The sequence below is a fragment of the Magnetofaba australis IT-1 genome (assembly GCF_002109495.1).
In the GTDB taxonomy this organism is placed as follows: Bacteria; Pseudomonadota; Magnetococcia; order Magnetococcales; family Magnetococcaceae; genus Magnetofaba; species Magnetofaba australis.
In genome coordinates this window covers 1-47,394 of record NZ_LVJN01000011.1, presented here as the reverse complement: position 1 = coordinate 47,394, position 47,394 = coordinate 1, and the positions used below count along the sequence as shown (strand labels likewise).

Here is a 47,394-nt window from a genome sequence, read left to right as displayed (position 1 = left end):
GCCCCAAGCTCCTACTCCCCCGTCGTCGTCGCCCATGCCGCCTGCTGAAGCGCATGCGCTGCGCCAGGTGGCGTCAGAGTCGGCTCCTGCGCCGTCGTCGTCGGAAACTGAGCCGCAAGCCGAACCCGCGCCGCCCGACGACTTCAGCAGTTGGGAGGCGTTGGTGCGCACCACGCGCCATCACAACAAAGCGCTGGGGGAAAAGCTCAAAGCTCAGGTGGCGTGTCTGCGCTTTGCCGGCGGCGCGGGGGAGGGTGATCCGCTGCAGTTGGAGCTGGCGCTCACCAGCAATGTGGGCGGCTCGCCCAGCGCCTTGCGTGAGAAGCTGGCGCACTTTCTCCTTTCCTGCGGCGTGGAGGGCGCAACGGTCAAAGTGATGGGGCCGGATGAGGCGCCGCAACAGAGCGGCGGCGCGCCGGAGTCCCTGGCCCAGCAGGAGCGGCGCGAACGTCAGGAGCATCTGGACGTGTTGCGCGATCAAGCGGAGCAGGATCCGCTGATCACGCAGTTGCGCCAACGCTTCGCCGCGCGCATCGCGCGGGTGGAGCCCATCGAATAATTCCGTGCGCGGCGCTGTTTATCCCGCGCAAGACTGATCAACCAAAGAGAGAATCGACGTGAAGAATATCGGCAATATGCTTAAGCAAGCGCAGATGATGCAGGCGAAAATGGCCAAGGTCCAAGAGGAGCTGGCGGTGACCACCGTGGAGGGGCAGGCGGGCGCCGGTCTGGTGACCGTGGTGATGAATGGCAAGAATCTGCTGGAGAAGGTGACCATCGATCCCAAACTGGCCGATCCCGAGGATATGGAAATGCTGGAGGATCTGGTCACCGCCGCGGTCAACGACGCCCAGGCGCGCATGCAACAGATCTCCCAGGACAAGCTCTCGGCGGTGACCGGCGGCTTGAACATCCCCGGCATGAAGATGCCGTTCTGATCCCATGAGCGGCGGCTTGCCTTCGGTGGAGGCGGCGGTGGCGCTGCTCACCCGTCTGCCCGGCGTTGGGCGCAAAAGCGCCCAACGCATGGTGGCGCATCTGCTGCGCGAGGGGCCACAGGGCATCGCCCAGTTGAGCGCGGCGCTCACCACCATGCAGGAGCGCGTGCGCGCCTGCTCGCGCTGTTTTAATCTGGCCGAAGCGGAACTCTGTTGGATCTGTGCGGATCCCAAACGACAGAGCGCGCAGCTGTGCGTGGTGGAGGAGGCCAGCGATCTGATGGCCATGGAGCGCGCAGGCTCCTTCCGCGGCGTCTACCATGTGTTGGGCGGCGCGCTCAGCCCTATCGACGGCGTCGGCCCGGAGGATCTCAATCTGGGCGCGCTGCTTGAGCGCATGCGCAGCGAATCCATCGAAGAGGTGATCATCGCCACCAACCCCACCGTCAGCGGCGAAGCCACGGCGCACTACCTCACCGCCATGTTGCACGGCTTGCAGGGGGTGGATGTGACCGTGTCGCGTCTGGCCTACGGCATGCCCATGGGCGGCGAGTTGGAGTATCTGGACGAATCCACCCTGTATCAGGCGTTGGCGGGACGACGTCCTCTATGATGAATCCGTGACGAAATAGCGACGCGATTTTTCGGGCGTTTCGTCGACGAATTCCTGCTGCACAAGGCGAGCGAATTGGGCTATAGTTTTAACTTCAAACCGGTAGTGCTATAAAATATTTTATATCCCGACGCTCTGTGCTTTTAACGGAGAATCAGGAAGTTGGCGTTAAGTTCCAGCCCCGTTGACCACTGAAGGGAAAAAAATCAGGTGCGCTCGGCCGTGCAATGGGCTAACGTTCGGCGCATAAAGTGAAAGAACTACCGAGAAGTATTCCCGTATTCACGCTGGCGCATTCGCGCCATGGCGCGCGCAAGGGCGTACGCAGTTTTCCAAGCATGGAGTGTTCTTGGCATGGCAACCTTGAAAGCGGAAGATCAGCAGGCCTTTCCTTACCCTGGCATCCCCGGCACCGGCGACGGTTCCGACGCCATTTCGTATGTGGAAACTCGCGCCACCGACGGCGCGGCGGCCTATCCCATCACCTCCTCCACCATCATGGGTCAGCACTATCAGGTCGCTGTCGCCAATGGTTTCAAGAACGTCTGGGGCACCACCCTGGCGTGGATGGAGTTGGAGTCCGAGCACTCTTCGGCTTCGGCCTGCGAAGGCTTTGCGCTGGCGGGCGGCCGGGTGGCCAACTTCACCTCCGGTCAGGGCTTGATCCTGATGAAAGAGGTGCTCTACACCATCGCTGGCAAGCGTCTGCCCCACGTGCTGAACATCGCCGCGCGCGCGCTGACCCACCAGGGTCTGAACGTGCACGCCGGTCATGACGACGTCATGGGCGTGGCCGATGTGCCCTGGGGCATCCTGTTCGCCCACAGTGTGCAGGCCAGCGCCGACCTGTGCTTGATTGCGCACCGCGCCGCCGAGGACAGCCATACGCCGTTCATGAACGTGCAGGATGGCTTCCTGATCAGCCACACCATCGAGAACCTGAACTTCCCCGAGGACGACCTGGTTCGCGAATATCTGGGCGACCCCCGTGATAAGATTCGCAACTTGTTCGACCCCGAAGCGCCGCTGCAAACCGGCGTGGTGCAGAACCAGGACGCCTACATGCAGGGCAAAATCGCCCAGCGTTACGTGTATCAGGATCTGCCCGAGAAGATCGAAAACGCCATGGCGGAGTTCTACCGCCTGACCGGTCGCAAATACGATCTGATCGAAGAAGTGATGATGGATGACGCCGAGTACGCCATCATCGCCATGGGCACCACCGCCGAGACCTGCATGTCCGCCATTGGCAAGATCCGCGAAGCGGGCATCAAAGTGGGCGTGATCAACGTCACCTGCTTCCGTCCGTTCCCGTCCAAGCAGATCGTGCGCGCCCTCAAGAACGTCAAGGCGATCTCGGTGATCGAGCGCTGCGACTGCCCCACCATGGTGGACAACCCGCTGACCACCGACATCGAGGCCTCTCTGGCCAAAGCGATGATGGGCCTCGAGGGCTTCGAAACCATCGAAAAGATGCCTTTCGTGCACAGCGGCTCCGCCGGCCTGGGCTCCCGCGACGTCACCCCCGGCCACATCATGGCCGTGGCCACCAACATGACCAAGGGCAACGCCGGTAAGCGTTACTTCTCCCTGGGCATCGACCACGACACCGCCCTGGCCCCCGAAGAGGAGCCGGATGTGCGTCCCGAGGGCTCCTTCTCGGTGCGCGCCCACTCCGTTGGCGGCTTCGGCTCGGTGACCACCAACAAGGTCATCGCCACCATGCTGGGCGACATCTTCGGCTTCAAAGTGCAAGCCGCGCCCAAGTATGGTTCGGAGAAAAAAGGTCTGCCCACCAACACCTATCTGACGGTGACCCCCACCGGCAAGATCCTCACCCACTGCGAACTGCAGCAGGTGGACTTCGTGCCGTTGATGGACCCGACCACCTGGTTCATGGGCAACCCGCTGGTGGGTCTGCAGGATGGCGGCATCGTCTTCCAGCACACCGACGAGCCCGATCCGCAGGCGCTGTGGGACTCGCTGCCGCCTTACGCCAAGTACTACATGCAGGCCAACAAGGTGAAGTTCTTCGGCGTGGACACCATCGACATCGCCCGCGAATCGTGCAAATCCGACGACTCGCTGATCCAGCGCTTCCAAGGCGTGGTGCTGCTGGGCGTGTTCCTGCGCATCACTCCGTTCCAGAAGAACGCCAACATGTCTTCCGAGGACCTGTTCGTGGAAGTGCGCAAGCCGCTGGATAAATACTTCGGCAAGCGCGGTCAGCAGGTGGTGGACGACAACCTCGACGCGGTGAAGCGCGGCTATGACCGGGTCATGGAAGTGACCCAGGAGATCATGGACGCCACCCCTGCCGAAGTGCTGGCTCAGGGCAAGGAGGAGTGGGACGCCAAAGGTAAGGACGTCAACGCGTTCTTCATCTAAGGGTCCTTTCCCCCAACGAGACGAGCAACAGGCCCTGCGCCTGATGGAGAGATAACTGATGAGCGAGCAAGTTAAGATCTATTCGGAAAAGACGCCGCAATGGTACGACATTGATCGCGCCAAAGAGGTGATGAACGCCTATAACACCGGCGCTGGCTCCGGTCAGCCCGCCGACAAGTTTGTCGCCCACTCCGCCGTGCCCGCCGGCACCGGCTCCTACCGCGACTTCTCCTACATCGCCCCGGATCTGCCGGAGCTGATCGCCGAGAACTGCGTGGCCTGCATGGAGTGCGTGCAGAACTGTCCCGACTCGGCCATCTGGGGCCGCGTCTCCAAGCCGGAAGACCTCGAAGCCTATCTGGCCAATGTGCCCGAAGCGGGCGAGCGCGATCTGCTCAAAGCCCAATTCGTCCAGACCACCAAGTTCTGGAAGACCTACGAGAAGAAAAAAGAGAAGGACGCCAACGCTCCCGGCGGCGCCCTGTTCGGCATCTTCATCGACCCCACCAAGTGTAAAGGGTGCGGCGAGTGCGTGGTGGCCTGCGGCGATCACGACGCCCTGAAGATGATCAAGAAGACCAAGGACAATCTGCCCAACTACTTCTCCATCTGGGACTTCTACAAGAATGGCCCGGAGACCCCCAATGAGTACGTCAACCCGAAACTCAAGGTTGACATCATGCTCAAGGACGACGCCAACCAGTACGTGGGCGGCGCCGGTTCCTGCATGGGTTGCGGCGAAGCTTCGGTGATTCGTCAGCTGCTGGCCATGACCCACGAGAAGGTGGGCCACAAGTATGGCATCACCGCCGCCACCGGCTGCAACACCGTGTATGGCTCCACCTATCCCTACAACCCGTTCCGCGTGCCCTGGATGAACTCGCTGTTCGAGAACGCGCCGACCGTGGCCATGGGCGTGCGCGCCCACTGGGATCAGATCGGCAAGAAGGACCACGTGCTGTGGGCCTTCGGCGGCGACGGCGCCATGCTGGACATCGGCTTCCAGGCCCTGTCGCGCATGCTCACCTCGGGCATGAACATCAAGGCTCTGGTGCTCGACACCCAGGTCTACTCCAACACCGGCGGTCAGACCTCCACCGGCACCTTCATCGGCCAGAACGCCAAGATGTCGGTGCATGGTAAAGCGGTGAAGGGTAAGTGGGAGCGGCGTAAGGAGATCGCCAACATCGCCATGATGCACCCCAACGTCTATGTGGCCCAGACCATCGGCCCCATGACCAGCCACTTCTATAAGTGCATCGAGCGCGCCATCGAGTTCGATGGTCCGGCGCTGATCAACGTCTACACCACCTGTCAGCCGGAACACCAAGTGGCCGACGACCTCTCCTACACCCAGGCGATCCTGGCCATGGAGAGCCGCGCCTTCCCGATCTTCACCTACGATCCGGAAGCGGGCGACACCATCGCCGAGCGCATGTCCCTGCAGGGCAACCCCTCGGTGAAGCGCGACTGGCACCACAAGAAGACCAAAGAGGGCGAGGAGATCGTGGACTTCCTCACCTTCGCCCGCACCGAAGGTCGCTTCATGAAGCACTTCGATAAGAACGGCGACCCCTCCGACGTGCTGCTGGAGTCCATGCACGACCGCCTGCTCAACTGGCGTCTGCTGCAGGATCTGGCGGGCGTCACCAATGAGGATTGGGAAGCCGAGAAGGCCGCCAAGAAGGCGAAAAAATAAACGAAAATCCTCGGGTTTTCGGGAACTCGCAGGGTTTGGAAAGAGTCTGCGAGAGTAGATTGAAAACGCCACGCCGTGAAAACGGCGTGGCGTTTTTTTCTCCGATAACGCGCGCGCTGGCCTTGTGTCGGCGGAAGGTAAGACCGCTGATCGCTGCGTGCTGAGAAGAGCTCTGTCAGGAGGAGCATCATGTCGCAATCATTGGTGAATATGATTCAAGAGACGCTGGAAACCCCGCGTGAATTGACCGCTAAGCAGGCGGTGGCGCTGTGTACTGAGATGGAAGTGGACGACCCGTTGGAAGGACTCCGCGCCGAGCGCATGGCGGAGTTGGAGGAGTGGCAGGCGGAACTGTTGATTTCGCCTCTGTTCACTCCGCATCTGGAGGAGCGCGCCCAGTGTGAGGCGGTGTTGCCGCCGGAAGGGGCCTCAGATGAGTTGCTGGCGAAAATCCCCGGCCTGCTGATGGAGACGGGCGTGCGCACCCCCATCCACTATGGTCAGGAGCATATTCGCGTGGCGCCCACAGAGTCGGCGTTGGAGCGCTATGTGCGCCTGCTGAATATCAACCACAGCGTGCCCGCCACGGTAGCGGAGCGGATTGGCGCCCTGATGCCGGAATCGGCGCGGCTGCAGGGGATGGCCTTGGCGCGGTGTCGCGTGTGGGTGACGCCGACGGCCGCGCAGCTATTGGAGACGCTGACCAGCGCCATGGTGGCCCATGGCTCGTTGCGGGTGGAGAAGCTGGCTTTTCTGGCGGATTTTGTGCGCAGCAATCGCCCCAAAAGCGCCGATGAGCTCGTCGATCAGCTGAAGAATCTGGTCGAATCTTATAAAACAGACGCCGAACATCCGGTCTTCAGTCAAGATTTAGAGTCGGGGCAAACCGTTAATATTCGGTCGAAATATTGTGGGGATGAGGTCAAGGCGCAGCGCTTGGCCATGGCCCATGAGGTGATGAGCGACCTTAACAGCAATGGGTAATATATAAATTTGACATATCGGGTATAAGTCAGGTATATAATGCTGCATTCCGGGTGATTGCACAGCATCAATGTCGTCAACAAACCAGAGTCGCCAGTTGCGCGACTGACCCGTTAAGACGACGGTTTACGCGGCCAAAAGGGTGAATTATCACCTTGCGAAATAGAGGGTATCGTGTCATCCTCCTGGCCTGCGTTAGAAAGTGCTAATGTTTACGCCGCCCACGGCGCCCGGAGTTGACTGCGCGTTTCGTCAGGTCGGGCTCACCCCCACGAGCCGACCGGCGAAACGGGCGCAAAACGACAGCCCGTTATGGGATAGCGATCAGCGAAAACAGCGGAGAGAGCATTATGTCGGATCAGAACCAACCGGATATCATCTATACCAAAGTCGATGAGGCCCCTGAACTGGCCAGCGGCTCGTTCCTGCCTATTATCCAAGCGTTCGCCAAACAAGCTGGCATTGCCGTTGGCACCAAGGATATCTCTCTGGCCGGGCGCATCATCGCCACCTTCCCGGAGAATCTGACCGACGCGCAGAAGCAAAATGACGATCTGGCGCTGCTGGGTGAATTGGTGAAGACCCCTGAAGCCAACGTGATCAAGCTGCCCAACGTCAGCGCCTCGATCCCGCAGTTGGTGGCGGCTGTCAAAGAGCTGCAGGCTCAAGGCTATGATCTGCCTGACTACCCCGAAGCTCCGGCCAACGCCAAGGAAGAAGAGATCAAAGCCCGCTACGACGCCATCAAAGGCTCGGCGGTGAACCCGGTGCTGCGCGAGGGTAACTCCGATCGTCGTCCGCCGCCGGCGGTGAAGGCCTATGCGGCCAAGAACCCCCACAGCATGGGCGAGTGGAAATCCACCTCCCAGTGCGATGTGGCCACCATGTCCGCCGATGACTTCCACCACAATGAGAAGTCCATCACCATCCCCGCCGCCACCTCCGCGCGTATCGAGTTTGTCGACGCTGCAGGCAACGTCACGGCCCTGAAGTCTGGCCTGAAGCTCTTGGCTGGTGAAGTGGTGGATGGCACCTTCATGAGCGTGAAGGCGCTGCGCAAGTTCCTGGCCGAGCAGATCGAAGCGGTCAAGGGCATGGACGCGCTGTTCTCGCTGCACATGAAAGCCACCATGATGAAGGTCTCCGACCCCATCATCTTCGGCCATGCGGTGAGCGTGTTCTTTGCTGACGTCTACGACAAGCACGCCGACACTCTGAAAGAGTTGGGCGTGGACCCCAACAACGGCCTTGGCGACCTGAAGAACAAGATCGCCGGTCTGCCCGCCGACAAAAAAGCTGAGATCGAAGCCGATCTGGTTGCGTGTCTGGAGAAGCAGCCGGATCTGTACATGGTCAACTCCGATAAGGGCATCACCAACCTGGATGTGCCTTCCGACGTGATCATCGACGCCTCCATGCCGGCGGTGATCCGCGCCGGCGGCATCGGTTGGGGCCCCGACGGCAAGGCGCGCGACGCCTACTGCGTGATTCCCGACTCCTCCTATGCCGGCGTCTACAAGGCCACCGTGGATTTCTGTAAGAAGAACGGCGCGTTCGATCCCCGCACCATGGGCAGCGTGCCCAACGTGGGTCTGATGGCGCAGAAGGCCGAAGAGTACGGCTCCCACGACAAGACCTTCACCGCTCCGAGTGAAGGGACCATGCGCGTGGTGGACGAGAACAGCGGCGCGACCCTGATCGAGCATGCGGTGGAAACCGGCGACATCTGGCGCGCCTGTCAGGTGAAGGACGCCCCCATTCAGGACTGGGTGAAACTGGCTGTGAACCGCGCCCGTCTCTCCGGCGACCCGGCTGTGTTCTGGCTCTCCAAGGATCGCGCCCACCACGCCGAGCTGATCAAAAAGGTGGAAACCTACCTGAAGGATCACGACACCAACGGTCTGGACATCCGCATCATGGGTCCGGTGGAGGCCACCGAGTTCTCCCTGGCGCGCATGAAAGAGGGTAAGAACACCATCTCCGTGACCGGCAACGTGCTGCGTGACTACAACACCGACCTGTTCCCGATCTTGGAGCTGGGCACCAGCGCCAAGATGCTCTCCATCGTGCCGTTGATGAATGGCGGCGGTCTGTTCGAGACCGGCGCGGGCGGTTCGGCGCCCAAGCACGTGCAGCAGTTCAACGAAGAGGGTCACCTGCGTTGGGACTCCCTGGGCGAATTCGCCGCCCTGGCCGCCTCTCTGGAGCACTTGGCCATCACCCGCGACAACCCCAAGGCCAAAGTCCTGGGCGCGGCTCTGGATGTGGCCACCGGCCAACTGCTGGACAACAACAAATCGCCGCAGCGTAAAGTGGGCCAGATCGACAACCGTGGCAGCCACTACTACATCGCCCGCTACTGGGCGCGCGCTCTGGCCGAGCAGAACGACGATGCGGAGATGAAAGCCTACTTCGCGCCCATCGCCGATCAGCTGGAAGCTAACGAAGAGAAGATTATGGCGGAGATTGACGCCACCCAGGGCAAGCCCCAGGATGTGGGCGGTTACTACCATCCCGACCCTGCCAAAGTCGCTGTGGCCATGCGCCCCAGCGCCACCTTCAACGCGATTCTGTAATCTCGCGTCCGCAACGCGCGCCGAGGCCGAATTGCCCGGCCTCGGCGCGCGCCATTCTTTCTGCTCGCATTCTTTGCTAGATTACCTGTATTGCGCATTACGCGCGGCATCCGCCCTTGCGGTCGATTTTCGCCGCATCCGCCCGATGAGGTGATGGATGAACGTCAGTTCCACCGAAGACCGGATCGTCATCTACTACGAAGAAGCCCCTTATGAAGTGCCCGCTGGGCGCACCATCATTGCGGCGCTGGAGGAGGCGGGCATTCGCTTCGTGCGCGGCGTGGGGTGCCGAGGCGGCGTCTGCGGCGCCTGCGCGGCGTTCTATCGCATCCCCGGCGATAAGGAGCTCAAAGCCGTACTGATGTGTCAGCAGGAGGTGGTCCCCGATATGCGGGTGATGCCGCTGACCACCTTCCCGCAAAATGTGGTGGATTATGACCTCACGCTGGACGCCGATGAGACGCCCGCGTTTAAAGTGGTCAATCTCTACCCGGAAGTGAACCACTGCATCATGTGCCGCGAGTGTACCCGTCTGTGTCCGGTGGGCATCGACGTGATGGGCTACGTGGGCATGATCAAGCGTGGCGACCTGAAAGCCGCCGCCGAAGAGTCCTTCACCTGCGTGCAGTGTCAGGCCTGCGCCAGCCGCTGCCCGGCGCAGATTTCGCAGCCCAACGCCGCGCTGGCTGCGCGGCGCTACTACGCCAAACACATTCAAGCCAAATCTGACGATCTGGTTCGCGCCGTGGAGCGCGCCCATAGCAATGAGATGCGCAAGGGCTTCCAATCCCTGCGTCGGTTGGACGCCGACGAGTTGCGCACCCTGTACCAACGGCGTGAAAAAGAGCCCGCCGATACGCCCCCCGGCGTCTGGTTGCCGGAGGATCGGAGCATGATTCCGTGATGATGCGTCCTTTCAGTTTCAACCCCTCTTTCAGCGCGGAATCTTCTTATGCCTGAGAGCCACCTGAGCATTTTTCCCCGTGCGCTGCGCGAATCGGCGCGCTTGGTGGATCAGACCCGCAATGATCGCGCCGCGCGTATTCACCGGGGCGATGAGATCCCGACACTGTCGCTGTCCGACCGTCGCGCGTGGTTGGAGGATTGGCATCCGGACTATCGCGACGATGGCAAAGAGGCGTTGCAGGTCGGCCGCTCCCAAGGGATGATGGCGCCCAAAGAGCTGGTGCGTCTGCTGCAGGCGTGGCCGCGCGAGTCGGTGCGTAAGCTCTACGCCAGGGGCAATCTGGAGCCCGATTATAGTTGCGACGTGCTGGTGATCGGCGCGGGCGGCGCGGGCGCGGCGGCGGCTATTGCGGCGGCGGAGAAGGGGGCGAAGGTGATGATCGCCACCAAACTACGCCATAGCGACTCCAATACGGTGATGGCCGAAGGCGGTATTCAAGCCGCCAGCCAGGAGTGCGACTCGCCCCTGCAGCACTATCTGGATATCCTCGGCGGCGGCCACTTCAGCAACGACCCCGATCTGGTGGAAGCCCTCACCAGTGATGGTCCGTTGGCGCTGGCCTGGCTCGAAGAGCTGGGCATGATGTTGGACAAATATCCCACCGGGCGGCTCAAGACGCGTCACGGCGGCGGCACCTCACGCAAGCGACTGCACTCGGCGGGCGACATCACCGGTCTGGAGTTGATGCGGGTGGTGTGGGATCGCGTGCGCGTGGAAAAGAACGTGCAGTTGCTGGAGTTCTGCCCGGCGGTCGAGTTGCTGGTGGACGAGGATGGCCGCGCCATGGGCGCGGTGGTGGAGCGTCTGATCCACAAAGACGTCAAGGTGATCCAGGCCAACAGTGTGGTGATCGCCACCGGTGGTTTTGGCCGTCTGCACATTCAGGATTTCCCCACCTCCAACCACTACGGCGCCACCGCCGATGGTCTGGTGATGGCCTATCGCGCCGGGTTGCCGATCCGCGATCTGGCGCACAATCAGTATCACCCCACCGGCATCGCCTGGCCGGAACAGAAGAAGGGGCTGCTGATTACCGAGAAGTTCCGCGGCATGGGGGCGCAACTGCTCAACCGTCACGGCGACGCCTTCGTCAATCCGCTGGAGCCGCGCGACGTCACTTCGGCGGCGATCATTCGCGAGTGCCTGGAGTTCGGCAACGGCGTGGAGTTGCCCGCAGGCGGATTTGGCGTGTGGCTGGATACGCCGCTGATTGAGAGAATTCACGGCATCGGCGCCGTTAAAAAGAACTTCCCCGGTAAATATAAAGAGTTTCTCCACCACGGCATCGACATCAGCGTGACCCCGTTGCTGGCCTATCCGACCCTGCATTATCAAAATGGCGGGGTCAATATCACGCCCCAGGGCGGGGTGAATATGCCGGGATTGTACGCTTGTGGCGAAGTCACCGGCGGAGTTCATGGCAACAACCGTTTAATGGGCAATGCGCTGCTGGAGATTATCGTGTTCGGACTGCGCGCCGGCGTGGCCGCGGCGGAGTTCTCCCAGCGCATGGGTCCGGGCGCGGCGCTCAAGCTGGATCATCTGGAGCCATTCCTCATCGAACTGGCGCAAGCCAAAATTCCCGAGACGCAAGTTGCGCCCATGTTGCTGCCGCGCTATGGAACCACATTGCCGATTTAATTCAGTTTACTTTATGTGTGCATGAGAGAGTGTTATTACAGTTTGATCTGGTCGGATTTATATGTGCATAATCCACCGTTATTACAGAGTCGTTGCGAATAATGAAATATAAATAGTCCTTGTGGAGCATCATAATTGTTTTTTATATTAGCCATCACTGAGAGAGTAATTGGTATGCGCGAAGACGCGCTAAACGCCTGAAAAACCGCGTCGTTTAAGCATCAATAGCGCATTTTTCAACTGCAGTAGGCGGGAGACGTCATGAACATACATGAGTATCAAGCCAAGGAGATCGTCGCCAAATACGGCGTGACCGTGCCCCGTGGACGCGTGGCCTACACGCCGGTGGAAGCAGAAAGCGCGGCGAAGGAGTTGGGTGGCGATGTCTTCGTGGTGAAAGCTCAAATTCACGCTGGAGGCCGCGGCAAAGCGGGCGGCGTGAAGGTGGTGAAGAGCACGGCGGACGTGAAGACCGAAGCCGAACGCATGTTGGGCATGACGTTGGTGACGCACCAAACCGGCCCCGCCGGTAAAGAGGTTAAGCGCCTGTATGTGGAAGAGGGGTGTGACATCGCCCGAGAACTCTATCTGGGCATGGTGATCGACCGTGAAACCTCCCGCGTGACCATGATGGCCTCCACTGAGGGCGGCATGGAGATCGAACAGGTGGCCGCAGAGAGCCCCGAAAAGATTCTGCTGGAAGCCATCGATCCGGCGGTGGGGATGATGCCCTACCAAGCGCGTAATCTGGCCTTTGGTCTGGGTCTGGAAGGCAAGCAGATCGGCAAGGCGGTGAAGTTCATGATCGCGCTGTACAACGCCTTCATGGATACCGACGCCTCTCTGGTGGAGATCAACCCGTTGGTGGTGACCGGCTCCGGCGACGTCATGGCGCTGGACTGCAAGATGAACTTCGACTCTAATAGCCTCTATCGCCATAAGGACATCGAAGAGCTGCGCGACTTCGATGAAGAGGATCCCAAGGAGATCGAAGCCTCCAAGCATGAACTCAACTACATCGCGCTGGATGGCGAGATCGGCTGCATGGTCAACGGCGCCGGTTTGGCTATGGCCACCATGGACATCATCAAGCTCTATGGCGGCAGCCCGGCCAACTTCCTGGACGTGGGGGGCGGCGCCACCACCGAGCGCGTCACCGCCGCGTTTAAACTGATTCTCTCCGACCCCAACGTCAAAGGCGTTTTGGTCAACATCTTCGGCGGCATCATGCGTTGTGACGTCATTGCTGAAGGGGTGGTGGCCGCAGCCCGCGAAGTGGAGCTGAAAGTGCCCTTGGTGGTGCGTTTGGAAGGCACCAACGTGGAGAAGGGCAAGCAGATCATGGCCGATTCGGGTCTGCCCATCATCTCCGCCGACAACCTCAACGACGCCGCTGAAAAAGCGGTGGCGGCGATTCAGTAAGGGAGGCCAGGAGAGACGCCATGAGCATTCTGATCGACAAAGAGACCAAAGTGATCTGCCAGGGCTTCACCGGCGCCAATGGCACCTTCCACTCCGAGCAGGCCATCGCCTACGGCACCAAAATGGTGGGCGGCGTGACCCCCGGTAAGGGCGGATCCACCCATCTGGGGCTGCCGGTGTTCAACACCGTGGCCGACGCCTACAAGGAGACCGAGGCTGATGCTTCGGTGATCTTCGTGCCGCCGCCGTTCGCCGCCGACGCCATCATTGAAGCGGCCGACGCGGGCGTCAAGCTGATCATCTGCATCACCGAGGGCATCCCGGTGCTGGACATGGTGCGCGCCAAGCGCTTCCTGCAGGATAGCGAATCGCGACTGGTGGGCCCCAACTGCCCCGGCGTGATCACCCCCGATGCTTGCAAAATCGGCATCATGCCTGGCCACATCCACAAGCGCGGCAGCATTGGCGTGGTGTCGCGTTCGGGCACCCTGACCTATGAAGCGGTGGCGCAGACCACGGCGGCGGGTCTGGGTCAGTCCACTTGCGTGGGCATCGGCGGCGACCCGGTCAATGGCACCAACTTCATCGATTGTCTGGAGCTGTTCAACGCCGACGATGAGACCGAAGCAGTGGTGATGATCGGCGAGATCGGCGGCAACGCCGAAGAGGACGCCGCGGCTTGGATCAAAGCCAATATGAAAAAGCCCGTGGTCGGCTTCATCGCCGGCTCCACCGCGCCTCCGGGCAAGCGGATGGGCCATGCCGGGGCTATCATCTCCGGCGGCAAGGGCACCGCCGCCGACAAGTTCGCCGCGCTGGAGGCGGCGGGCGTTCACATCGCCAAGTCCCCTGCGGACATCGGCGGTACCATGCTCAAGGCCTTGGGCCGAGGCTAATTGACCGGCCGAGGCGGCCAACGCCGCTCCAGGCCATCAGACCGCTCATTTGCAAAGACGACGAAAGCGCATTGCAAGACGGTTTTCTTGAAGGGGATTTCCATGGAGAAAAAAGATCTGGTCATTCGTATCGCGGGTGAGGGTGGTGAAGGCATCATCTCCACCGGCGACTTTATCGCAGCGGCTTGCGCTCGCGCCGGTTTGGAAGTGTATACCTTCAAAACCTTCCCCGCGGAGATCAAGGGCGGCTACGCCATGTATCAGGTGCGCGCCAGCTCTGAGACGCTGTATAACCAAGGCGATACGTTTGACGTGTTCTGCGCGTTTAACGGCGAAGCCTACGAGCTGAACAAGCATCTGCTCAAGCCCGGCACCGCTTTTGTGTACGACTATCCGGGCGGCGACTTCGAGCCGGAGATCCCGGAAGGGGTGCACGCCTATCCCATCCCCATGTCCAAGACCGCCAAGGGGCTGAAGCAGTATCGCGCCAAGAACATGGTGGCCATGGGCGCCATGTCGGTGCTCTTCAACATCAACGAAGAGACCTTGATCCGCGTGCTCACCGACAAGTTCACCTCCAAAGGCGAAGAGGTGCTGCGCCTGAACCTGGAGGCGTTCGAGTTGGGCAAGAAGATGGCCGCGGAACAGAGCAAAACCGACACCTATCGCGTGGCCGATGCGCAAGAGCCCAAAGACGTCATCATCATCTCCGGCAACGACGCCGTGGGTCTGGGCGCGGTGATCGGCAAGCTGGACTTCTTCTCCGCTTACCCCATCACCCCGGCCACCGAAGTGGCCAAATACGTCTCCACCCACCTGCCCAAGTGCGGCGGCGTGCTGGTGCAGGCCGAGGACGAAATCGCCTCGTTGGCGCAGGTGTTGGGCGCCTCCTATGCCGGTAAGAAATCCATGACCGCGACGTCTGGTCCCGGTTTGGCGCTGATGAGCGAGCTGCTCGGCATGAGCACCATGTCCGAGACCCCCGCTCTGGTGGTGGACGTGCAGCGTGGCGGTCCCTCCACTGGTCTGCCCACCAAGCACGAGCAGTCGGACCTGTTCCTGGCCATTCACGGCGGCCATGGCGACTCCCCGCGCGTGGTGATGTCGGTTGAAGATGTGAAAGACTGCATCGACATGACCGTGGATGCGCTCAACATCGCCGAAGAGTATCAGACCCCCGTGGTGCTGCTCTCCGACGGTTCGCTGGCGTTCTCCACCCAGACCATTCCCCGACCCGATCCGGCCAGCTACACCATTGTCGATCGCCGCAAGTGGGATGGTCAGGGCGAGTTCAAACGCTATCTGTTCACTGACGACAACATCTCGCCCATGGCCGACCCTGGCACTCCGGGCGCGATGCACATCGCCACCGGCCTGGAGCACAGCGAGACTGGCGCGCCCAACTACGGCCCCGTGGCCCACGAAGCCAACCATCGCAAGCGTTTCAACAAAATTGCGCCGTTGGTGGACAAGTACAAGCCCACAGAGATCGATGGCGACCCCGATGAAGAGGCCGATGTCGGCATCATCACCTGGGGCAGCACCATCGGCGTGGCGCGTGAAGCCATTGCGCGCATGCGTGAAGAGGGCATCAAAGTGAAGGGCTTCTACCCGAAACTTTTGTACCCCATGCCGGTCAAGCAATATGAGGATTTCGCCGCCAAGTGTAAGAAGATTCTGGTGCCGGAAGTGAACTTCCAAGGCCAGCTTTCGCACTTCATCCGTGCTGAAACCTCCATCAAACCCATTCCTTATACGATCTGTGGTGGCCTGCCGTTCACCCCCATCATGATGATCGAGAAGACCAAGGAGCTGCTCTAATGTCCGTTGCTGCTTTCAATCAGGTGGAAATGAAGCCCAAGGATTACAAATCCGAGGTGCCGACGACTTGGTGCCCGGGCTGTGGTCACTTCGGCATTCTGAACGGAACCTACAAGGCGTTGTCCGAGCTGGGCGTTGACCCGACCAAATTCGTCAACATCTCCGGCATTGGCTGCTCCTCGCGCATGCCGTACTTCGTCAACTCCTACAAGATGCACACCCTGCACGGCCGCGCCGGCGCAGTGGCCACCGGCACCGCTGTGGCGCGTCCCGATCTGGCTGTGTGCGTCTCCGGCGGCGACGGCGACGGCTTCTCCATCGGCGGCGGTCACATGCCGCACATGGCGCGTAAGAACGTCAACATGACCTACATCCTCATGGATAACGGCATCTACGGTCTGACCAAAGGTCAGTACTCGCCGACTTCGCGTCCGGAGATGAAGGCTTACACCACCCCTTATGGTGGTCCTGAAGAGCCGATGAACCCGCTGCTCTACATGCTGACCTACGGCGCCACCTATGTGGCGCAGGCGTTCGCCGGCAAGCCCAACATCTGCGCCGAACTGATCAAGGGCGCCATGGAGCACAACGGCTTCGCTTACGTGAACATCTTCAGCCAGTGCCCCACCTTCAACAAAATCGACACCATCCAGCACTATCGTGATCTGGTGGAAGAGGTTCCTGAAGGCCACGACGCCAGTGATCTGGGCGCGGCCATGGAGTTGGCGCGTCGTCCCGGCGGCAAAGCGCCCATGGGTCTGCTCTACAAGGCCAACAAACCGACCCTGCGCGAAAACCTGGACAAGATCATTGAGAAAGTGGGCGGCCATGCCGACTACGACATCAATCAGATCATCGCGCGCTCCAAGCCGTAAGCGAGTGAAGCATGCTCAAGCGGTTTGAATCCCGTGAGTCCCTCCTGGCCGAAAAGGGCCGGGAGGGCTCTCTGGCTGGTGCGGATTTGAGCTTCCTGGACCTGTCCGGGCTGGATCTTTCCAGCCTGGACTTGTCCGAGGCGGTTCTGTCGGGCAGTCAGTTGCAGGGCGCCAATCTGAAAGACGCCAATCTGGACCATGTGTTTGTCCAGGACGCCTTTATGGCGGGGGTGAATCTCTCTGGCGTCAACCTGCATGGCGGCTTTTTTCAGCGCGTGGAGATGCCGGGCTGCGATTTCAGCGGCGCCGACATGCGCGATATGCGTCTCTATCTGAGCAACGCTTCGTCTTCCACCTTTGCCGATGTGGTGTTTTCCCGATCGGAGTTGCAGGGCACCGATTTTACCGGCAGCACTTTCTCGCGCTGTCGCATTGACTCGGTGAATATGCGCGAGACCACGCTGGAGGACGCCGCGTTCGCCCAGTGCGATCTCTCCGCCACGGATCTGCGCAAAGCGGATCTGCATTCGGCCACATACGACCAGATTATCGCCACCGACGCGCTCTACTACGGCAAGCCGCCGTGGGGCGACGCCGATCATGTGGACACCGACTGGCGCGATAAGCTGGTCACCTTTGACGGCGAGTGATTGTCTGCGACTGGGAGCCCTGAGATGGCTCTTACCCCGGAGCAACAAAGCCAACTGGATGGGTTTAAGCGCAAGGTGCAATACCTTGCGCAGACACGCTCCATTTTGGAGGCCGACCGCCTCTGGAACGCCTTCCTGGCGGGCGAGGGGGATAGCCTGACCCTGGCGGATTGCCAGATGTGTTTGGCGCTGCTGCACTATCCCGATGCGGACCTCTACGATTGGGTGAGCGGGCTCAAGCCTGCGCCGGAGGCGCTGGACCCGTCCTGGTTGCAGAGGCTGGCCAAGTACTGTACGTAACGCATCGCCTCTGGCGGTGCGTTTTTGTATACTCCCGCCATGATTCGCGCCCCTGCGCGCTCTTCTCCGTTGAACCCCTGTTTCGTGCTGGACCCTCCCCATGGCCAAAATAGAGCTGTCCCGTGACGTGGCCACTGCGTTGCTGCGTCTCTGTCCCGACCTGGAGCGCTTCGGCGAGCAGTTGAAAATCGCCCCGCGCGTGGTGATCCCCTATGAGGCGTTGAGCGCTGCGCATCTGGATGCGCTGATCAATCTGCACAGCGCCGTGGCAACGGAGGAGGGTAAACGCCAGGCCGCGCTTCTGGATGCCTATCGATTGACGCTGAGTCAGGATCTGCCGCGTTATGAAATGGGCCAGTTCGAGCAGTTGATTCCAGATCTGATCGACTATGTCTCCAACGGGGTGGCGCGCGGCTGGCTGTTCAAGCTGGACGCCTCATCCACGCTGCGGCCCTATGTGGTCGGGCGCATTGACTTCACGCCCCCCGGCGGCGATGACAGCGCGCGTCTGGTCATGGAGGTGCGCGCCAACAGCTGTGGTCAACTGGCGCATCCGCATCTGATCTTCCCCGAGCGGGCGATGGCGGGGCAGACTTTGGCGGAGCTGCTGGCGGCTAAAGGGTATGTGCGGGAGACGCCGCAACTGTTGGCGCTATATGACGCCCAGCGCGAACGCTATTTTGATTGGCGCAATCGCTTCCACGAGCAGTTCTCCGGGGATGGCGTGGGCATCATCGCCGACGATCCCACGGCGACGCATCGCAACACCGACTTTTCGCGTAAGAATCGCATTGCGCTCTCCACCAGCGACGCGCCCGCCCGTCTGGTCAATGATGAGTCGATCCTCAAGGATCGGGACCTGACCCTGGAGTCCGCAGGCAACATTCTGGGCGCGCTGCTCAAGCGCATTGATCGCGATTCAGGGCTCTCTCGGGAGGCGGACAACCGCATTCTGGCGCTGGCTGAGGCGATGGATCCGCAGTTGTTTACCCAGATTCCGGTACACGCCTATCTGTTCCTGTTCCATCTGGAGATGCATCAACATCTGTGGGTGCATCTTGACTATCTCCAGCTCTACCGCTATCAGCCGGAGTTGAAAGAGAAGCTGGTCCTGCCCACTGAGCATGTGGATCTGATTGACATTCTCACCGCCGAGATGGATGTGTTGATGGATGATATCGTGGCGGGCAAGTCCGGCGGGACGACTGTGCTTTGCTCCGGCCCGGCGGGGGTCGGCAAGACGCTGACCGCTGAGGTGTATGCGGAGATTATCCGGCGTCCTTTGTACCGGGTGCACTCCGGCCAGTTGGGGCTCAACGTGGCGGAGATGGAGAAGACCTTGAAAGAGGTGCTGATTCGCGCGCAGCGTTGGGGCGCGGTGATGCTCATCGACGAAGCCGACGTCTATATCAAACGCCGTGATGACAACCTGGCCATGAACGCCGTGGTGGGGGTGTTCCTGCGGGTGTTGGAGTACTTCAACGGACTGCTCTTCCTCACCACCAACCGCACCCACGATATCGATGAAGCGATCATCTCCCGCTGCATCGCCATGATCCGCTATCAGGCGCCCTCACGTGAGGAGCGGGCGCGCATCTGGGCGGTGATGGGCGAGCAGTTCCAGCTCGGTCTGGATGCGCCGATGACCCAAGCGTTGGCCGAACGCTACCCCAAGGCGACAGGTCGGGATATTAAAGGCTTAGCCAAATTGGTGGCCAAATACTGCGCTCACCGCAAAGCGCAGCCCAATCTGGAAACTTTTGCCCACTGCGCCATCTTCCGCGGCATGGACCTGGACTAACCGGAATCCCGTCGTCAGTCCCGGTCTATAGTGAGTCAAAACCAAAACTGCACAGACCGTCCAATGTTTGTGTAACGTAGGTCCGGCTTGCGCTGACTATTGGCCGCCGACTGGTCGGCGGCGGGGTGATTCGGGCCATCCATGGCTCTCTCCCTTCGGGGTCGCTGCGCGAGTCCGATTCGGCAATCCTGCCGAATCGTCTGGGGGCCGCGCCCCCAGCGGGGTTTGGGGCGGCGCCCCAAGGTTTGGTTGTTGGGAGCTCAAGGGCGGAGCCCTCGATATCTCCCATTTTCAAAATCGCCAATGTTCAATTTTGAATTTGACTGACTCTATGCGTCCATACCGTTCGGTTGATGACTCAGAAGGCCATGGCGGGCTGGAGATGAGGCGTGAGTTGGGCAATGCAGACGTGGGTGCGGCGCTCGAGAAATTCAGCGAATTGCTGATCGGAGTTGATGATGTGCTCCATCAGCTACCCCTCCAGAAAATAGAACAGCGCCATCCCCAAACTCTTGCGGGTGGCGTTGCTGCTCAGATGTTTGAACGCCTCGTCGAACCCCCGCAACTCTTCATACAGCGCGGCGTGTTGCTGTTGATGTTGATGGAGATCCGGATAGCCCGCATCGACCATATGCGCCTCTTCATGGTCAAAGTGATGAGAGACGTAGTTGTTCAGCGCCAGCATGATCATGCTCAGACGATCAAACTGTTCCCGTTCCACGGCGCGCTTAAGGACGGAGAAGTGGCGGAACAGCGCTTCATGTTCGCTATCCACCTCTGGGATGCCAAGATAGGTCATATCCACTGTTGCGATGGTCATGTTTCTATTCCTTAGAAAATGTAATCGCTACCCCAGGATGTAGATTACTCCTGCTGGGTAAATGCCCAATGGCGAACTTGTGAGAAAATGACAGAATGTTGTTAACGTGCTGTGAATGGCCAATTTTAGCGGGACATGACCGTTCTGACTGAACAGACGCGAAGGGCGAGATGGCGGTTACAGGTAGGAGAGGAAACGCGGGCGAATCGGAGTATTGCAGGAATAAAGCGCAAGGTTTTTCGGGGTGGCTCGACACTGATCCGGACGGGGCGCAAGGCCCCATCGGACGGAAACAGCGTTGTCAGGATATCGGGGTGGAATTAGTTGTCGACGCGCTGTCGCAACTCTTTCCCAGCTTTAAAGAAAGGCACGCGCTTTTCGGGCACCGAGACGGCGCGTCCGGTTTTGGGGTTGCGCGCCTGCCGAGCTTGCCGGACACGGACTTCAAACACGCCAAAGCCTCGTAACTCAACGCGCTCGCCACGCTCCATGGCCTTGATGATTTCAGACAGCACCAGGGAAACGGCAGTCTCGGCGTTCTGTTTTGAGAGGTCGTAATCTTCGGCAATTTTCTGAATTAATTGCGATTTGGTCATTTTGTCCCGTCCTTGACACACGGTTGCGCTTTGTATAGCGGGGGGGAATCGATTGTTCCGGCGTCAAACGCTTGTGCATAGCCTATGGGATGCGCTCGTTGGTTGCAACATAAAACTCCGATTAGATTATGAATTTCCAGTAAAAAAAACAGATGTGCGAGGATTTTGGACGGCGTTTGCAAGGCGGGCGGAAAAATTAGCTGGGTCTGTTGGGAAAAAATTGCCTGTTTGAATGTCCATCCTGCGTTGGGAGTGTGTAGGGTTTATATGGCTAATTATATGTAAACTCAGGTTAAAACAGAGAATGCTTGAGTTGGCTTGGATCTTGATTTGTGGGAAGTGAACAGCCTGCGGCGCATGTGGTCGCCTAGCGCGCTTCAGCTCGACTGCTGTGCGCGACCGCTCCTCTGTACCAGCGCCAGGCATGGCAGACACTTTCCAGCCTATTTGGAGGCGACATGGCTACGGTCGAGATTCCCGTTCGTTGCCCAGACTGTGGCAGTCTGGATGTGATCAAATTTGGCAAGCATCGCAATGGCGAGCAGCGCTACCGCTGTAACAATGGCGGCTGCGAGCGCACCATCTTCATGCTCGATGATGCCTCCTGGATGGCGTTGGCCACGCTGAAAAACGCCATCGCCCACCATCTGATCAACGGCTATGGCATTGCGCAGACGGCGGACCATCTGGGCGTCCATCCGGAGTTGGTGACGCAAACTTTGGCCATGTCGCCGATGCAGGCGCAGGCCGCCCGCCGCATGGTGCTGTAGTCGACTTCTCGCTCTGTTTGTTCTGACGCCCCGGCCGCAGCGCCGCTTTGCGGCCGGGGTGAAGTTGCATTCGCCGCTCTGCGCGGATTTTCTGTTTTCCAGAAAACCCCTTGGCAATCTCTTCCGCCTCGGTCACCATGCTCAATTCATCCTGTCCTGAGGCGAATGCAGCCGAGGGGCCCAATCCCGACATACTGGTTTTTTTAAGGAGTGATTCATGCTGCGCTTTCGTTCCGCCATGCGCATGTCCAGTCTGGCGTTCGTCGCCGGTGTCTCCGCTTTGAGTTTCGCTGCGCCCGCCGCGGCGCTCGACATGAAGGACATGAACGCAAAGGTCAATTATGCAGTCAGCTACAATATGGCGACTGGCGTTCTGGCGGGTTTCTCCAATCTGGAGATTGAGCTGAATAAAGAGGCTGTTATGGAGGCGGTGAATGATGCGTTCTCCGGCAAGCCTTCGCAGTTGAGCGACGCCCAGTTCAAAGAGACTCAGGTGGTGGTCAAGGATAAGATGATCGCCGCCAAGTTGAGGGCTGAGGAGCAGGCCAAAAAGAGCCTCGAAAAACAGGCCGAAGTCAATAAGGCTGAAGGCGAGGCGTTTCTGGCCAAGAACAAGAGCGCCGAGGGCGTCATCACCACCGCCAGCGGTTTGCAATATCGTGTGGATGTGCAGGGTAGCGGTCCCAAACCCACCGAGAGTGATCGCGTAACCGCGCACTATCAGGGAACCTTCCTCAATGGCAAACCGTTCGACAGCTCCATCAAGCGCGGCAAACCGATGACCTTCGGCGTCCAGGACGTGATTCCGGGCTGGACCGAGGGGATTCAACTGATGCCCGTGGGCAGCAAGTACACCTTCTGGATTCCCAGTGACTTGGCGTATGGCGTGAGTGGACGTCCGCCGGTGATCGCGCCCAACGCGACGCTGAAGTTTGAGGTGGAATTGATCAGTATTGAGAAATAATCCTGGCTTGAAATGAGGTGTGATCATGAGTAGCGCAGCGCAGAATGAGGCGGCGGGTAAGGCGTTTTTGCAAGAGAACGCCGGTAAAGATGGGGTGGAGTCCACGGCAACGGGCTTGCAGTACATGGTTCTTGAGCAGGGCCAGGGTGGCCCCAAGCCCAGCGCCGCCAGCCAGGTGACCGTGCACTATACCGGCTCTTTGCTCGATGGCAGCGTGTTCGATAGCTCCGTCACACGCGGCGAGCCCATCGCTTTTGGCTTGAACCGTGTGATCCCCGGCTGGACCGAAGGGGTGCAATTGATGTCCGTGGGCGACAAGTTCCGCTTTTTCATCCCTCACGAGTTGGCCTATGGGCCCATGGGCATGCCGCCGGTGATTCCGCCGGCCGCCACCCTTATTTTTGATGTGGAGCTGTTGGCCATCGCATAAGATGGACACCACGCTGCGGCGTTCAGAAATACCAATAAAACAGGCGCATGAGTTCGCAACTCATGCGCCTGTTTTGTTTTTCTCTGGATGCGCGCATCACAGGTGTGCGCTGACGCGGAGTCACAATACAGCAGGGAATTTAACAACATTAGTAAAATCTGATAAACGGGGTTGCCAAAGTCTGCGTGTCTAGCGATAATTGTACAGTTTGGTTTGTGCAATCCATTGGGATTCTCAGACCGCGTTATACGCAATTGTTTGGTTCAGCGTTGCAGAACTCTCCAGGACACTCCGTGATCAATCTGAGCTCACTGTCTATCTCGAAAACCTTTTTGGCGCTGTTCCTCTTCATCACGGTCATCGCGACGGGGATGCTTGGCTCCATGGTGGGGTATTTGAAGAATCACTCCATCAATCAGATGGCGCTGAATGAAGCGCGGCAGAATACCGAACTGATATTCCAAAGCCTGCTTTCGGTGATGCGCAAAGGGTGGACCCGCGATGAACTGGAGGAGGTGGTGGGGCGTCTGAATCGGGCGCTGCCGGATATTGAAATTCATACGCTGCGCTCGCAGCATGTGGCGGACTTTTTTGGCGATGTGGAGGACGGCGCGGCGCGGCGTCAGGAGCCGTTGGTGGCGCAGGCGTTGGCCACAGGGGAGGCGACCCTGAATCAAAGCGACCACATGTTGCGCTTTGTCTATCCGGTGATTGCGCACCAAGAGTGCATCAGCTGTCACGCCAATATGAAAGAGGGCATGGTCAACGGCGTCATCGATATTCGCTTCCCTGTGGAGCGTTTGCGTGTGCCGCTGGAGTACACCGTCAACTGGGTTTCGCTCTCCTTTGTGAGCGTGCTGGTGATTCTGTTTTTGGCGCTGTTTATCTCGGTGCGGCGGATGCTGGTGCATCCCATTACCGGGCTGTCACGCCACATGGCGGAGATTCGTGAGAGTCAGGATCCCCACAAACGTCTGCACGAAGCTGAAACCGGCTCCAGTGAAGTGCGCAAGCTGGCGCATAATTTCAATACTTTGCTGGATCGATTGGATGAGGCCAGCGATCAGTTGCGCGCGCTCTCGGAGGTGGACGCTCTGACGGGACTGGCCAATCGACGCAAGTTCGATCAGGCGTTTGACGTGGAGCTGGCGCGGGCCAAACGCTATGAGCACCCCTTCTCGCTGCTGATGCTGGACCTCAATCGCTTCAAGCCCATCAATGATACCTACGGCCATGACGCCGGAGACGCGATTTTGGCGGGGTTGGGGGAGTCGTTGCGCACCCATCTGCGTCAAAATGACTTGATCGCCCGGGTCGGAGGCGATGAGTTTGCCATGCTGTTGCCGGAGACCGGCGCCGAGGGCGCGCGCTTGATGGCCGATAAAGTGGTGGAGATGATTGAGCAGACCTCGGTGAACTACCAGGGCAAGACATTAAGCGTGGGCGCGTCTGTGGGGGTGGCCAGCTATCCGGAGGATGGCGATGGCATGCAGGCGTTGCAGATCGCAGCCGATCAGGCGATGTATGCGGATAAAGCGCGGCGCAAAGCGGGGCGCTGACGCCACCTGGGATTGATTCTCCGAACCTAAGGTTCAAACCACCGGCTTTAGCCGGTCAGCTTTAGCCGACCACGTGGTAGCGGTATGGGCAGCATCAGGCCATAATGGACGTATTCCTGGAGAGGAGGGCTATGTCCATGAAATACCGATACGGAAGCCACACGGTATATAATATTGAGTACCATTTTGTGTGGGCGACAAAGTACCGCTACAAAGTTCTGAGTGGAGAGGTGGCGACCAGCGTCCGTGAGTATGTGCGGCAGACGTGTGAAGCGTTTGAGATCAGGATACTCAAGGGGGTGGTGAGCAAAGATCATGTCCATATTTTGGTCTCTGCGCCGCCGAACATGGCTCCAAGTGAAATCATGCGCCGGATCAAAGGGCGTTCGTCGAGCAAATTGTTTGAGGAATACCCCCACCTCAAGAAACGATACTGGGGCCGCCATTTTTGGGCGCGAGGGTACTTCTGCGCGACGGTCGGTCAGATTACAGATGAAATGGTTCAGGAGTACCTTGAGCATCATTTCGAGCCGAATCCGAATGACAAATTCCAGTTGGAGCCAGAATAAACCGGCTTTAGCCGGTATCCGGACTTTCAGTCCGTAAGGCTAACCCACCGGCTTTAGCCGGTGGTTGTTGAGTGAATGCTGGTTTTCGATAGGGCGCGCCTGCTTGGCGCGCCCTTTGCGTTTTTGGGGGGGGACGACGTTCAAATGCAATAGGCGCAAGCATTCCAATTGAATTTCGGGGGGGCGCATGGATCAGCTGGCAAAGGCGGAGCAGTGGCGCGCGCGCGCGGCGCAATTGGCTCAGGAGCGACAGTGGGCGGCGCTGATGACGGCGTGTGCGCAGGCGCCCAGCGAGGAGGACGCCGCGCGCTTCATTGGACGGGCGTTGACTGGGCTTGGCCGCTATGCCGAAGCGTTACCGCGTCTGCAACAGGGGCTGGAGTTGTGGCCGGAAGAGATCGTGCTGTATACGGCCCTGGCGCAAGCGTTGAACGGCGTGGGACGCGCGGATATGGCGTTGACTCTGTTTGAGCGCGCCGCGGAGCTGAATCCCGAGGATATGGCGGTGCGCTTGGCGCACGCGGACCAGCTCAGTCGTCTCAATCGCCCCGCAGACGCGTTGAAACGCTATCAACTGATTCTGTTTTCGCAGCCGCAGTGTGTGGAGGCGCACTGGAAGTTGGCGGAGTTGTTGCGCCAGTTGGGCCAGGGACAAACCGCACGGCGTCACTATGAGAAGGCGGTGGAGCTGGATGCCGCCTGTTGGCAAGCGTGGTTGGGGTTGGGCAATCTGTTGCTGGCGCAGGACGAAGGCGAGGCGGCGCTGGCGGCGTTTGAACATGGAGCTGAGCATGCGCCCTCGTTGGCGGTGTTTCAGAATGGCGCGGGACTGGCTCTGATGCAGTTGGGCCGTGTGGAGGTCGCCATCGCCCGCTACGAAGAGGCGTTGCGGCAGAGTCCCGCCGATCTGCATCTGTGGCACAATCTGGGCAACGCGCAGCGGGAGAGCGGCGCGTTTGAGGCCGCGGCGCACTCCTATCAACAGGGGCTGAATCTCGCCCCGGACCATCCCCACCTGCTGGCGGCGCTGTGCCGTGTGAGCCGTCCGCCGACGCCCGCGTTGCTGACGCAGTTGACGCAGGCGGAGGCGGCACCGGAGTGCGATGACGCCGCCCGCATCGCGCTCAATTTCGCTTTGGGCGAAGCGTTGGACAAGCAGGGGGAGTATGACGCGGCGTTTGCGCGCTATCAGCGCGCCAATCATCTCAAATATCAGGTGCAGGGGCCCAGCGATCTGGAGGAGCAGTTGGCCCTGATGCGACGCATCCGACAGGCGTTTCCCAGCCGCAGCATCTTTAATCGGCTGCCGCGCGGCGATCTCCAGGAGCGTGCGCCAATATTTCTGGTGGGCCTGTTCCGCTCCGGCTCGTCTCTGATCGAACACATTCTGTGTAGTCACCCCCAGGTGGCGGGGGTGGGGGAGCGCGATTTTCTGGATCGGATTGCGCGCAATCTGCCGTTTGATCTGGGCGTGGCCACGCCCTATCCCCAGTGCATTGAGAATATGGACGGGGCCACAGCGCAGCGCGCGGCGCAACGTTATGTGGCTGAACTGCACCGCTGGCGCGACAAGCAGGATGATCCTGAGGTGACGCGGGTGACCGACAAGCTCCTGTTCAATTTTCTGCATCTGGGGCTGATCGCTCTGCTCCTGCCCAATGCGCGCATCGTGCACTGCCGCCGCACCCCGTTGGATGTGTGCTTATCGGGCTATTTTCAGAACTTCACCACCGGTATGCGGTTTATGCAGGATATCGAGGAGATCGCCCGCTACCACCGCGCCTACGACGAGTTGATGGCGCACTGGCGGGCGGTGTTGCCTCTGCCCATTCATGAGGTGCATTACGAAGAGCTGACGGAAGATCCCGAGCGGGTGGTGACAGAGCTGCTGACCGCACTGGATCTGCCCCTGGATGAACGCTGCTTGCGCCACCATGAGACCAAACGCGCGGTGCAGACCGCCAGCGCAGGGCAGGTGAGAGCGCCAATCCACACCGGATCAAAGGAGCGCTGGCGGCGTTATGAGAGTCATCTGCAGGGGGTGCGGGAGATTCTGAGCCGCTAGGCGGGGCGTATTGTTCTGTTGCGCAGACACTCTCTCTTCTTTGTGCGTTTCAATGGAGACCGACAAATAAAAAGCGATTTGCGTCGCGAATTCACCAACTCAGTTAAGATGCTGTGTCTAAATGGTTAATCCAGGTTATGCGGCAGCATTCTCCAACGCGATGAGAAAAAAAACGCCGTGTGTGCGTTTTTTTTCTCAAGATCTTCTCACAGGGACCGATAACGGACTCGTAGAGATATCTTTTGAGCGATGCCAGGAAGAACGTCGCCAAACCGGCGCCAGGGAGGTTACGTCGCCGCACTTGTGAGAAACACCATGGCTCTGACAATTTTAAATACCGCCGCGTCTTCCTCGTCTGCATTGGCGAAGCAGACCCAATCATCCCTGGAGAAGTCGTATGCCCGCTTGTCCGCCGGCTTGCGCATCAACAGCGCCGCCGATGACGCCGCCGGGCTTGCCATCGCCACGCGGATGTCCGCCGATGTGCGCGGTCTGAATCAAGCGCGCAACAACGTCAACGATGGGGTCTCGATGACTCAGGTGGCGCAGGGCGCCCTGAGCGAAGTGCAGACCGGCATGCAACGTCTGCAGGAGTTGGCGACGCAGTCGGCCAATGGCACATTGACGGATACCGATCGCGCGGCGCTACAGGCGGAGGCTGAACAGATTCAGTCGCAGATCACCAGCACCCTGGAGAACACCCAATACAACGGCAAGAGTCTGCTCTCCGCCGACGCCACCGTCACCCTGCAACTGGGGCAGGATGAGGGCGATGCCCTGGATCTCGCCACCACCGATCTGACGGCGTCGTTGCAGAATATCGACATTTCCACTCAGGCGGGCGCAGAGTCGGCGCTCTCCACCATGCAAACCAATCTTGCTACCGTGTCCAGCGAACAGGGCAAGCTTGGCGCATACGAAAACCGCCTCTCCGCCGCCGCCAGCGTTCTGTCGACGGAGTCGGTCAATTATGAAGCCTCGCTGGCGCGCATACAGGATGCCGACATCGCCTCGGAATCAGCCAATCAACTGAACTCCCAGGTGCGTCAACAGGCCGCCCTTTCCGTGCTGACCCAGGCCAATCAGCTATCCGGGCAGGTGTACCAACTGCTGCAAAACTGATCGGCTCTATCGCATCGGCGTAAAATAGCGGGCCCCATGCCAGGCAATCCATCGGCATGGGGCCTTGATTTTTCACCCCCGGCATGCTCTTCTTGGACGCGCGCTCGCCTACTGTTTTCGGGCGCGTTTTTTTATTCCATTCGCCCTGTCCAGAGCGTTGCCATTTGCCATGACCTTGCGTGTAAAGCTCCTTGCCTCAGTCGTTGCGCTGCTGTGCGCGGCGGGCCTGCTGTATTGGATTGTTGCTCGTCCTGCGCCCTTTTCCGCACCGCCGCCGCAACAGATTATCAACGCCGACGCGGAGTTGAATCAGCGCGACGCGCGTTTGATGACGTCGTTGGAGACCGCCGCCGCCGCTTTGCGCCAGGGCGAGGATGCGCGCGAGAGTCTGAACCAACAGATGCGCGCATGGCGCAATCTGTTGATTCGCGGCATGGATCCGGCGCTGTTTGAAAAACACCTGAATGAGTTCCACGAGGCCAAGACCCAGGCCCGTACGCGGTGGCAAACCCTGGGCGGACTGCTCACCGAGAGCGCCGACATGAGCAAACGGGTGGAGACCATCCTGGCTGCTCATGCGGCATTGGATGAGCGTTTCCGCGCCGCCATTCGCACCTTTCAGCTGAGCGAAAACAATCCCAAGTTGGAAGCCGACGCCCAGGCGCGCGACCTGGAGTTGAGTCTGTATCAAGAGGTCGATTCGCTGCTGGCGCGTCTGCGTAAGATTCATCAGGACGCTATCTCAGGGCTGGAGGATCTGCTGCGCGCGCGCCAGAGCGAGCTGGAGGCCGCGCCGCTGGTGTTGCAGGCGCCTGCGCCCAAATTCCAAGACTACCGCGGCATCGGACTGGCGCTGATGGCGCTGCTGGCGCTGGGGGTGTGGGGGCTGCTGGATTGGATGACCGCCGCGCCGCTCAAACGCATGGCTACGGCGCTGCGCGAGCGGGCTGCGCAGATGCGTGCGGATGGCGAGGCTGACGCCGTGGCGTCGCTTGACGGACTTGATGAGTTCGCCGCGGTTGAACAGGGTGTTGAGCAGGTGTTGGCGGGCGCTGCGCGCAGTGCTGAGGAGATTCAAACTCTGCGTGCGCAGGTGGAGAGTCTGGGCCAGCGCGCCGAACGCGACGCCACCAGCGGGTTGCGTCATCTCAATGGTTTGCGCGCATGGTTTGATGCGCGCGTAGCGGCTGCGGTGGATGCCAGCGCTCCAGTATTGGACGCAGCGCAGGAGCCGGATCTGGATGCGCCAGCGACGGCGCCGAATCCTGCGCCGTCGCTGGCGCGGGTGTTTGTCATCGAGCCGGTTGAGTGGGACAAGTTGGAGGCGTTGTATGGCCCCCAAGCGGCCCTGGATCTGCGCCAGCGCATGAGCGAGCGGCTGGAGAAGGCGTTGGGCGCCAATGGCGCGGCGGCGCAGTGGGGCGCCCATGGTTTCGTCGCTGCGTTGTGCGACCCCACGGACGCGGACCCGCACACGCAGGCGCAGGCCGAGGCTGGGCGCATCTTTGCGGCGTTCGAGAAGCCCTTTACCGTGCGCGCGTTCGGCGTGGTGTTGCGTCTGCGCATGGGGGTGGCCATCGCTGCGGATGGCGAGTCGCTGGACGCGCCGTTACGCCGCGCCTGGCAGGCGTTGACCCAGGCGGCGCCGCAACAGAGTGTGGCGCTGTACGACCCGACCCAGGATCCGGCGCGTCAGGGCCTGTCCGAGCGCATGACGCAACTGCGCGAAGGGGTGCTGCGGCGCGAGTTGCGTCTCTACTTCCAGCCCATTGTGGACCTCAACCGTCAAGGGGTTGGCGAAGTCGAGGCGCTGCTGCGCTGGGAGCATCCTGAGCAGGGCGTGTTGGAGCCGGGCGAATTGATCCCCTGGGCGGAGCAGACCGGCGTGATTCGCGAAGTCACCCAATGGGCGCTGTCGGAGGCGGCGTCACGGCTGGTGAAGTGGGGGCACTCCGGCGTGAGTCTGGATATCGCCATGAACCTGTCTCAGCGCGATCTGGCCGATCCCAATTTTCCCGAACGTTTGGGACGTCTGTTGAGCGAACATCAGATCTCCCCACGGCAGTTGACCTTTGATATTCCCGCCGAAGCAGCGTTCAACCCGCACCTGAATCTGGAGCAGGCGCTGGATGGTTTGCGCCGTGTGGGCGTTGGACTGGCGCTGGACAACATCGGCCGCGGCGCGCAGCCGTGGGAGGCGTACTCACGTTGGCCACTGCGGCAGATCAAAACCGCGCCGGAGACCTTTGCCGCTCTCAATGACGCCGCCGGACATGAAGCCGCCATGCAGGCCATGGCGGCGTTTGGCCGCCATCTGGGCGCGCCGGCGGTGGCTAAGGGCATCGAGGATCGTCTCACCCTGGAGTTGGCGCGCAAAATGGGTTTCGAGGCGTTCCAGGGCTTCTTTATCAGTCCGCCGGTGGATGCGGTGGCCCTGCTCACCTGGATGCGCGAATCCCCCTGGAGCGGCGCCGCGTTTGGTTCCGGCGGGCGCAAACTCTCTTCCACCAGCAGCCGTGCGCAGTCAGCTCCGCAAGAGCCGCAGCAATCCGCGCCGCAATCGGCCAATCTCCCCACTGAAGGCTCCTGATCTCTCCCGCCTGGCGGGGGAGCCCCCCGCCGTCCGATCCCGCTTTGCTGCGCCTCGGCAGTTTCTTCCGGGGCGCGGCAACTCCTGTCCTTCGCTCGAGTTCTCCGGCCTTCGAATGTATCCCAGTGTATCCCGCATAATTATAACTTGTTGAATTTTCATGTTCTGATTTATTTATATTCACAATTATGAGTTGGCGCGATTCTCGCAGAATTGCAATCGAACCTATTTCAGAGCGCCCTGGTCCCGCCGTGGCGCGGCGAACTGAGCGCGGTGAAGAGGAGAGGTTGTTATGGGGATTGTGCTGGATCCGAAGATGCTGGCGCAGCAGGCGAAATTGATTAGCGAAGCGCGGGTGCGCCATCGTTCCGACTTGGCCTCGCGTCTACAGACTTCGCGATTTTTGTCCAATTTGGATTTGGTGCAAAAATTGACGGAGTACCGCGATGAGAGTCAACGTCTGTCGCGCATCTATGATTTGCATCGACGGCTTTCCGAGTCGCTGGACCTTGCCGGCATGTTGCAGGCGTTCTCGCTGTGGCTGCATCCGATGTTCGCCCATGAAATGGTGGGCTACCGCCATGCCGGTCAGAAACGCAGTCATCTGTGCTGTTCATCCCATGGCCCGCATCGGCAGACCATGGAAGAGGCTGCGCACTTTTTGCTCGCTGACCCGCAACGACGCACTGGCCCTGGGCAGATCGACGCCGTGGGGCTGGAGTACTGCTTTGTGCGGCTGGATGAGCCCATCGGCTTGGAGCGCTTTTTGATCATTCATCCGCCGTTGATGGCGACATTGCCGGATGAGTGCAGCGCCACGTTGCTTGCCGCTATTCATGAACTGCGCGGCCCGCTGGAGCGCGCGCTTGCGTATGAGGATCTGTATGATCAGGCGCGTCTGGATGCCCTGACCGGGTTGGTCAACCGCCGTGTGTTCGAGGAGCGTTTGCGTCAGGAGTTGGCCAATGCGGAACGCTATGGCCACCCGCTCTGCCTAGCCTATCTGGATCTGGACCACTTCAAAGCGGTCAATGACCGTCTGGGGCATGCCGAGGGGGACGCCGCATTGCTGTCGGTGTCGCGCGCATTGACCGAGAAAGTGCGCCATTCTGACTGTTTGGCGCGGGTGGGCGGCGATGAGTTTGCGCTGATTCTACCCAACACCGACCTGCGCAATGGGCGCATGCTCATGGAGCGTCTGTGTGAGGCTGTGGGCGCGCTGGGCATTCAAGCGCCTGATGCGCCGCCGCTGGGGGTGAGCATCGGCGTGACCATGTGGCGGCAGGGGCTGTCGTTGGCGACCTGGCGTGAGCAGACCGATGAGGCGCTCTACCGCGCCAAGGAGCAGGGGCGCAATCGAGTGTGCATTTAGCAATATATAGGCGGCAAGAGAGCACTGTTCTTGCCGGGAGATACGCCCAACTGATGTGTCAGGGTCCGCATAAATTGGGCGTTTAGACGAAGCCGCGCGATGCAAGTCGCGCGGCTTCTGTTATATTTCGTCATAAATAAACAAAGTTCAATGCAAAAGAATATTTATCAGGGAAGCTTATATATAAATCTGATAGAGTCATCGCCCGTAACTCCGCCGGGTGTTTGTTCGACTATTTTGTCGGACGGCGCGTCCTTTCATCGGCGAGCATTCATTGTCCCATCCAATATTGCTCCCTTCGTCTTTGTTAAGGTTTTGCGTCCAGCTCGATTCATCCTGATTTGTTTATGGAAAGGCCAGATCATGAACATGCATTGGCTGCGGATGTTCTCCATTCGCGCACGCCTGTCGTTCCTCATCGCCGTGGCGCTGGTTTCCATTGGCGTCGTTGGCGTCGTCTCCATCCTTTCCCAACGCACTATGCTGCTTGATGACCGCGAAGCCATCGTCAAAGGGCAGGTTGAGAGCGTGCACAGTCAGTTTGAAGAGCTGCACGCCCGCGCCGAAAGGGGTGAATTCAGCATGGAGGAGGCGCGTAATAGCGCCCACGCCGTGATCAACGCCATTCGTTACAATGACGGCAACTACCTGTGGGTCAATGATTTCGACGCCAACATGGTCACCCATCCCATCAAACCGGAATTGAATGGGAAGGATTTGAGCGGCGCCAAGGATCCCAACGGCGTTCCTCTGTTTATTGAGTTCGCCAAGCAGGCCAAAGTCGAACCGGGGTTTGTGCGCTATCAGTGGCCCAAGCCAGGCCATAAAAAGCCGGTGGATAAGATCTCGTTCGTCAAAGGGTTTGCGCCGTGGGGCTGGGTGATTGGCAGCGGCGTCTATCTGGATGATGTGGACGCCTATCTGGAATCGGCCATGTGGTCGTTCCTGGGGGCGATGATCGGGGTGGCGGCGTTTATGTTGGCGGTCGCCTGGGCGCTGAGTCGCAGCATTATCTATCCGTTGGAGATGCTGATCGGCATCGCCAACGCCATTGCTCGTGGCGATCTGACTGTGCGTCTGCCACAGTGCCGCAATGAATTGGGACGACTGGCGGGCGCTTTTTCCGAGATGATTCAATCACTGCGCGACATGTTTACCCAACTGGCCGACAACGCCGGACGGTTGGATGACAATGCTGCGCAACTGCAACAGGCCGCGACGGGGTTGGCCGCCAGCAGTGAGCAGATGACCGCGCAGACGCGGCAGATTGATCAAAGCGCCGAGCAGGTCTCAGAAGAGTTGAGCCAGAGCGTGGAGCGCGCCAGCGACGTGGCCAAGCGCCTGGATGTGGTGAGTTTGGCTGCGCAGGAGGCCAATCAGAATATCTCCCAGGTATCCGCCGCCGCCGAACAGGCCAGCGCCAATCTGAACGCTGTGGCCAGCGCTTCGGAGCAGGCCGCCACTGGCATGACCCATGTGCGCGAAGCCGCCACCCGCAGCGGCGCGCGTCTGCTGGAGGCGGGCCGCGCGGTGAAAGAGATGGGCGGCGCGTTTATCCAGATTCGTCAGCAATGTGAATCCGCCTCCGGGCGCGCCAATCAAGCCAGTGAAGAGACGGTGCGCAGCAGTCAGGTGGTGTCGGATCTGGCCGCTGCGGCGCAGCAGATCGGTCAGGTGGTGTCGATGATCAACAGCATCGCCGACCAGACCAATATGCTTGCCCTCAACGCCGCCATTGAGGCGGCGGGGGCAGGCGAAGCGGGCAAAGGTTTCGCCGTGGTGGCCAACGAGGTGAAGGATCTGGCGCGCCAAACCTCGGAAGCGACCAGTATGATCGCCACCCAGATTCAAGAGATTCAGCACAAGAGTCAGGGCGTGCGCACGCAGATGGAGCAGGTGACCGAGGCCATCGGCGAGTTGAGCCAGAGCAACCGGGAGATTCTGGACGCCATTGAGGGGCAGAGCGATAGTCTCAACCAACTCAATGCGACCATGACGGCGGTTTCGGAGGAGTCGCAGGAGGTGGTGCGACGCGCCACCGAGGCGGCCAGCGGCATCGAAGAGGTGAACCGTAACGTCAGCGAGATCTCCACCGGTATCAGCGAGGTGACGCGCAATGTGGCGCAAGCGGCCAAGGGGGTCAACGCCATGGCCAGCGACGCAGGCGAGGTGTCCCGCGCCAACCGCGCCACCACAGAGGATGTGTCGCGATCAGCGCAGAGTGTGGAAGGGGTGGCCGACAGCGTTGGCGAGTTGACCGACGCCGCCGAGCAGGTTAACGGCATCGGCCATACTCTGACGGACAAGGCGGCAGCGATGAACCAGATTGCCGCCACCCTCAAGCAGCAGATTGCGCGTTTTCAGCTTTAACAACAGAATAAATCAAAAGCAAAACTGCACAGAACGAGCAATGTTTGCGTGAGGTAAGTTAGGCTTGCGCTGACTATTTGCCGCCGACTGGTCGGCGGCGGGGCCTGGGGGCTGCGCCCCCAGCGGGGTTTGGGGCTGCGCCCCACGATTTGGCAGGATTGCCAAATCGGACTCGCGTTGCGAGCCCGAAGGGTGAGGGCCAAGGATGGCCCGAATCACGGTTTGGTCGTTGGGAGTTCGAGGGCAAAGCCCTCGACATCTTTCATCGCCAAAATCGCTCATGTTCAATTTTGAATTTGATTGAGTATAGATAGGCCGCCCGAGCTTGCGCGCGGGCGGCCAAAAAGAGAGCAATCCAAAGGCGTATCGCGTTACAGCGATGCGCCTTTTTGTTTCAGCAGCGCCGCCAGTTTGGGAATGTCGTTGGCGCCCAGAGCCTCTTCCACCGCCAATTTGACCCCCAGCGCGCTCTCCACGCTCATCACCAGAGTGAGATGTTGCAGCGAGTCCCAAGTCAGCGCCGCGCCGTTATCCAGAGCGTTCGCCACACTGTCGACGGGACAGCCGAGGGCGGTGGAAACGGCGTTAAAAAAGGCGTCGCGTTGGGCGCTCATGGTTGGGGCTCCTGCATGGGGTGAATGTGATCCGGGGCGGCCAGGTTCGACTCGCTCAGAGCCAGGCGCCAGAGCTGCGTATTGTCCGCCTGGGTTTCGTGCAATGTAAAGCCGTGGCGTGGATAAAACTCCGCCGCCGGGGCGTTTTTGGGGGTAGGGATGAACAGTCCCTCCAGCTGCGCCGCGCCACGGGCGTCGGCCCAGGCGGCGGCTTCCGCCAGCAGCGCGGTCTCCAGGCCGCGACCCAACACCCGGCAGCTCATCAGGAAGGTGTCGATGCGCACCCGGTCGCGGGCGTGGTGATGGGCGATGCACAACGCGGTTAGACCGTTATCGCCGAACTTGTCCGCCGCGCGCAGAATCAACAGCGCGTAGTCGGGGCTCTCCAGCATGCCGCGCAGGGCGGTTTCCGGGTGGCGGCGGGTGGTGAGGTTGAACTGATTGGTCTTATGGATCAACTCCAGCGCGCGGGGGAAGCTCACCTCATCCACGGCGGTGATGGCCGCCTGCACGTGCAGCCGCTGAAGATATTCATCCATGGAGACCGCTTGCGCCTGCAACTCCTTGCGCTGCGCCTGGGCTTGGTACATCGCGCCGCGTTGGCGGTCCTCACGGGTGAAGGTGAGCTTGTCGAACGCGCCGCAGCGCATCAGCGCATCGACATATTGCGAAGGGTCAGCGGGGGCCTCAATGGTGAGAACCTGCGGCAGCGCGGCGCGCATCTGCGCCCGCTCGGCGGGATTGTCATCAAAGAAGACCAGCGCATCCACGCCGATATTCAGCTCCTGGGCGATGGCGGCGAGATTTTGCGGTTTGGGCTCCCAGTTGATGCGCAGCGCGGCAATGTGTTCGCGGCGGATGAGCATATCCGGGTGGGTATCGATGGCGGCTTCGGCGTCTTCGGGATTGTTCTTACTGGCCACCGCCAGGATCACGCCGCGGTCATACAGGGAGAGAATCGCCTTGTGGAACTCCTGGAACGCCAATCCCGCGCCGCTCTGGCCCAGTTTGATCCCCGCCAACCCATCTTCGCCGATGACGCCGCCCCACAGGGTGTTGTCCAGATCCAGCACCAGACACTTCTTGCTCACCCCGCGCGCGGCGCGCAGTAGGGTGGCGGTGTGACGGGCGAGAAGGGGCATTAATTCGCTTGAGAGCGGCGCGCGCGCCAGTTGCCACATCTGGGCGTTGCGCGCATTGGCGTAGCCCACCATAGAGCAGGCGCGCTCCAGGTCCACAATGTACACATCAGGAATTTGTCGCGCGGCGTCGGCCAGCAGCCAGTTAAGGCGGGTGATGGCGGCGTCCTGGCCATCGGGTCGCATCGCCTCCAGCACCCCCAGCATGGGGTGGGCCGGGCGCGGGAAGTTGGTCAGCAGAATGGGCGCGGCGCTGCGTTGGCGGAAGCTCTGAATCGCGCCCATGAGTTCGGAGATGGCGGCGTCGGCGTGCTGCTCAACCTGCTCCTGGGTCAGGCGTAGATAGCGTTCGCACAGGGGCTGGCAGACCGTCTCCAGCTGCAGCGAAAGAAACAGCGCATCGCAGTTGGCGAGAGCCTCGGCCTCATCGGCGCTGGGGGCGATGAGGGTTTGATGCACGGCGTTGAACGGCCCCACATGCCAGGAGCCGGCAAACCCTTCCCGGGCCAGCTCCACCGCCAGATAGGGCAGCCACGGCTGCACGGTGATATCGGCCAGGAAGCCGATTTTGACCGGCGCCAGGTCGCTGCGCCCGGCCAGGGTGCGGGCGGCCTGCTGGTAGCGCATGGGCGAGGGGTCGGCGTCCAGCTCGCGCCACAGGGCGACGAGCTCTTCATCAGATGTGGAGGAAATGGCGTTCATGGCCCACTGTGTTGAAAAGTCCGAATCCGACAGAGGTGCGGACAGAAGCGCGAAACTGGACAGGTGGAAAATCGCGACATTTCCTGGCGCGAAGATTTGTTGATACGCAAATCGCAAGCGATTTGCTGGGCGGGGTCTGGGTTCCGCGACCCCAGCGGGTCGAGGAGGGCGCCCCACGGTTTGGCTTTTGATCTTCAGGGGAGTTTGAGGGCACAGCCCTCAACATCTTAAAACATCCACATCAGTATATCCTGAGCAAAAGCCCGCACAGAATAAAGCTTTCCCACCCGTCAAGCCACCCATTCCGTATACAGATTGTCGAACGTGGGCAGGGGATCGACATCACTCTTGGCCAATTTGACGATGGGATCGTCGGCGACGCGGGACAGCAGCGGGGCGATGGTGGGGTAGAGGCGCGTTTCGATCAGGCTGTAGGCGGCGCGATCACGCAGCAGAAAGTGACGCTTGAGGCGATTGAGATAGCGCAGGAACAGCGCCGGGTCGCTGACGTAGTGAATCACCAGACAGGGCAGGCGCACGTCGAAACGTCCGGTGCGGGTGTACATCACATGGCACAGATTATCGCGACGGCCCACCCCCACATGGCGGCAGTTGAGATAGGAGTCCTTGCCGCGATGGGCGTTGAAGATCTCTAGCGCTTGATCGGAGAGGCCACGGGCGATGGCGTCGGGGTCGGTGGTCAGATAGCCCCATCCGGGCAAGCCGATGTGGGGGATGATGCGCACCTGCGGATCCAGCCGGGTGAAGCCAAGCCAGGTGAACACCTTTTCGGCGGTCTCGTTGGCCGAGGTGTTGAGAAACGCGTAGCCGGGCTGGGCGATGATCGCCTGCAGCAGCCCTAAGCTCTGCGGGCGATAGGCGTCATCCACCACCCAGGTGGTGACGTTGCAGATGCGGCGCTCCTGGCCGTTGATGATGCGGCGGGCGTAGAGGGCGCCGAACAGGCCGACGATGCGCCCCGCTTCCGTTTGCAGCATGAAGCCGTTGTTGGGCTTTTCCGGGTCCCAGTGGTGACGAAACGCGGCGATGCAGGCGGCGTTGCCCAGCTGCGGCAACTGCTTGGCGCGGATGTAGTCGCAGGCGTCGGAGAGATCGAAGTCGGTGATGGGCTTGATCTGCGCCGGGGGCGGCGCCGGAGTTGGAGTCACGGTTGGCGTCGGCTCGGCAGTCTGGTTCATAAGGCGTGTCCCAAGGCGGCCAGCATGGCGTCCATGCCTGGTTCCGTGACCGGGGTGAATGTCTGCACAAGATTCTCCCGCGCCTGCTGCAACTCGGTCTCAAACTGCGTTTGCGGCATCTGCTCAAAGTGGGCGATGGCGGCCTGCAAGCTGGCGGCGTCGCCTGCGGCGCGATGCAGATAGGGGGCCTGGAACAGTGGATCATTCTCCAGGGTTTCGTTGATGCGCAGATGGATCACCGGCAGCCCCAGCGCCACCGCGTTCATCACCGCGGTGGAGCCGACGTAAAGGGCGGCGTCGGCTTGCAGAATCGCTTGATTGAGATCCTTGGGCTCGCTGGCGCCGAAGGGGCCGTCCGCAGTGAGCGCGACGCCAGACTTCTGCGCCAACTGTTCGGTGGGCAGGTCGACGGGGTGGCCGCGCAGTAAAATGCGCACGCTGGGGATTTCGCGGGCGATGGCGTCCAGCAGCCGAACGGCATCGATGCTGTGGGCCAAGCCATCCATCAGGGCGATGAGTGTGCGAATTTTTCTCGGCGGGGCGGCGCGTTGGGGCGTGATGCCCGACAGATCCGGCCCACGCAGCGCACAGCCGGCGCGAGCCCAGGCGCGATCATGGGCGCCGAGGGTCAGGAAGGTGCGCCGCGCTTCTGGTCCGGTGCAGAACATCACCCCCGGCGCCGGACGGTGGCGACGCTCCTCCTCGGCCACATAGTTCTTCAGGTGCGACGGCAGCACCGCGCAGTGCAGGAAGCCCAGGCTGGGGCGTTTCTGCTGCGCGCAGAGCCGGTTCCACGCCTTCTCCCACGGATTGTTCTCATACAGCATCACCACCCCGGCCAGAGGGTTCCAACGCAACGCGCGGCGGGCGGCGGCTTCGGTCATATAGCAGAACTGCTTGTGCACCACCGCCTCACGGCGTAGATCCCAGCGCGTCAGGGCGCGCAGATCCACCCCAGCCAGACCGGGCGGCATTTGAGGAATGCGAATGCGGGTGAAAAAGGCCCGCGCGGCGGAAGTCAGCAGATCCCACGGGGTGAGAAAATCGCCCACCGAGGCCACGGTGATGTCGCCCACGCGACGGGCGGCGGCGGTGGAGCCGTCGGCGTCGTGAATGATGCCGCCGATCACCAGCGTCTTCAGGCCGCGCTGCTGGGCGTGATGAGGCAGGGGGCCCAGATAGGCGTCGCTGTAGCGGCCCGCTTCGGCGCTGCGATTGAGCGGTCCGGCGTGGAGTAGGGTGAGCGACAGCAGGTCATGGTCGCGCAGCGCCTCAGAGGGCAGCGGCGCACGGCGCGCGGCGCGGAGAATCGCCCAGTGGCGCAGCAGCTCCAGGATGCAATGGAGCAGGGGTTTAAAGCGCAAAATCAGCGCCTGACGCAACCAGTGCAGGCGAGCGCGGGGGGCGATCTTCACCCGCCAGCCGTGGCGGCGGGCGATGGCGGCGATCATGCGGGCGTCGAAGGGGTCGCTCACCGCGCTGGCCAACTGGGTTGCGCCGCCCGGGGTGGCCAGCAGGGCGTCCCAGCGGGCGGCGAGGGTGAGTTTGTCCAGAATCAGCGAGCGAAAGCGATCCCGCGAAGCCATCCAGGTATAGAACCAAGCGGGGTTGTGCGGATTGGCGGCGGTCAGGTCAGCCGACAGCTTGAGGGTGGCCTCCCGCGCCATGTGCGCGCGCTCGGCGTCCAGCCGCGGCAGCGGCAGCTCCTGGCCCGACGGCGCCTCGCCGGGGTAGGCGGGCGGACGCACGATCAGCACATCCGCAGGCGCCTGAGTGGGGTGGGCGCGCAGCCACAGCGTGCGGGGAGTCTCCAGCAACGCCCTTAGTTCTCCAGCACCTGACCCAAGGCCATGTACTTGTCAAAGCGTTGCTGCGCCAGCCCTTCGGGGGAGTATTGATCCAGGTCGCTCAAGCCGCCGAGAATCTGCCGCTTGAGATAGATGGCGGCGGCCTTGGGATCGCGGTGGGCGCCGCCGGTGGGCTCGGCGATGATGCCGTCGATGACGCCCAGCTCGCGGATCTCATCGGCGGTCAGGCGCATCGCCTCGGCGGCGCGCGGCGCTTCGGCGGCGTCTTTCCACAGGATCGAAGCGCAGCCTTCGGGGGAGATTACCGAGTAGATGGCGTACTGCATCATGTAGACGCGGTTGCCCATGCCGATGGCCAGCGCGCCGCCGGAGCCGCCTTCGCCGATCACCACGCAGATCATGGGTACGGTCAATTGCGCCATCTCCTTGAGATTGCGCGCAATGGCTTCGGCCTGGCCGCGCTGCTCGGCGCCCTTGCCGGGGTAGGCGCCCTGGGTGTCGATGAGGCAGATGATGGGCAGACGGAACTTCTCGGCCATTTTCATCAGGCGCAGCGCCTTGCGGTAGCCTTCCGGTCGCGGCATGCCGAAGTTACGCTCCACCTTCTCCTTGGTGCCGCGCCCCTTCTCCTGGCCGATGACCATGACGTCGCGGCCATCGATGCGGGCCAGACCGCCGATGATGGCTTTGTCGTCGGCAAAGGCGCGATCGCCATGCAGCTCGCGGAAGTCGTCGAACACCATCTCCAGGTAGTCGCTGGTGTAGGGGCGATCCGGATGGCGGGAGAGCAGGGTCTTCTGCCAGGGGGAGAGCTTGGCGAAGATATCCTCGGTCAGACCGCGCGCCTTCTCCTCCAGCAGGGTGATCTCCTGGGCGATGTTCAGATCGGCGTTGGCCGAGGAGAGATGGCGCAGCTCATCCACCTTGGCCATCAATTCGCCAATGGGACGCTCAAATTCCAAAAAGTTGCGGGAGGCCATAAGCCGCAAGCTCCTCGCTGAAGGCGGACGCAAGGTCGCCGAATGGTTTGTTCTGGTGACCGACTAAAATAGCGCGCCTGGGCCCGGCTGTGAAGGGAAGATGGCGTCTAATGCGCATTTCACGGCGGGCTTTTCGACACGGCCCGCCGCGAAAGCGCCAATTTTTCCCACCTGGCGGTTACTTCTTGCTCTTGAGGGCGTTCTGTAGCGCTTGTCCAGCCATGCCGCCGCCCATGGCGCCCATCTGACCGCCCATCTGCTTATCCATACCCAGGGCGCCGCTGGCCGCCGAACCGGCGATGGAGCCCGCCTGAGAACCCACTTGGGCGCCGGAGATGGACACGCCGCCGGTGGTGACCGCCTGACCCGCCGCGCCGCCCAGCACCTGGCCGGTCTGGCGTCCGGCGTTGGAGCCGCCGGTGACATAAGCGCCCGCCGCGCCGCCAGCGGCCGCGCCCATCTGCTGACCCATGCCGCCAGACGCGGCCTGGGTGGCGCTGTTGACCGCCGAAGTCGCCGTGGCCGTGGTTTTGGCGGCGGCTTTGGCGGTGGGAGCAGCCTGGGTCCCTTGCAATAGCTGTTGCGCCGTTCCGGCGGCGGAGAGGGCGTCGCTCAGACCACTGGCGGCGGCGGGGGCGGCGCACAGCAGCAACAGGCTGGTGGCGGCGATGGCGGAAGCGGAAATAGCGCGCATGGGGATACCCTTTAGGCAAAAATAGTCGTGCGGCGCAGCCTTGTGCTGCGTCGGGCGCGATGGCGTCAATCCCCCTTATGCGCGCATTTCTCTATTGGCGCAAGGAGCTGACCGAGCGAAAACGCGCCGAGTCTGGCCCAAACTGCCGAATCAGCGCGTCCAGCAGGGCGTCGGAGGGCTGTACGCGGAAGTTGGGCCCCAGCGCCAGCCCCACCTTGGCGGATTCGCTGCGCACCCACAGCGCCACCTGACACCCGGCGTTGGATTGGTGCTCGGTAAGCAGCGCCTCCAGATCCGCCATGGTTTTCTCGCTCAGGGCGGTGGCGGGGGTCTCCAGACGCAACTCCTGACACTTCTGGCTGCGGAAGGTCTCCAGCGCGCGCACCCGTTCGGTGGTGATTTTGGGCTCTTCGCCATCGGTCTCCATGGCGCCGATGATCACCACCGGGTCGTCGGACTCCAAGATTTCGCGGCTGCTGTTGTAGGTGTCGGGGAACACCACCCCCTCCACCTGGCCATACATATCCTCCAGAGTGAAGAACATCATGCGGTCGCCCTTGCGGGTGCGGTGCAGTTTGCGCTCGGCCAGCACGCCACAGATCGCCACCGGGATGCGACCCTCCTCATCGCGTGGCTGCTGATAGGCGTTCTCGTGCTTCTCCTTCAGCGTGGCGATGTTGTCCAGGCCGTAGTCGGTCAACTCCTCCTCGTAGCGTTTGAGGGGGTGGCTGGAGATGTAGAAGCCCAGCGCCGCCTTCTCTTGATTCAGACGCTCCTCTTCCGACCACTCCGGCGCTTCGGGCGGACGCCACGCGGCGCCGAAGGCGTCGTCGTCGTCGCCATCCTCCTCGACGTCGTCGAACAGGTTCATCACGCCGTGCTTCTGATCCTCCTGGTGGCGCGCGCCCATGCTCATGGCTTCCGGCAAGCCCAGCATCAGGGCGTGGCGATTGCCCTCGCACAGGGCGTCGCAGGCCCCGGCCTTGATCAGGTTCTCCAGCATGCGTTTGTTCAGGCCGCCCGCTTCGGCGCGGCGACACAGATCCAGCAGGCTCTCAAACGGGCCGCCCTCACTGCGCGCCTTGACCACCGACTCCATGGCCGCCTCGCCCACGTTCTTGATCGCCGCCAGACCGTAGCGCACGCCCAGCGCGCCGTCGTCGGTCTCCTCCACGGCGAAATCCACCTGCGAGTGGTTGACGTCTGGCGGCAGCACCGGGATGCCCAGATCGCGACATTCGCGAATGAAGTTCATCACCTTGTCGGTGTTCTGCATGTCCGCCGTGAGGGTGGCGGTCATGAACGCCTCTTTATGGTGGGCCTTGAGCCAGGCGGTCTGGTAGGAGACCAGCGCGTAGGCCGCCGAGTGCGACTTGTTGAAGCCATAACCGGCGAACTTCTCCATCAGGTCGAAGATGTACTCGGCTTTGCCGGTATTGATCTCCAGCGTCTTGGCCCCCTCCATGAAGATCTCGCGCTGACGCGCCATCTCTTCGGGCTTCTTTTTGCCCATGGCGCGGCGCAGCAGGTCCGCGCCGCCCAGAGTGTACCCGGCCAGGACCTGGGCGATCTTCATCACCTGCTCCTGGTAGAGGATCACGCCGTAGGTCTCTTTGAGAATGGGCTCCAGTTGGGGCAGGGGGTACTCCACCTGGGTGCGGCCATGCTTGCGATTGATGAAATCATCCACCATGCCCGAGCCCAGCGGGCCGGGGCGGTAGAGCGCCACCAGCGCGACGATGTCCTCAAAGGTGTCCGGCGCGAGCTTCTTGAGGATGTCGCGCATGCCGGAGGATTCCAACTGGAACACCCCGCGCGTCTTGCCGTCCTGCAGCAGCTTGTAGGCGGCGCGGTCGTCGATATCGATGTGGGCGATGTCGATGGGCTCTTCGCCGTGGACGGCGCTGCGGCCATTGATGATCTTGATGGCGTTGTCGATCACCGTCAGGGTCTTCAGGCCGAGGAAGTCGAATTTGACCAGTCCGGCCTTCTCCACGTCGGACATGTTGAACTGCGTCACCGGCATGGGCGAGCGCGGATCGCGATACAGCGGCACGGTGTCGGTGAGCGGTCCGTTGGAGATCACCACCCCGGCGGCGTGGGTGCCGCACGAGCGCGGCGAGCCCTCCAGCGCCAGCGCCATCTCCATCAGTTGACGCACCTCCGGCTCGTCGTCCATCAGATAGCGCAGGCGCTCCTCCTGGGCGATGGCCTCGGAGAGCTTGATGCCCAGCACGTTGGGGATCAGCTTGGCGATCTTGTCCACGCGGCCATAGGGCATCTCCATCACCCGCCCCATATCGCGCACCACCGCCTTGGCCTGCATGGTGCCGAAGGTGATGATCTGCGCCACGCGATCGGCGCCGTACTTCTCCTGTACGTAGTGGATCACCTCTTCGCGGCGATCCATGCAGAAGTCGACGTCGAAGTCGGGCATGCTCACCCGCTCGGGGTTCAAAAAGCGTTCGAACAGCAGGGTGTAGCGGATGGGGTCCAGGTCGGTGATCTCCAGCGCCCACGCCACCAACGAACCGGCGCCGGAGCCGCGTCCCGGTCCCACCGGGATATCCTGGCGCTTGGCCCACTTGATGAAGTCCGACACGATGAGGAAGTAGCCGGGAAAGCCCATCTGCACGATGATGCCCAGCTCATAGTCCAACCGCTCCCAGTAGCGTTTTGCCACCTCGGCGCGCTGCTCTTCTTCAATGTGCTCCAGGGCGCGATTGTCCAGCCGTTTCTGCAAGCCGACTTTGCACTCGTGGGTGAGCCAGGAGACCAGATCCTCCCCTTCCGGGAGTTCGAAGTCCGGCAGCATGGGCTTGCCCAGTTGCAATTGCAGATTGCAGCGTTGGGCGGCCAGCAGGGTGTTGTGGATCGCTTCGGGGACGTCGGCGAATTTCTGCGCCATCTCCTCGGGGCTGGCGAAGTGGTGGCCTTTGCTTATGCGCTGCCTTTTCTCCGCATACAGCGTGCTGGTATCGCCGACGCAGAACAGGGCGTCCTGGGCCGGTTGATCGTCGGGGTCCATGTAGTGGACCTCGTTGCTGGCGATGAGCGGCAGATTCAGCTCATAAGCCAACTCCATGGCGGCCTGGTTGTAGGTTTCGTCGTCACGCTCGCCACAGCGTTGCAGCTCGATATGGAAATTGGGCGCTTCGCCATCGCGGCCAAACAGCGTCGCCAACTGGTCGGCCAGGGCGCGCGCCTCCTCCAACTTGCCCGCCAGCAGCAGACGCCCCACGCCGCCCTTCTTGCCGCCGGACAGGCAGAGCAAACCGGCGGCGTTTTCACGCAGTTGCGCCATGTCGATGCGCGGTTTGCCGTGGCTCCCCTCCAGGTGGCCCAGGGAGATCAATCGCATCAGGCTGCGCCAGCCAATCAGATCGCGGCACAGCAGCACCAGTTGGTCGCGGGTCTCCTGATCGGGGCGGGTATTCTTGTCGCTATGGTCCGGCACCAGATAGAGCTGTGCGCCCAGGATCGGTTTGAGTCCCGCTTTCAGGCAGTCGCTGTAGAAGGGGATGGCGGCGAACAGGTTGCCATGGTCGGTGAGCGCCAGTGCGGGCATGCGCTGCTCCTTGGCGCGGGCGATGAGCGCTTTGGGGCGGGTGGTGGCGTCCAGCAGCGAGTAGCCGGTGTGGACATGCAGGTGTACGAATCCAGCATGGGCCATGATGAGCGGTTTCCGTTGCAGCAAGGTGGCGACGAGCGAAAAAAAATCCGCCCAAATGGCGGCTGGCGATAGTATAGAACATGACGCGCGCGGCGCCATCCCCATCAACGCGCTTTGGCAAACCCTAGGCGGAATGCGGGTTGCAGCGGTGTGACGAGAAGAAAAAATTGACGTGGCCAAAAAAAGTTTGTGTCTGACCAAAGCGCGGTGTATAGTGTCGATCCGTTTCGGATGAAGCGGAAAAATTTGGGGCGTTAGCTCAGTTGGTAGAGCAAGTGACTTTTAATCACTGGGTCGTAGGTTCGACTCCTACACGCCTCACCATTTAGATACAAAGAACCCCGCATACTCCAAGATGCGGGGTTTTTTGTTGCCTGAAATACGCTAACAATTTCAATGCTTAGCGTCTCAATGAAAAATTCAGAAATTCTCTCCCAGCCCCCCTCAGCAGCTAAATTTTCTCTGATCTCCGCCATTTTCTCCGCGTCACTGGACTTTGACGCCGAGGTCCAGTGTCACTGGACTTCCACTGGACGTTGTGTGATTTCAGTGTTTTACAGAAAATTCTTAATCTGTGGGTTTCCGTTAGCTGATTGGTTGGGCGTGTGGGGCAGGTTTCGGAAATGACTACTTCATATTTTGGCATAATTTTCATAAAATCAGATGTTTGATCTGATAATGCGTCGTCTTTATACGGTCTAGTTCGATGGCAAAGATTTATCTTATTGCTGTGAGATATTTTCACTCGACCGGGGAACCGGTGACAGGATCGATGCTAATGGGTTTGCATTTTTTCCGAAAATTATGATTGCATGAATCACAAACCCCATAATACACGCTTAAATTTTCTCCGGAAATAAGCTCAGGCAAGAGCTTTTTTTCCAGTGCGATCTCGGGTGGAACCCACTTGGAGCCGATTTTTATGGAAAGGCACAGACTGCACTGCTTATGCACTGCTGGAACATTTCCAGAGTTTGCCTGAATTCCAGTATGAAGATGGCGGTGGAGTTTTTTCTCCATTAGTAGCCGGTGACTCATGAAGAGATCATCCTCATCCACAATGAGACTCATGATCATGATTCGAATAACGTCAGGTGAATCACATCGATATGTTTGAAGCGTTTGCCCCCTGCCTCGTCTTGCCGATCGGATGAGTAAATCAATGTAAGATTTAGTGGATTCACCCTGGATGAAGTCGAGAAGTGGCTTCCCAATCACATTTTCGCTGAACAGCTTTTCTGTTCCATTGTTTGCTTCAGCAAAGCGACACCAGTCGTCATTGACCTCTCGAATGATATTGTGGTGTTTCGGTTCAGTTGGAAAATGACAAACAAGCCGTTTATAATGTGTAGATAATAAGCGGAGGTTTGTATGGAACGGAAGAAGCGGAGATTTACGGCTGAGCAGAAGGTAGGCTATGTGCGCCGTCACCTGGTCGAGAAGGTGGTTCTCTCGGATCTGTGTGACGAGGCGGGCATTCAGCCCAGCCAGTACTATCGCTGGCAAAAGGCTTTGTTTGAGAACGGCGAAGCGGCCTTGTCTGACAAACGCGGCCAAAAGGCTTGTGACCGACAGATTGCCGAACTAGAAGCGAAGTTGGCAACCAAAAATGAAGTTATGTCCGAGCTTCTTGAGGCGCATGTTGCGCTAAAAAAAAGTCTTGGGGTGAGCTGAACGGCTGCTGGGTGGAGCCGGACATACGGGATTCGGTGGTGGATTTCGTGGCGTTTTGGTCAGACAAGAGCGAAATCGACACGAGCCGAATTATCAACTGGATAGGCGTGCAA

General features: G+C 60.6%; 36 protein-coding genes, 1 tRNA gene and 1 pseudogene. 28 read left to right on the top strand and 10 right to left on the bottom strand.

The genetic code is table 11. The features are described from left to right. The 16 genes and pseudogenes from MAIT1_RS21725 to MAIT1_RS00925 all read left to right on the top strand — a co-directional run. Positions 1-559: pseudogene (locus MAIT1_RS21725) on the top strand (hypothetical protein); the annotation flags it as partial. Positions 560-635: 76 nt separating this feature from the next. Further along, a complete protein-coding gene (locus tag MAIT1_RS00995; RefSeq protein ID WP_198947762.1) occupies positions 636-938 on the top strand; it encodes a YbaB/EbfC family nucleoid-associated protein in 303 nt (100 codons plus the stop codon). 4 nt (positions 939-942) lie between these two features. Further along, on the top strand, positions 943-1,551 hold the full coding sequence (gene recR / locus MAIT1_RS00990) for a recombination mediator RecR (protein WP_085440155.1): 609 nt from the start codon (positions 943-945) through the stop codon (positions 1,549-1,551). A gap of 354 nt (positions 1,552-1,905) precedes the next feature. Continuing rightward, positions 1,906-3,939: a 2-oxoacid:acceptor oxidoreductase family protein gene (locus tag MAIT1_RS00985; RefSeq protein ID WP_085440154.1), complete on the top strand. Its 2,034-nt coding sequence runs from the start codon at positions 1,906-1,908 to the stop codon at positions 3,937-3,939. Between the two features lie 58 nt (positions 3,940-3,997). Then, positions 3,998-5,638: a thiamine pyrophosphate-dependent enzyme gene (locus MAIT1_RS00980; protein WP_085440153.1), complete on the top strand. Its 1,641-nt coding sequence runs from the start codon at positions 3,998-4,000 to the stop codon at positions 5,636-5,638. Positions 5,639-5,827: 189 nt separating this feature from the next. Continuing rightward, on the top strand, positions 5,828-6,622 hold the full coding sequence (locus MAIT1_RS00975) for a hypothetical protein (RefSeq protein ID WP_085440152.1): 795 nt from the start codon (positions 5,828-5,830) through the stop codon (positions 6,620-6,622). 350 nt (positions 6,623-6,972) lie between these two features. Continuing rightward, on the top strand, positions 6,973-9,198 hold the full coding sequence (locus tag MAIT1_RS00970; protein WP_085440151.1) for an NADP-dependent isocitrate dehydrogenase: 2,226 nt from the start codon (positions 6,973-6,975) through the stop codon (positions 9,196-9,198). A 157-nt stretch (positions 9,199-9,355) separates the two neighbouring features. Continuing rightward, positions 9,356-10,102, top strand: a complete 747-nt coding sequence (locus MAIT1_RS00965) for a 4Fe-4S dicluster domain-containing protein (protein WP_085440150.1) — start codon at positions 9,356-9,358, stop codon at positions 10,100-10,102. A gap of 48 nt (positions 10,103-10,150) precedes the next feature. Then, positions 10,151-11,806 (top strand): FAD-binding protein, encoded by a 1,656-nt coding sequence (locus tag MAIT1_RS00960; RefSeq protein ID WP_085440149.1) that lies wholly within the window; start codon positions 10,151-10,153, stop codon positions 11,804-11,806. Positions 11,807-12,067: 261 nt separating this feature from the next. Beyond that, positions 12,068-13,228, top strand: coding sequence for an ADP-forming succinate--CoA ligase subunit beta (gene sucC / locus MAIT1_RS00955; RefSeq protein WP_085440148.1), 1,161 nt, complete (start codon positions 12,068-12,070; stop codon positions 13,226-13,228). A gap of 20 nt (positions 13,229-13,248) precedes the next feature. Beyond that, positions 13,249-14,124, top strand: coding sequence for a succinate--CoA ligase subunit alpha (gene sucD / locus MAIT1_RS00950; RefSeq protein ID WP_085440147.1), 876 nt, complete (start codon positions 13,249-13,251; stop codon positions 14,122-14,124). Positions 14,125-14,226: 102 nt separating this feature from the next. After that, positions 14,227-15,945 carry a 2-oxoacid:acceptor oxidoreductase subunit alpha gene (locus tag MAIT1_RS00945; RefSeq protein ID WP_085440146.1) on the top strand — a complete coding sequence of 573 codons (1,719 nt, stop codon included), beginning with the start codon at positions 14,227-14,229 and terminating at the stop codon, positions 15,943-15,945. Next, the gene (locus MAIT1_RS00940) at positions 15,945-16,820 is read left to right on the top strand and encodes a thiamine pyrophosphate-dependent enzyme (protein ID WP_085440145.1); all 876 of its coding nucleotides are present in this window, start codon (positions 15,945-15,947) and stop codon (positions 16,818-16,820) included. Before MAIT1_RS00945 ends, MAIT1_RS00940 begins: the two co-directional genes overlap by 1 nt. Before the next feature lie 11 nt (positions 16,821-16,831). Then, positions 16,832-17,470 (top strand): pentapeptide repeat-containing protein, encoded by a 639-nt coding sequence (locus MAIT1_RS00935; RefSeq protein WP_085440144.1) that lies wholly within the window; start codon positions 16,832-16,834, stop codon positions 17,468-17,470. Positions 17,471-17,494: 24 nt separating this feature from the next. Then, on the top strand, positions 17,495-17,770 hold the full coding sequence (locus MAIT1_RS00930; RefSeq protein WP_085440143.1) for an FAD assembly factor SdhE: 276 nt from the start codon (positions 17,495-17,497) through the stop codon (positions 17,768-17,770). Positions 17,771-17,870: 100 nt separating this feature from the next. Beyond that, positions 17,871-19,571 (top strand): AAA family ATPase, encoded by a 1,701-nt coding sequence (locus MAIT1_RS00925; protein ID WP_085440142.1) that lies wholly within the window; start codon positions 17,871-17,873, stop codon positions 19,569-19,571. Positions 19,572-20,043: 472 nt separating this feature from the next. On the opposite strand, the gene MAIT1_RS00920 is transcribed toward MAIT1_RS00925, so the two are convergent. Then, positions 20,044-20,391, bottom strand: a complete 348-nt coding sequence (locus tag MAIT1_RS00920) for a bacteriohemerythrin (RefSeq protein ID WP_085440141.1) — start codon at positions 20,389-20,391, stop codon at positions 20,044-20,046. Positions 20,392-20,711: 320 nt separating this feature from the next. Continuing rightward, positions 20,712-20,987: an integration host factor subunit beta gene (locus MAIT1_RS00915; RefSeq protein ID WP_085440140.1), complete on the bottom strand. Its 276-nt coding sequence runs from the start codon at positions 20,985-20,987 to the stop codon at positions 20,712-20,714. Between the two features lie 458 nt (positions 20,988-21,445). Here MAIT1_RS00915 and MAIT1_RS00910 point away from each other — a divergent pair, with 458 nt between their 5' ends. From MAIT1_RS00910 to MAIT1_RS00865, 10 genes are all read left to right on the top strand, one after another. Further along, positions 21,446-21,757, top strand: a complete 312-nt coding sequence (locus MAIT1_RS00910) for an IS1/IS1595 family N-terminal zinc-binding domain-containing protein (protein ID WP_085440139.1) — start codon at positions 21,446-21,448, stop codon at positions 21,755-21,757. A 217-nt stretch (positions 21,758-21,974) separates the two neighbouring features. Continuing rightward, positions 21,975-22,721 carry an FKBP-type peptidyl-prolyl cis-trans isomerase gene (locus MAIT1_RS00905; protein WP_143814592.1) on the top strand — a complete coding sequence of 249 codons (747 nt, stop codon included), beginning with the start codon at positions 21,975-21,977 and terminating at the stop codon, positions 22,719-22,721. A 25-nt stretch (positions 22,722-22,746) separates the two neighbouring features. After that, positions 22,747-23,151, top strand: a complete 405-nt coding sequence (locus MAIT1_RS00900; protein ID WP_085440138.1) for an FKBP-type peptidyl-prolyl cis-trans isomerase — start codon at positions 22,747-22,749, stop codon at positions 23,149-23,151. 293 nt (positions 23,152-23,444) lie between these two features. Next, positions 23,445-24,710 (top strand): GGDEF domain-containing protein, encoded by a 1,266-nt coding sequence (locus tag MAIT1_RS00895; RefSeq protein ID WP_085440137.1) that lies wholly within the window; start codon positions 23,445-23,447, stop codon positions 24,708-24,710. A 137-nt stretch (positions 24,711-24,847) separates the two neighbouring features. Then, a complete protein-coding gene (gene tnpA / locus MAIT1_RS00890) occupies positions 24,848-25,279 on the top strand; it encodes an IS200/IS605 family transposase (protein ID WP_085440116.1) in 432 nt (143 codons plus the stop codon). A 187-nt stretch (positions 25,280-25,466) separates the two neighbouring features. Next, positions 25,467-27,344 carry a tetratricopeptide repeat-containing sulfotransferase family protein gene (locus MAIT1_RS00885; protein ID WP_085440136.1) on the top strand — a complete coding sequence of 626 codons (1,878 nt, stop codon included), beginning with the start codon at positions 25,467-25,469 and terminating at the stop codon, positions 27,342-27,344. A gap of 315 nt (positions 27,345-27,659) precedes the next feature. Next, positions 27,660-28,466, top strand: a complete 807-nt coding sequence (locus tag MAIT1_RS00880) for a flagellin N-terminal helical domain-containing protein (RefSeq protein WP_158089240.1) — start codon at positions 27,660-27,662, stop codon at positions 28,464-28,466. A gap of 169 nt (positions 28,467-28,635) precedes the next feature. Next, positions 28,636-31,056 (top strand): GGDEF domain-containing phosphodiesterase, encoded by a 2,421-nt coding sequence (locus tag MAIT1_RS00875; protein ID WP_085440134.1) that lies wholly within the window; start codon positions 28,636-28,638, stop codon positions 31,054-31,056. Positions 31,057-31,348: 292 nt separating this feature from the next. Beyond that, positions 31,349-32,428, top strand: a complete 1,080-nt coding sequence (locus tag MAIT1_RS00870; protein WP_085440133.1) for a GGDEF domain-containing protein — start codon at positions 31,349-31,351, stop codon at positions 32,426-32,428. 363 nt (positions 32,429-32,791) lie between these two features. Continuing rightward, the gene (locus MAIT1_RS00865; RefSeq protein ID WP_158089239.1) at positions 32,792-34,798 is read left to right on the top strand and encodes a cache domain-containing protein; all 2,007 of its coding nucleotides are present in this window, start codon (positions 32,792-32,794) and stop codon (positions 34,796-34,798) included. Between the two features lie 371 nt (positions 34,799-35,169). Here the strand turns inward: MAIT1_RS00865 and MAIT1_RS00860 are convergent, their stop codons facing one another. The 7 genes from MAIT1_RS00860 to dnaE form a co-directional block, all read right to left on the bottom strand. Further along, positions 35,170-35,412: an acyl carrier protein gene (locus MAIT1_RS00860; RefSeq protein WP_085440131.1), complete on the bottom strand. Its 243-nt coding sequence runs from the start codon at positions 35,410-35,412 to the stop codon at positions 35,170-35,172. Further along, positions 35,409-37,253: an HAD-IIIC family phosphatase gene (locus MAIT1_RS00855; protein WP_085440130.1), complete on the bottom strand. Its 1,845-nt coding sequence runs from the start codon at positions 37,251-37,253 to the stop codon at positions 35,409-35,411. Before MAIT1_RS00855 ends, MAIT1_RS00860 begins: the two co-directional genes overlap by 4 nt. Before the next feature lie 290 nt (positions 37,254-37,543). Then, on the bottom strand, positions 37,544-38,452 hold the full coding sequence (locus MAIT1_RS00850) for a hypothetical protein (protein WP_085440129.1): 909 nt from the start codon (positions 38,450-38,452) through the stop codon (positions 37,544-37,546). Then, positions 38,449-40,269, bottom strand: coding sequence for a hypothetical protein (locus MAIT1_RS00845; protein ID WP_085440128.1), 1,821 nt, complete (start codon positions 40,267-40,269; stop codon positions 38,449-38,451). The genes MAIT1_RS00850 and MAIT1_RS00845 overlap by 4 nt, the downstream gene beginning before the upstream one ends. Positions 40,270-40,274: 5 nt before the next feature. Beyond that, a complete protein-coding gene (accA, locus tag MAIT1_RS00840; RefSeq protein WP_085440127.1) occupies positions 40,275-41,240 on the bottom strand; it encodes an acetyl-CoA carboxylase carboxyl transferase subunit alpha in 966 nt (321 codons plus the stop codon). A 178-nt stretch (positions 41,241-41,418) separates the two neighbouring features. Next, the gene (locus MAIT1_RS00835) at positions 41,419-41,934 is read right to left on the bottom strand and encodes a hypothetical protein (protein ID WP_085440126.1); all 516 of its coding nucleotides are present in this window, start codon (positions 41,932-41,934) and stop codon (positions 41,419-41,421) included. 91 nt (positions 41,935-42,025) lie between these two features. Next, positions 42,026-45,607 carry a DNA polymerase III subunit alpha gene (gene dnaE, locus MAIT1_RS00830; protein WP_085440158.1) on the bottom strand — a complete coding sequence of 1,194 codons (3,582 nt, stop codon included), beginning with the start codon at positions 45,605-45,607 and terminating at the stop codon, positions 42,026-42,028. Between the two features lie 248 nt (positions 45,608-45,855). Here dnaE and MAIT1_RS00825 point away from each other — a divergent pair. Beyond that, positions 45,856-45,931: transfer RNA gene (locus MAIT1_RS00825), tRNA-Lys, on the top strand. 417 nt (positions 45,932-46,348) lie between these two features. On the opposite strand, the gene MAIT1_RS21405 is transcribed toward MAIT1_RS00825, so the two are convergent. Continuing rightward, positions 46,349-46,666 carry a hypothetical protein gene (locus tag MAIT1_RS21405; protein ID WP_143814591.1) on the bottom strand — a complete coding sequence of 106 codons (318 nt, stop codon included), beginning with the start codon at positions 46,664-46,666 and terminating at the stop codon, positions 46,349-46,351. A 312-nt stretch (positions 46,667-46,978) separates the two neighbouring features. Here MAIT1_RS21405 and MAIT1_RS00820 point away from each other — a divergent pair, with 312 nt between their 5' ends. Continuing rightward, positions 46,979-47,281: a transposase gene (locus tag MAIT1_RS00820; RefSeq protein WP_085440078.1), complete on the top strand. Its 303-nt coding sequence runs from the start codon at positions 46,979-46,981 to the stop codon at positions 47,279-47,281. Positions 47,282-47,394: the final 113 nt, after the last annotated feature.

Excerpts from the sequence above, each read along its gene's own strand:
- MAIT1_RS00995 (WP_198947762.1), top strand. The coding sequence starts at position 636 with ATGCTTAAGCAAGCGCAGATGATGCAGGCGAAAATGGCCAAGGTCCAA.
- recR (WP_085440155.1), top strand. The coding sequence starts at position 943 with ATGAGCGGCGGCTTGCCTTCGGTGGAGGCGGCGGTGGCGCTGCTCACC.
- MAIT1_RS00985 (WP_085440154.1), top strand. The coding sequence starts at position 1,906 with ATGGCAACCTTGAAAGCGGAAGATCAGCAGGCCTTTCCTTACCCTGGC.
- MAIT1_RS00980 (WP_085440153.1), top strand. The coding sequence starts at position 3,998 with ATGAGCGAGCAAGTTAAGATCTATTCGGAAAAGACGCCGCAATGGTAC.
- MAIT1_RS00975 (WP_085440152.1), top strand. The coding sequence starts at position 5,828 with ATGTCGCAATCATTGGTGAATATGATTCAAGAGACGCTGGAAACCCCG.
- MAIT1_RS00970 (WP_085440151.1), top strand. The coding sequence starts at position 6,973 with ATGTCGGATCAGAACCAACCGGATATCATCTATACCAAAGTCGATGAG.
- MAIT1_RS00965 (WP_085440150.1), top strand. The coding sequence starts at position 9,356 with ATGAACGTCAGTTCCACCGAAGACCGGATCGTCATCTACTACGAAGAA.
- MAIT1_RS00960 (WP_085440149.1), top strand. The coding sequence starts at position 10,151 with ATGCCTGAGAGCCACCTGAGCATTTTTCCCCGTGCGCTGCGCGAATCG.
- sucC (WP_085440148.1), top strand. The coding sequence starts at position 12,068 with ATGAACATACATGAGTATCAAGCCAAGGAGATCGTCGCCAAATACGGC.
- sucD (WP_085440147.1), top strand. The coding sequence starts at position 13,249 with ATGAGCATTCTGATCGACAAAGAGACCAAAGTGATCTGCCAGGGCTTC.
- MAIT1_RS00945 (WP_085440146.1), top strand. The coding sequence starts at position 14,227 with ATGGAGAAAAAAGATCTGGTCATTCGTATCGCGGGTGAGGGTGGTGAA.
- MAIT1_RS00940 (WP_085440145.1), top strand. The coding sequence starts at position 15,945 with ATGTCCGTTGCTGCTTTCAATCAGGTGGAAATGAAGCCCAAGGATTAC.
- MAIT1_RS00935 (WP_085440144.1), top strand. The coding sequence starts at position 16,832 with ATGCTCAAGCGGTTTGAATCCCGTGAGTCCCTCCTGGCCGAAAAGGGC.
- MAIT1_RS00930 (WP_085440143.1), top strand. The coding sequence starts at position 17,495 with ATGGCTCTTACCCCGGAGCAACAAAGCCAACTGGATGGGTTTAAGCGC.
- MAIT1_RS00925 (WP_085440142.1), top strand. The coding sequence starts at position 17,871 with ATGGCCAAAATAGAGCTGTCCCGTGACGTGGCCACTGCGTTGCTGCGT.
- MAIT1_RS00920 (WP_085440141.1), bottom strand. The coding sequence starts at position 20,391 with ATGACCATCGCAACAGTGGATATGACCTATCTTGGCATCCCAGAGGTG.
- MAIT1_RS00915 (WP_085440140.1), bottom strand. The coding sequence starts at position 20,987 with ATGACCAAATCGCAATTAATTCAGAAAATTGCCGAAGATTACGACCTC.
- MAIT1_RS00910 (WP_085440139.1), top strand. The coding sequence starts at position 21,446 with ATGGCTACGGTCGAGATTCCCGTTCGTTGCCCAGACTGTGGCAGTCTG.
- MAIT1_RS00905 (WP_143814592.1), top strand. The coding sequence starts at position 21,975 with ATGCTGCGCTTTCGTTCCGCCATGCGCATGTCCAGTCTGGCGTTCGTC.
- MAIT1_RS00900 (WP_085440138.1), top strand. The coding sequence starts at position 22,747 with ATGAGTAGCGCAGCGCAGAATGAGGCGGCGGGTAAGGCGTTTTTGCAA.
- tnpA (WP_085440116.1), top strand. The coding sequence starts at position 24,848 with ATGAAATACCGATACGGAAGCCACACGGTATATAATATTGAGTACCAT.
- MAIT1_RS00885 (WP_085440136.1), top strand. The coding sequence starts at position 25,467 with ATGGATCAGCTGGCAAAGGCGGAGCAGTGGCGCGCGCGCGCGGCGCAA.
- MAIT1_RS00880 (WP_158089240.1), top strand. The coding sequence starts at position 27,660 with ATGGCTCTGACAATTTTAAATACCGCCGCGTCTTCCTCGTCTGCATTG.
- MAIT1_RS00875 (WP_085440134.1), top strand. The coding sequence starts at position 28,636 with ATGACCTTGCGTGTAAAGCTCCTTGCCTCAGTCGTTGCGCTGCTGTGC.
- MAIT1_RS00870 (WP_085440133.1), top strand. The coding sequence starts at position 31,349 with ATGGGGATTGTGCTGGATCCGAAGATGCTGGCGCAGCAGGCGAAATTG.
- MAIT1_RS00865 (WP_158089239.1), top strand. The coding sequence starts at position 32,792 with ATGAACATGCATTGGCTGCGGATGTTCTCCATTCGCGCACGCCTGTCG.
- MAIT1_RS00860 (WP_085440131.1), bottom strand. The coding sequence starts at position 35,412 with ATGAGCGCCCAACGCGACGCCTTTTTTAACGCCGTTTCCACCGCCCTC.
- MAIT1_RS00855 (WP_085440130.1), bottom strand. The coding sequence starts at position 37,253 with ATGAACGCCATTTCCTCCACATCTGATGAAGAGCTCGTCGCCCTGTGG.
- MAIT1_RS00850 (WP_085440129.1), bottom strand. The coding sequence starts at position 38,452 with ATGAACCAGACTGCCGAGCCGACGCCAACCGTGACTCCAACTCCGGCG.
- accA (WP_085440127.1), bottom strand. The coding sequence starts at position 41,240 with ATGGCCTCCCGCAACTTTTTGGAATTTGAGCGTCCCATTGGCGAATTG.
- MAIT1_RS00835 (WP_085440126.1), bottom strand. The coding sequence starts at position 41,934 with ATGCGCGCTATTTCCGCTTCCGCCATCGCCGCCACCAGCCTGTTGCTG.
- dnaE (WP_085440158.1), bottom strand. The coding sequence starts at position 45,607 with ATGGCCCATGCTGGATTCGTACACCTGCATGTCCACACCGGCTACTCG.
- MAIT1_RS00820 (WP_085440078.1), top strand. The coding sequence starts at position 46,979 with ATGGAACGGAAGAAGCGGAGATTTACGGCTGAGCAGAAGGTAGGCTAT.